Below are 57671 nucleotides of genomic sequence, written 5' to 3'. Positions count from 1 at the left end.
CAGAAGCTTATCTGAAAGAGGCTGGAATGGAAGTTAAGCTTCTTGAGGGCGTAGAGCCAGACCCTTCTGTAACAACAGTTATGAATGGTGCAAAGGTCATGCTCGAATTTGAGCCTGATTGGATCGTAGCAATGGGCGGCGGCTCACCTATCGACGCTGCAAAGGCTATGTGGATCAAGTATGAGTATCCTGACTGCACATTTGAAGATATGTGTAAGGTATTCGGTATCCCTGAGCTGAGAAAGAAAGCACACTTCTGCGCAATTTCTTCAACATCAGGTACAGCTACTGAGGTAACAGCATTCTCTATCATCACAGATTATGACAAGGGTATCAAGTATCCTATCGCTGACTTTGAGATCACACCGGATGTAGCTATCGTTGACCCTGACCTTGCAGAAACAATGCCACAGAAGCTGACAGCTCATACAGGTATGGACGCTCTGACACACGCTATCGAAGCTTATGTTTCAACAGCAAACTGTGCATATACAGATCCGCTTGCTATCCACGCTATTGAAATGATCCAGAAGGATCTTGTTGATTCCTACAACGGCGATATGGGCGCAAGAGATAGAATGCACGACGCTCAGTGTCTTGCAGGTATGGCATTCTCAAACGCTCTGCTTGGTATCGTTCACTCAATGGCTCATAAGACTGGTGCTGCTTTTGCTGATTACGGTGCACACATTATCCACGGTGCAGCTAACGCAATGTATCTGCCAAAGGTAATCGCATTCAATGCTAAGGACGAAACAGCTAAGAAGAGATATGGCGTTATCGCTGATTATATGCACCTGGGTGGTTCAAACGATGACGAGAAGGTAAAGCTCCTCATCGAGTATGTAAGAGGCATGAATGACAAGCTCAACATTCCTCACTGCATCAAGAACTATGGTACAGACAGCTATCCATGTGAGCAGGGATTCGTTCCTGAGAACGTATTCCTTGAGAGACTCCCTGAGATCGCTAAGAACGCTATCGCAGATGCTTGCACAGGTTCTAACCCACGTCAGCCTTCACAGGAAGAAATGGAAAAGCTCCTCAAGTGCTGCTACTACGATACAGAAGTTGATTTCTAATTCTCCAGATTATAGAACAGAGAGCGTCCCGAACTTGTTTCGGGGCGTTTTCTGCTTTTTTTGTGTATTTCGCTTAAAAACACTTGATTTTTATTAGATTTTATGTTATAATTTTAGTAGACTTGGGAAATTTTATTATATAAGCAGGGGGAGAGTGTTTATTTTGCAGGATATGGACTATTATTTTTCTCATTTTCCTGTGCTGGAAACAGAAAGACTCATACTCAGGGCGAAGACCGCTACTGACGCAGAGGATATGAAAACCTATATGGCTGACGAGAGCCTTTACAAATATTGGGGCAGAAACATGACAAGGCAGGAAAGAGAGCCGTCGCTTTTTTTCGGACGCACTCTTAACAACGGCAAAAAGGATCATATAAGTTGGGGGATAGAGCTAAAGAAAAATCATAGGTTGGCAGGGGAGGTAAATCTCTTCAATATCGAGAATGACAGACAGGCAATGATAGGCTATCGAATCTCGGCGGCGTATCAGAACATGGGTTTTGTCACCGAGGCTCTAAGGCGTGTGATCAGATTTTGCTTTGAGGAAACAGGCATTCAAAGGCTTGAAGCCGAAGTCATGACGGTGAACGTGGCTTCAAACAGAGTAATGGAAAAATGCGGCTTTACCTGCGAGGGAACAAAGCGTCAGGCAAAGTTTGTGAATATCTATACAGACTTCAATATCTATGGGCTTCTCAGAAGCGATATTATGGGAGAGCGTGCGGCTTCTACATAAGACAGAAAAATAACGGGCGGAAGATTTGGTCTTCCGTCCGTTTTGTGTTGTTCTGTATTAGCTTATCAGCCTATAGCTTTGAACGCTTCTCTTATTGAGCGCACACCGATTATTTTCATTGAAAACTTGCTTGTGTCAACGCTTTTCAGCGAATGTGCAGGAACGATACAAGTTTCAAAGCCCATTCGTTCGCACTCTGCAAGGCGCTGTTCACAGTGGGAGATGCTCCTAAGCTCTCCGCCTAAGCCTATCTCGCCAAGGGCGATAAGCTTGTCGCTTATGACCTTGTCCGTCAGCCCCGAATAAAGCGCCAACGCCACCGATAGGTCAGCCGCAGTGTCATCAAGCTTTAATCCGCCTACAATGTTGATATAAACGTCCAGCCCACCGAAAAAATAGCCAAGCCGCTTTTCAAGCACAGCTATTATTATCGCCATTCTGTAGTAGTCAAAGCCCGTGGCGGTACGTCTTGGAGAGGCAAGCACGCTCTTGCATACAAGTGCCTGGACTTCCGCCATAACAGGCCTTGTGCCTTCCATTATGCAGGCAACGCAAGTTCCCGAAGCGTCTGTCGGTCTGCCCTCCAAAAACATCATAGAGGGATTTTCAACTTCCAGCAGACCGCTGTCAGCCATTTCAAACATACCTATCTCATTGGTTGAGCCAAAACGGTTTTTTATTGCCCTCAGTATCCTGTAGGTGAGATTTCGCTGACCCTCAAAATACAGCACGCAGTCAACGATGTGTTCCATGACCTTTGGTCCTGCGATAGCACCGTCTTTGTTGACGTGACCAACTATGAACATTGGTATCTCTTCCGACTTTGCTGTGCGCATGAACATATTTGTACATTCTCTTACCTGCGTCACAGACCCCTGCGCTGAGGATATCCCGCTTATGTTCATGGTCTGGATAGAGTCGATTATGACTATCTCAGGCTTTTCTTTCACTATCACAGAGCATATCTGCTCGCAGTCATTGTCTGCAAGAAGATACAGATTTTCAGAATCAACATGAAGCCTGTTTGCACGAAGCTTTATCTGCCGTACAGACTCCTCTCCCGATACATAAAGTATGGTGTGGTCTTGCCCTAAATACTGACATATCTGCAAAAGCATTGTGGATTTTCCTATGCCCGGTTCACCGCCCAGAAGCACCAGAGAGCCTTTCACAAGCCCTCCTCCAAGCACTCTGTCAAGCTCTTTCAGTCCCGTTGCATAACGTATCTCGTTGTAGCTTGCGTCAACGCTGCCTATGCCAACTATCTTGTCGGAAATATCCCTGACAGTCGTGGGCTTAGACTTTGCACCGCCTGTCCTGACCGCAAGCTCGACCTCCTCAAAGGTGTTCCATTCGCCGCAGTTAGGGCATTTGCCGTTCCATTTTGAAGTTTCATATCCGCACTGACTGCACACATACGAAGTTTTCACCTTTGCCATATGGACGTTCCTTTCTGCATATTTATCTGATGATTTGCTGATATATAAAAATGCTGCGCCGATTTTGTGTAGGGGCGGTGCCCCCCACAGCCCGTTTATGCTGCGGTGATCGCTCGTGCAAAGCGCTGAAATTACTTGCCCTCAAGCCCCTTCAAAGCCTTTATCTCGTCACGATCGAGCCTTATAACAGAATCCTTTATTACCTCAATATCGTCTTTCTTTACCACAACAACATTGTCGTTTTTATCCATTTTAACTCTCAGCTTGCCTGTGAGCAGATTTACTTCCTCGACAACGCCCTTTCCGTCAGCTGTTCTTACGATAGCGCCCACCTTTGGTGTGTGCTTGAGAAGATCCTCATAGCTGTCCTGCTCGTATTTCAGACAGCACATAAGTCTTCCACAAGTGCCTGAGATCTTCGTAGGGTTAAGCGACAAGCCCTGCTCCTTAGCCATTTTAATAGAAACAGGCTGGAATTCGCCCAAAAATCTTGAACAGCAGAAAGGCTGTCCGCAGATGCCAAGACCCCCAAGCATTTTTGCCTCGTCACGAACGCCTATCTGACGAAGCTCTATCCTCGTTCTGAATACCGCCGCAAGGTCTTTCACAAGCTCACGGAAATCAACTCTGCTCTCGGCGGTAAAATAGAAAAGAAGCTTGTTGTTGTCAAAAGTACATTCAACGTCGATAAGATTCATTTTCAGCTTGTGAGCGGCTATCTTCTGCTCGCATATCTTGAAAGCGTCCTTTTTCTTTTGTCTGTTTTTTTCGATAGTTTTCATATCGTTAGGGGTGGCAAGCCTTATAATGCCTTTTACGGGGTTTGTGAATCTTGTTTCGTCTATTTCCCTGTCCACAAGCGCAACTTCACCACATTCAACGCCCCTTGCGGTCTCAACGATAACTTTGTCGCCCATTTTAACGTCATAGTCTTTTGGGTCGAAGTAGTATATCTTGCCAACGCTTTTAAAGCGTACTCCGATTATTTTTAACATCTCTTTTTCCTTTCAAATATATATCACGGCTTTGCCGTCAGCTACTTTCCTGTGACAGAATATATCTGTCCTGCCAGACTGTTTATGGTCAGGCTTATGTTGCAGTTTGCGTCTATCCTGCCTATGTAGTCAGAAACTATATCGTAAAGCCTGACCGCCTGATCTGAGGAAAGGCTTCTGCTGAGCGTCTTTGCACCCTCTTTCGCACAGCTCACAGACTTTTCGCTTTCTCCCCCGAGCCTGAATGCCGCACTGTCACGGAGTATCTCCTGAAAAAGGCTCAGCCCCTCTCTCAGCAACGTTTTTTTGCCGTCTGCCGCAAATAGCGTTTTCAAAACGTCATATTCGTTTCCACCGCACATTGCGTCGCACAGACCTCTTGCAAGCTTCACGCTGTCAAAAAACTGGGAGTGTTCAAGATACTCGACACATCTGCCGATATTTCCACGTCCTGCGGAAACAGCTTCGCTTATGAGCGCAGGGGCAGTGGCAGGATATTTCTCCTGCAAACACGCCATGCTCTCCGCCTCCGTGACAGAGGTCATGCCAAGGGAAAGCACTCGTGAGATTATGGTAGGCAGAAAAATTTCCTTGCTCCTCGCCGTAAGTATTATAGCGGTATGTTCAGGCGGTTCTTCAATGACTTTAAGCAGAATGTTCTGCACCTGAATAACAGTGTTCACCGATAAGTCAAGGTCAGGGATTATGTATACTTTCATTCTCGCCTCGTTTGGTGCAACGGGAGCTTCCGCAACTATAGGTCTGATAGAATCGTCAACGATATAGTTGCCATTGCTGTTTGCCCTTGCCACCATAACGTCAGGGTGAGCTCCGTCGGCTATCATTCTGCAGGTCCTGCAAACGCCGCAAGGCTCGCCTGTCTGACGTTCGCACAAGAGTGCCGCCGCTATCCATCGTGCAAGGGTCTTTTTTCCAAGCCCCTTTTCTCCGTGTATCATTATGGAGTGCGGCTCTCGTTTCTTTTTTATCATCTCAGATACGAGCCTGCGAGGCTCGCTGTTTCCGTATATTATCAAGCTCTCAGACCCCTTTCTGAAAATTTTCTATCCCTTAGACTTTCTCGAAACGCTCAATATCAGTAACGAATATAGTTGCGCCGCCGATAGCCACCTCAACAGGATATGAAGCCGCACCGTCAGGCTCCATGATAGTTGATGACGGAACGAACTGCTTTCTTTTCTTTGAATACTTTTTGCAGACCTCTATAACAAGGTCTACCTGCTCATCAGGGCAGCAGATAAGAAAGGTGGTGTTTCCTGACATAAGAAAACCGCCTGTTGAAGAAAGCTTTGTGGCTCTTATGCCGGCTTTCAGAAGTCCTTTATTTACAGCGTAGGTATCATCGCTGTTTACGATAGCATAGACAAGTTTCATGATTTTGCCTCCTGTTATTTTGATGTAATAATAGCTTTTTTAGCTACACCTTATATTATAGCACATTTATGCGTTCAATTCCATAGTTTTTCAAAATTTTTATTACCTGCGGTGTTATCTCCTCACCGCTCACTGCCACAGGCACAGAGGGCTGACAGCTTGTGACGGTCATTCCGCATATAAGACCGCAGGCGTCCTCCACGTTTACGGTGTGCTGAGCTGAAAAAGCCGCCTGCCTTATACCCATGCGTTTTATCCCTTTTGGTATAGTGGGTAAGTCACCGAAAAGCCTTATCCTAGGCTGCTTTATCTCTGAAAACGCCTTTTCAAGTTTCAAAAAGTCCTCCTCACTGTTGAAAGGCGACGGCATAAGCACAACATATTGTGTGTCGCTGTATTCAGGCTCGATGCCATATTCCCTCAGCCTGTCTGCAAGGTCGTCACCTGTGATACCGCTTTTGTATGCGGCAATGGTTATCTTCATAGGCTCTTCGCCTATCGTATGCCAGCCGAAAGCTGTTATCCTATCTTTGCAGACTTCTACCCTTTCCACAGTGCGTTCAAGGTCACGAGGAAAATCACCATTCACATAGTCAGCGCAAAGGTCAAGACTTTCCATTATAAGATATGAGGGGCTTGTTGAGCCGAACATTGACATTATCTCTTTGGCGCAATCATCATAATTCGCAGGGGAGTGATTTGAAATATGAAGCATTGCTCCCCCTGTGTAGCATGGAAGCGTTTTGTGAGCAGAGTCACAGCACATATCAGCCCCCAAGTCCATGGGGTGCAGGCTCTCAGGGAGAAACTTCAGATAAGCTCCGTGAGCGTTGTCGCAAAGAAGAGGCACGCCATATTTCCTGCAAACCTCGCTCATGCCCTTTATGTCGCTGAGATCACCAAGATAGTCAGGTGAGGTCACGTAAACGCAATCTGCCTTTGTCCTTGACAGCACCTTTTCAACGTCCTCGGGAGTGACGCTTCCTGCGCATATAGACGTAAACTCGCCCTTTGGATATATCCACTCCACGTCAATGTCAAGGAGTATGCAGGCATTTATAAACGCCTTGTGGACGTTTCTTGGTGCGGCAACAGTTATCTTTTTTCCTTGCCCACTGCGGCATACTATGCCAAGCATTGCCTTTATGCAAAGGCTCGACCCCTCGGCAGAGTAAAAAGTCCGCCTGCTGCTATAGGCTTCCGCCATTTTGGCTTCGCTCTGTGCGATGATCCCCTCGGCTTCAAAAAGATAGTCCGCACCCTTTATTTCAGTGATGTCAAGAGCCTCAAGACCGTGAAATTTCTGCCCTTTGTGACCGGGCATATGAAACCTCGCTATGCCTGACTTTGCATAATCATTCACGAATTTGTTCACAGGTGCGTTCAATGCTATCTTCCTTTCAGTGCGCTTTTGAGCATGGCAGGCTTCATACCGCAGGAAATGCGCTTTCTTGCAAGCCTGATAGTTCTGGATACTGTGGATTTTGAAACACCCTCTGCGTCGGCTATCTCCTGCATTGTCATGCCCTTTGTATAATACATTATTATATAACATTTCTGCCGTTTCGTCAAATTTTCCCGCACTATCTCACGCATGAGCCTGTTTTCTATGGCAGAGGCAGGGTCGGGACTATCTTTCTCAGTGACACGAGGACTTGAGATATAGTTTTGTATAAGCTCGTATGATACCTTTGTGTGCTGCATAAAAATCCTTTCTTTATCTTTTTTTTGATGTTTTCTGACCATTTTTTTACCCACTATATATTGTGGGCAAATTTTTGGACAAACACAATTTTCAAAATTCTTGTTTAATTTGTGGGAAATTAAACGGACTGTTTGTGCATTTTACCATTGCAATTTAAAGAAATATGTGTTATAATGTATCTGCAAATTTGTTTGAGGGTGTTTTGTTGGACTTATAAATATAAATAAAGGAAAAAGCCGATATGAACATCTTTTGAACGAAAAGGGCGGTATTGTGTAAGCTGCCCGTTCTATTTTGAGCCGAATACTGCGGATAAAAATAAAAACACAGGGCAGTGTGAAGCTTTAAGGAGAAGTGTAAAAATTTATGGAGAAAGTAAAGCTTAACAGATTGTCTGAGCTTACTGCTATTGCGAGAAAAAGAGAGCTTACCGCAGATGAGAAGTCTGAGCGTGAGGCTTTGAGAAATGAGTATCGCAGAAGCGTTATAGCTAACCTGACAGGTCAGCTTGAAGCCACGACGATCATTGAGCCGGACGGCTCAAGAATTAAGGTTTCGGATATGAAACGCAGCGGGGAGGATAAAATAAAGTGACAGGAGTTTCCAGACAGAAACAGAAGCTTTTGACCATGAAAAAGCTTTTTGAGACCAAGACAGACGAAAAGCACACCATTACAGGAAACAGGCTTATCGAGATTCTGGGCGACTACGGCATAAAAGCTGAGCGTAAGACTATCTATGACGATATCAAGACCCTCTGCGACAGCGGAATGGATATTGAGATAACTAAGGACGGTCACTCCAACGCTTATTATCTTGCTCAAAGGCTGTTTCAGGACGAGGAGCTGTATGTTCTTGCAGACGCAGTTGCTTCAAGCAGGTTTCTTACACAGAAGAAATCGAAGGAGCTGTTAAAGAAGATACAATCACTTACATCTGAACACAAGGCAAAGGATCTGCGCCGAATGGTCTATGTGTCAAACAGGACAAAGACCTTCAATGAGCAGATATACTATGCCATAAACAGCATACAAGAGGGCATTTTCAGCGGCTTGGAGATACACTTCAAGTATTACGAATACACCGTTGAAAAACGCAAACAGCTTCGCCACGGTGGCGAGGTGTATACGGTTTCACCGTATTCTCTGGTTTGGGAAAACGACAACTATTACCTTGTGTGCTATTGCGAAAAGCATGAAAAGATATGCCGCTACAGAGTTGACAGAATGACTCAGGTCACTGTTACAGATATCCCCAGGAGGGAGCTTTCCGAGGAGGAGAAGACAGAGGTCACAAATCGTCAGACTATCTATGGAATGTATGGCGGCGAGCTTATGACGCTGCAATTGCAGTTTGACAATAAGCTCATAGATGTTGTAATGGATCGTTTTGGTGAGAAAACCATATGTCACAAAAATTCCGACAATACCTTCTATATAAATGAGGAGGTACAGGTCGCACCAACATTCTGGGGCTGGCTTTTCCAGTTCGGCTCACAGGCAAAGGTGCTTGGACCTGAAAGGGCAGTGGAAATGGCAAAGGACGCTATTTCAGATATTGCCGATTGCTACAAATAAAAATTTGGACAAGGATAAAAGAGCCGAGATATAAATAGGCGAACGTCTGCTGTAAAAGGCAGGCGTTTTTTATTTGGATATACTGCTTCACTATTGATTATAGCACATATGTTCGATATTGTCAAGGGGTAATGTAAAATTTCCGTAAGATGTCGGCAAAAAGTTGACAGCACAGGGGCGAATATGTTATAATATTTACACAAGCAAAGGCGCTTTGAGTAGAAGATACCCAAAGCGCTATTTTTATAATAAGGTAAAAAGGGGTGATAAGCTTGACCACAATGCTCATTTTATCTTCTGTGATAGTGCTGTGCTGTGTGTTTTTCAATAAAATATCGGATAAGTTTGGGCTTCCTGCATTGCTGGCGTTCATTCTTCTTGGAATGTTGTTCGGCTCTGACGGGCTTTTTAAAATAGAGTTCGATAACTATAAATTTGCCGAGGAGATATGCTCGGTGGGACTTGTTTTCATAATCTTCTACGGAGGCTTTGGCACGAAATGGAGCGAAGCCAAAAAGGTGGCAGGCAAGTCACTTATACTCGCTTCCGCAGGAGTTTTGCTCACAGCCTTTGCAACGGGAGCGTTCTGTAAATTCGTGTTAGGATTCGAGTGGCTGGAAAGTCTGCTTATAGGCGCTGTTATAAGCTCCACAGACGCCGCTTCGGTGTTCTCTGTACTTAGAAGCAAAAAGCTGAACCTGCGATACGGTACGGCTTCAATACTGGAGCTTGAAAGCGGAAGCAACGACCCTTGGGCTTATATGCTCACGGTTATAATACTTTCAGTAATGAAAGGCGGTGCGACGGCAGGAGGCTTTGTTGTGAGCCTGCTTGCACAGGTGTTCTTCGGTGTGGGCTTCGGTGCGCTTATATCTTTGGGCGCAGTGTATCTCATAAAACGTGTGCGATTTGACGCCGCAGGCTTTGACGCTATCTTTGTTACTGCCATAGCTATTCTTTCCTACGCTCTGCCCTCGGCAGTGGGCGGAAACGGCTATCTTAGCTGTTACATTGTGGGAATAGTCCTGGGCAACACAAAAATATCAGGAAAGACAGCCCTTGTGCATTTCTTTGACGGAATAACGGGCTTCACACAGATATTGCTGTTTTTCCTACTTGGACTTTTGGCATTCCCGTCACAAATGCCGTCAATAATACTTCCTGCGGCAGCAATAGCACTGTTTCTTACATTCGTGGCAAGACCTGCGGCTGTCACCCTCATAATGAAGCCTTTCGGTGCAAAGTGGAAGCAGATAGCCCTTATCTCATGGGCAGGACTGAGGGGAGCGACCTCTATTGTTTTCGCTATCATGGCGACAGTTGATGACGCATATATGAAAAATGACGTTTTCCATATCGTTTTCTGTATCGTGCTTATGTCTATCGGTATTCAGGGTACGCTTCTGCCGCTGTTTGCTAAAAAGCTCGATATGATAGACGATGAGGAGAACGTAATGAAAACGTTCAATGACTACAGCGACGAAACGGAAGTGCAGTTTATAAAGCTTTCTGTTCAGCCGGACAGCAATTGGGCAGGGCGGAAGATAAAGGATATACCTTTTCCGAGAGGTCTGCTTGTGGTGATGATACTCCGTGACAAGGAGAAGATAATACCAACAGGCAAAACCCAGATACTTGCAGGGGACGTTGTGGTGCTCAGTGCGGCAGGCTTTTATGATGACAGTCATTTTGTTTTAAGCGAAATGAACCTTGATAAGAATCACGAGTGGTGCGGTCTGAAAGTGTCAGAGATAACAATGTCAGAGGACAGCCTGATAGTAATGATAAAACGTCAGGGGCGTATCCTCATTCCAAACGGCAGACTGCGGCTCAAAGAGGGAGATGTGCTTGTTGTCACATCAGGATAGTTGATATAAGGCGGCAGATTGACTTGCGTTTTGTGTGAGCCGTTTATATGAAAACCACTTTGCTTTTCTTATCAGCTTATTTTCAGTGTCTTTTCATAAAACTATCATATTGAACAGGTATTATATATACAAGGTCAGAGGAACACCGAGAAAGACCTCAGGCAAAAGCTTTGAGAGCTTGATGAAAGTTCCGTCAACCAATTACTCATAATGAGTTTTTCATATAATGAGTTTTCATATATAATTTTCCTTCATTCTTCTTTTCATTTCATCTCGCTGTGCTCTGAATTTTCAGAGTGCGGCAAAAGTGAAATGGCATGGAAAAATACATAACTTTAGCATTCCCCATTCATAATTTTTTCTTCATATTATACTTCTTACTTCTCTGAAAGACCCTGCGGCTTTTGCCGCGGGGTCTTTTGGATTTGTAGAATTTATATCAAAACAAACGTTCTTACCTGTGCATATCGACAAAAAAACTTGCTGTCCAAAAAATTACCCCTCAAATTCATGAAGTTGTGTTATCATACATACAGCCCCGAAATAGAAAAAGAAAAATATGAGGATGTGTGTAAAAATGATATGGATAATCATGATGAATGTTTTTATCGTTGCGGCAGGTGCAGGCGGCGACAGGTGGCTTATGAAAACTATAATGAGAATGGTGCTGTTTTTCCTGTTTGTTGCGGTGGCAGAGAGGAACATGGGAGCAGTGTTTGCCGCAGGCATCGTGTTCACAGCGGCATGGGCGGCACTGTCGCTTTTTGAAGCGGAAACCAAAAAGAAACGCCATGCGAATAAGGTCAGACAGTGCCGTGTCAGAAAAGATATAAACCGTACAATACAAATTGAGCAATAATTAACAAAAAAATCACTTATTTTATGGGCATATGTGTTATAATTAATAATGATTATAGTAATTTAGCCTGAGAGGTGATATAGCTTTTGAAAAATTCTGCTGATTTTGAACTGTATGATAAAATAAAAAAATATAGAAGATCTATTTTGAAAACAAGCGTGTTAGTGCTGTTCGTTGCTTGTCTGCTTGTGTATGCGTGTGCCTGCTATTACAGCGGTGTGAACGCATTTCATAAAGAGGCTCAGCTTTGTTCTGCCATAAATGCGGAAGCAGATCAGAACGTGGCTGCCTTTATGAAGAAAATGGAGGACACTGCCAAGCTTATAATGGGCAATGAGGACTATGCGAAATATGATCCTACTGATACGTCAAAGAGCGAATTTGCCGTGCTTAATGAGGAGAATGCTCTCACTGAGAGGCTTATAGAGCTAAGTACGCTGGGCAACTATACGGATTTTGGCATTGTAAGCAGTAATGAACATAATGTGGGAAAGATAACCGACGGTACAAAGGATATTTTTGATGACGAGATATACAAGAGAATTTCCGCTCTTATGGGGGACAGCAAGATAAAATGGTTCACGGGACAGGACAATAATTACAGGCGTGTGTATTTTGCAGGCAGGATAAATGACGATCTTATTTTTATCTCCTCTGTGTTTTCAACGGAGTTTGATCTTGTTTTTCTGCCCTCTGACAATTACAGCGAGATAAATACCATGCTGTGTGATGACGATGGCAGGATAATCTATGCTAACGACGGAAAAAGAGTTGTCGGCGAAAAGCTCGATGAAAAGCTCTCTAAATTCCTTGAGGGAGGCACCGGAGTCACCGTTTCGGATATGACTACTATCTGTGCTATTGATGATTGCAGTGACGATTGGGTGGTCATTACTACTGTGGATATGTCAGACACTTTGCGTCACTATGTGAGAACAGGGCTTAAATGCCTTGGTATCTTTATTTGCTGCGCAGTCATATTTATTATGATATCTGCGGCAGCGGCGGCGGATAACGATCCTCAGAACGGACCGAAGTTTGGAAAATATCCAAAGGTGGACCAAAATACAGGGCTTTTCACTGCGGAATACACCGAAAACAGCATTATGGATAAAATGGAAACTTGTATCTCAGGCTCGACTATCGCATTTATTATCGTGAAAATAACAAATCTGGAGCTTATAAGGCTCAACTATGGCGAGGAGATAGTGACGGAAGCTGAGCGAAAGGTCGCCGAAATACTGGTGGAGAACCGCAAGGAGGGCGATATCTGCGGAATTTTCAGGGAGGGCGAGTTTGTTCTGTTTGCAGACCACACGAACTTTGACCTTGTGAGAGCCTATGGTAATGTGAGGGCTTATGTTAAAGAGCTTAACGATAAGCTGAAGGAATGTTGCCTTGACGATGACAGGGGCTACATAAAATGTGCAGTGGGTGCGTCGGTCTACCCTGAAACAAGCGATGATTATGATGAGCTTTACGAAATGGCAGAAAAAGCCTGCGAGAAAGCAGAACACAGTGAGGACGCAAGAGCGGTGATATATGATAAAAAAGAGGAAGAGGTGAGCCGCAGTTGAGAACACGCATTGTAAGGTGTGCGGCTTTGACCGCTTCGGCGATCTGCACAGTGACTGTCATGACGGGCTGTGCATTGTTTGAAAGAAGAATGGAGCATAATGTAAAGACCGAGGTGTCCTTCTCGTGGTGGGGCAAGGACGCACGTAACGAGTATACTCTCGACGGGCTTAAAGCCTATCAGAACAGCAATAAGAACGTTGTGGTAAGACCTGAGTATGCAGACTTTGACGGCTTCAAAACACGAATGGACGTGGAATTTTTCTCTGACACCACCGCAGATATCATGCAGTTAAACTACAGTTGGCTCTATGAATATTCTCCCGACGGCGAGGACTTTTATGACCTTAATGAGCTGTCGGAATACATAAATCTCTCAGCATTTGATGATGACAGCCTTTCATATGGCACAATAAACGGCAAGCTTAATGCCTTGCCTACCGGTACGAACTGTATAACCTTCTACTATAATAAGACGATGTATGACAGCTATGGTCTGAGCCTGCCTGAAAATTGGTCTGACCTTATAAATGCGGCAGAGGTCATGAAATCAGATGAGGTCTATCCTGTTGAAATGACGAAAAAGGCGTCTTATCTCAGCTCTGTGGCGTATGTGGAGCAGGTAACGGGAAGAAAAATGTTATCTGACAGCGGTGAGTTTCAGTATACCTCGGAGGACGTAAGGCTCATGCTCGCCTTTTATCAGGAAATGCTTAATAAAAAGGTCACAAAGCCTGCGTGGGATTTCGATAGGAACGATCTTGAAAAGTGCCTGACGGCGGGTGTTGCTTCCTGGATATCAGACGCAGAGTATTACTGCGAGCCTGCTCAGAAGCTTGGCTTTGACATCGTTATAGGCGATTATCCAAAGCATAAGCAGGCAGTGAGCAGCGGCTGGTATAAAAAGCCAACAAGCGTTTATGCCATAAAGAAAAATACCAAGTCCCCTGAGGAAGCCGCAAAGCTTCTTGACTATCTTGTGAACGGTGAGGAAATGGCTCTCCTGCAGGGTATGGGAAAGGGCGTGCCTGCATCAAAGGCGGCATTGGAAGCCCTTGAAGCGAGGGATATGCTTGACGGGATAGAGTATAAAGCCAACGAGAAAATGGCAAACTCAGAGGAGCTTGAAATAATGTCCCCGAAGCTTGAAGATCAGGGGGTACTTGACCTTTTTATAAGCACCTCCGAGTCGCTCTATTATGGCAGGGCGGAGATAGAAAACGCTTCTGAAAATCTGTATAATAAGATGAAGGAATTATACAAATAGTTAAACTTGTGAAACAATTAGTGCAAAATGTATTCAAAAATGAATGAGAAGTGTACAGAGTTCACAAAAATAACGAAAGTGTTAAATAAGTCTTGACAATTTATTTGTTTTAAGATATAATTAAGGACGATGTAAGGTAATACATCATAAAACGGTGTGTGACAAAGTGTGTGACAGAATTTTTTGTGAGAATGTCAACATAGTGTTACAAATCGTCAAAATGACCGATTGAAAATTAGTTTTTCGTCAAGTTGAACAAAGTTGAGAAAAAATCTGAAAAACTATTGACATTTTGGACAAGATGATGTATACTTTAATCATGGTGATAAGGAGAACACAAAGAACTCCGAAAGCCACTTAATTATTGGAAAGTAGCTGCTTAAATCGGCTTGCGGCACTTTTATAAACAAATTTATTTAATTTATTATGGAGGGATTTTCTATGAAGAAATCTAACAGAAAAGGTTTCACCCTTGTAGAGCTCGTAGTTGTTATCGCTATCATCGGTATTCTTGCAGCTATCCTCGTTCCTACAATGATGAACTATGTAAAGAAGTCAAAGCTCAAGACAGCTAACTCAAACGCTAAGCTCGTTTTCACAACTGTAAACAACGAAGCTTCTGATCTTATCGTTGATGGTAATGAAGACAAGATTGCTGCTCAGACTGTTACAAAGGTTTCAGATCTTCCAGATACTGATGCTTCTCAGCCACTTCAGGTAGCAGTAAAGAAGGCACTTAAGGATAATGGTAACAATGCTGGCGTTGTTTATTGGACAATTGATAGCACTACAAAGAACGTTACTCTTGCTCAGTGGGCTTCAACAGACGCTTCTGCAACAATTGTTGGTCAGTGGCCAAACCCAACATCCGATTATGACACAACACGTACAATCGGTACATCTTTCTAATTTATGAAAGTTCAGAACCGCTCATTTGAGCGGTTCTTTTTTTGTCTGAAAGTATATAAAATAGCCAATATGAATAGATTGTCTTTGTACAAATGGTAAAATTGAGTAATAAAGCTTGCCTTTTCCTTGACAAAATCGGGTAAATTTTGTATAATATACTTGTCAAAATATTAAATGGGGATCAATATTTTGATTAAAGAATTGAGGGAAAGACATGAATAAAAAAGGCTTTACTTTGGTGGAGCTTGTGGTGGTTATTGCCATAATAGGCGCACTTGCGGCTATTCTCATACCAACTATGATGAGTTATATCAGAAAAGCGAAGCTTAAGGGTGCAAACAGCAATGCAAAGATTGTTTTTAATACTGTGAACGCTGTTACGTCTGATATGCAGTGTGAGGGCAACGATATCGACGTTCAGTCCTGCACGGCTGTGGTGGATTGCACCGCAGAGCCTGACGAATCCAAAAAGCTTGAAAAAGCCGTCCATGACGCACTTAACGTCAATGGCGACAATGCAGGCTATGCCTTTTGGATAGCAGGTGAGGACGGCAGATATAAGCTTGCACAGTGGTGTGATACAAGTTCGCCAGGGTCTAAAGGCATAGTAGGGCAGTATCCTGACCCTGCTAAAAATCTTGATGAACTGCCTGATAATTTCAGTTGGGGCGTTAAATTCTGAAACTATTGACGATCTGTCATTGCCGTGGAATAATTAAGATAACAAAAAAGAGGCATACTGCTTTAAGCGGTTTACCTCCAATATAGTTTTTTCTTTAAGAAATAACCGACCTATTGGACGTGGGGCGGTTATTTCTTTTTATTGCAGACATTGAGTACAAGTCTAATCATGTCAATATCTGTCGCAAAAAGTTTTACAAAAACATTGACTAATTTCTTAATAAATGGTATAATTTATATGTCAATTATTTTTTTGGAGGATATTAATGAAAGAGAAATTTAAAAGCTGGGCGTTCAGCAAAGAGCATGGAAAATGCGATGTTATAACGCTGATAATATACCTGCTTGGCGTTTGCACTGTATCTTTTTTTCATGAGCCGTGGTTTGATGAAGCTCAGGCGTGGGCGATTGCACGTTCGGGATCATTAAAAGAGATACTTTTTGAGATCCCACACTATGAAGGTCACCCGCCTCTATGGGATCTGATACTTCTTCCATTTGCCAAGCTTGGCGCACCATACGAGCTGTCGCTTGCGGTAGTCAATATATTTTTCATGACTCTTGCTGTGGCGGTCTTGCTTTTCAAGTCGCCTTTTCCAAAGCTGATACGTTGTCTGTTGCCGTTTAACTTCTTCCTGTTTTATCAGTACGGCGTTATAAGCAGACCCTATTGCATATTTGTACTTGCGATTTTTCTTGCGGCAGTGTGCTATAAGAATAGAAATGAACACCCTGTAAAATACCTTTTGTGCCTTGCGCTCATGTGTGCTGTGCATTCATATGGCATAATGATCGCAGGTGGTCTGTGTATCGTATGGCTCATAGAGATTTTTATTGAATATAAAAAAAGCGGAAAACTTGCAGGCATACTGAAAGACCGCCGCTGTTGGCTGATGTTTTGTCTGCTGGTATTTGCGTTGTTGGTCATGGCGGCTATTGTGCCAGATGAAAACGTCTTTCTCGGTGGCAAGACTACAAGTGAAACGGAAATGTCATTTCCAATTGGCGTTGGAAACATATTGTTTTATTTTGTTATGCTATCAGATGCGATCTTTACGTCTTTTTATAATTATGGCATGGATATCAGCGACCTTGCGGAACAACTCCCTACTATAATAGTATTGATATTTGTATTTACAATTTTCATGGAAGTATTGCATAAAAACAGGAAGCTTTTGACCTTTATAATACCATACAGCGTAGTTGGTGCGTTTGGCTCGATCGTCTATGCGTCGCCACATCATATAGGCGTAGTGACGGCTTTTGTGATATTCACATTTTGGATAATCGTTGAAGAAAACGGCAGTGTTCAGCTTCCTGATCGTATGTTGAAACTTTATGATAAACTAGGTGGAAAGCTTAAGTTTGTCATAAAGACGATAGTATTTCTGCCCGTTTTGATACCGATAGCATGGAGTGGAGCTTCTTCTTACTTTGACATTCGTTATCCATATTGGTTTGATGAAGCTGCTGATTTTATAAAAGAATATCACCTTGATGATTATAAAATAATGGGAATGTGGCAGCAGCTTATCAAGGGCGACCCTGAAGATTATACCTATTTCGGCTCTGATGAATCTGATTATGAATGGTATGATTATCCTGAAATACAGGGTGTATCTGTATCGTTGGACTCATATTTTGACAAGAATATTTTCTATAATTTTAATATAGACGATCCTAACAAAGTATTTTTGTATTATCGTGCAAATACCCAGGAACAAGCTGAAGAAACCTTTACAAAGTGGCAGGAACAGGGAGAGCCTGACATTGTGATCAACCGCTGTGAAATAACCAAGGCATATCCTAATATAGATGTTGATGATTATGTGGCTGTTAAGAGAGTATATTTCTATAAGCCTTATAAATTCACCACTAACCAGCAGTATATTACAATATACATGAAAAAAGAATTGTTTAATGAAATAGGTACCCTTGAAGAACTGACAGCCCAAAAGCTATACTAGGAACGATATGACAAAAAGTTTGTTTTTGGATTAATTATCCGAAAACACTTGATTTTTCCTTAGTGATGTGTTAAAATAATATGTGAAACAGAAAACGTTTTATAATGGGGATTTTAATGTGAAAAAGCTTGACCTTGATAAGATAATAAAATTTGTATTGACTTCTGGAATAGGTTTTTTGCTTGATTTCATATCCTACTTTATGATGACGCAGCTAATAAATATCAGTGTTGTTTATGCGAATTTTACAAGCTCAATAGTAGGCGCAACATTTGTTTTCATAGTTTCTACGAGAAAGATATTTATACATGATAATGCAAAGATCCCATTAATGTGCAAATATATTTTGTATATAATGTATCAGCTTATCATGATAACGGTGGCGTCGTTGCTGATCTCTTATGTAAATAAATTTCTGTCAGCATCAACGGATATATCATTGATAGTTAAATACAGCAAAATGTTATCGAAGATCTTGGTAACGCCGCTGACGCTTTCGTGCAACTATATTTTTATGAGGACGATTTCCAAGCTGTAATATGACATATATCGATGAAGGAGAAGCGTTATGAAGAAAGATAAGATCATGGTGTTTATACCTGTCTATAATTGTGAAAAGCAGATCACGAGAGTGCTTTCACAAATCAATGACGATGTGCTTACATATGTTGATGAGATCATTGTGGTAAACAATTTAAGCACGGATAATACAGTAAAGGTTACACAGGATTACCTATTGAAGCATAGAGAACTTCCCTGTAAGATAATAAATAATAATGCAAATTTTAATCTTGGCGGATCACACAAAGTTGCTTTTAATTATGCTTTAGAAAATGATTTTGATTACGTTATTGTCCTCCATGGCGACGATCAGGCGGATATCAGAGACTTTTTGCCAATTCTGAAAAAGAGAAGTTATAAAAGGGCTGGTTGCGTTTTGGGCGGTAGATTTGAATCAAGATCTTGCCTGAAAGGCTATTCAAAAAAGCGCATACTTGGAAACCATGTTTTTAATCTTATCTATTCACTGGCAGCTGGAAAGTCTATAAGAGATATGGGCTCAGGACTTAATATGTATAGCACCAATATGCTCAAAAGTAAATTTTACATTGGTCTGTCAGATTCGCTGTATTTCAATGCCGAAATGCTGCTGTTTTCAGCATATTATAATGTTGATTTCAAGTTTTATCCGATCACATGGCGTGAGGAAGATCAGGTATCAAATGCAAAATTATTTAATTTGTCATATAATTTGTTTGTCATGGCTTTGCGATATAGGCTTAACAAAAAGAAGTATATAGATTCCTACTGTAAAAAAGATATATATAAGGGAAAGATCATTTTTGATAATACTGTTGGGGGAGAACGATGAAAAAATTCCATTTAATAATGCCAATGGGCGGCAAGGGACAGCGCTTTTTCAATGACGGGTATGTAGCCCCTAAACCATTGATCGAGATACATGACAGACCATTCTTCTATTGGTCCACTATGTCAATACTGAAGTATAATCCAGATTGTGATGTTACTTTTGTTGTGCTGAGAGAACATATAGAGAAGTTCGATATAAAAAATCGTATATTATCGTATTTCCCACAGGCTAGAGTGGAGGTAATACCTGAGGTTCTTGCAGGTGCAGTGCTGACTTGCATGGCAGGTGTAGAAAATATCAATGACGATAGACCAGTCTTGTTTAATGACTGCGATCACATGTTTTGTTGCTCTGAGTTCAATTTTATGGATAAAAAAAGTGCGGCAAAGTATGACGGCTTGTTGTTCACGTTCAAATCAGATCTGCCGCAGTTCAGCTATGCTTTGTGTGATGAAAATGGTGTTGTTATTAGAACTCAGGAGAAAGTTGTTATTAGTGACAATGCAATATGCGGAGCATATTATTTCAGAAATAAGGACATTTTTCTTGAAAACGCCAAGAGATATTTGTCGGAGTGCGAATATAGTGAATATTTTATGAGCGGCGTGTATAACAGCATGATAAAGAATAAACTTATATCCGGCGTAGTGGGTACGGATTATCATATATCGTTTGGTACACCTGCTGAGTATCAGGACGCAGTTGACAGACTGGAATTTGGAGAGCTGCTATGAACATTCTTATGTTTTTAGCTGCGCTGGCTGTGATAACTCTTGGACACTTTTTTAGAATTAGGCGTTGGAAAAGTTTTATATCGGTCTATGAAGATTCACATGATTCAGACTTGATGTTTTGCACAGGAATAGGTTATTTGGTGGATAATGTTCTGCCATTTCATGTGGGCGATATTGTCAGAGCAGCGATAATTGGCAAAAAACTAAAAAATGGTGTTGCATTTTCTCTTGCCGTGATAATCATAGATAGGATCTTAGATGTTTTCGTTGTAGCGTTCATTTATGGGACGATTTTTTTTGCCTCAGGGAAAAATCTGATGAATTTTATTTTCTTCACCGGTTTTTCAGCACTGCTACTGCTTTTTCTTTGGTTGTCTGTCACATTTAGCAAACGTTTTAAAAAGTGTGTGCTTGTATTTTCCTCAATATTTAATACGAAGATCCAGCTTTGCATATTAGAATTTGTGTGGTCTTTTATATGTACCATACGCAATACAGTGAAAAAGATCGATAAAGCAAAGCTTATTCTGAGAACATTTTGTATGTGGTCTTGCTACATTTTGTCATATCTAATGTATTCAAAAAGCTTGGAAAACACGTCTTTTGTAGAAGTGTTCAATAATATGTTCAGCATAGATTCCTATTCTCCGTTTGTTGATTATATACGTCACGGCTTTTCTCACTATTATTTTATCTTTTTGCTGTTTAATTTTCTCACCTGTGTGTCGATCATAGTGGTTGCATTCTTTCAAAAATTCAAAAATAAAAGCTCTGAGAATAAAGAAGAGCTTATTATACCATATACAAATGAAAACAGTATTCTTGACTTTTTGAAAATATATTTCTCAGATATCCGTGATAAAAATTATATTGACCGGTTTCTTGAAATAAATAAAGATGTAATTATATTGAGAAACTGTTCAGCAGGTTCAAATGCAACAACTTTGCAATGTATAAAAAGCGGAAGAATGGTGTATCGGAAGTATGCCTTTGGCAGTGACGGTGAAAAATTATTTGAACAGGTAAAGTGGCTTCAAAATAATAAAGATCAGCTGTATGTTACTGAGATCCTAGATGCGTATCAGAAAAATAATGTTTGTTACTATGATATGCCGTATCTTGGTGATTCTATAGGTTTGTTTGATTACATACATTCTATGCCTTTGGAGAGTTCTTGGAGAATAATGGAGAGCGTAGTCAGCGATCTTGAAAGCAATTATTCTAAGAAATATAGTTGCAAGGCTGACGCTGATACAATAAAGCAGTATTATGATAAAAAGATCAGGTCCAACATAGATAAAATAATGAATGCACACGTTTTGAGCGAATTGACAAACTATGAAAAGGTTGTCATCAACGGTGAAACATATGATAATCTGACAATGTTTCTTGACAAATTATACTCCTTTGAGTTTTGGAAAGAAATATTTGAAAATGACTATTATTCAGATATCCATGGAGATTTGACAGTAGAAAATATTGTGTGCAATATTAATTATCCCAAAGGGTATTATCTTATTGATCCAAATGGCGGAAATATCCATTCGTCGCCTAACCTTGACTATTCAAAGCTTCTGCAATCGCTTCATGGAAATTATGAGTTCTTTATGCACACTGCAAAGGTCAAAGTTAATAAAAATGAGATATCGTTTAAGATAACAAGAACTACATCGTATGACGTATTGTATAAAAGGCTTGATAAGTATCTAAAAGACACGTTTGATGCCAAGAGAGTCAAAAGCATATATTTTCACGAGATAGTGCATTGGCTAAGATTGATGCCGTATAAAATAAATAATGACAGTGATCGTGCAGCAATGTTTTATGCAGGTCTTGTAATGGTCGTAAATGATATTTTTGAGGAGTTTGATAATATTGACAAAAGGATCGGAATTAAAGCTTGCAATGTTTGACCTAGATGGTACGCTTTTTGATACGAACAAGGCAAATTATCTTTCCTATAAAGAAGCCTGCAGCGGTTTCTGCGATATAAGTGAGAACTTTTTTTACGAGCATTGTATGGGAAAAAACTATAAGACTTTTTTGCCTCTTTTAGGAGTGGAGGATAAAGATAATATAGAATTGATACATAAACGGAAAAGTGATAATTATAAGAGCTTTTTCTCTTTTATACGTCCTAATTTTTCACTTCTGAAGATAGCTGAACTATTTAAGACAAATGGTATAAAGATCGCAATAATAACAACCGCGTCAAGAAGCAATACTTCAGCGCTTTTGAAGTTTTTCGATTATGATGATTTTTTTGATCTGGTGGTCACACAGGAAATGACAGATAAGACAAAACCTTTTCCTGACGGGTATCTTTATGCCATGAAGTATTTTCATTGCACGCCTGACGAAAGCATTATATTTGAAGATTCTGACGTTGGTTTGCAAGCTGCTCTTAATACAGAAACTGCGGTATATAAAATAGTACGCTTTTGAAGGGTGACACAATGAAAAATAAAACCAGAAATTTGATACCTGTGCTTGTAATAGTGCTGTATTCAATATTGTTCTTTGCTGTTATTTTGTCAAAGAATAGAAGTTCCCTTTATGTTGATGATAATATTCTTCAGTGGGGACCTGTTATAAATAAAGCATTTGATAATATTTTCAGCGGTAAGGGCATACCATATTGGAATTTTTATCAGTATAAAGGCATAAACATTTTCAGCAGCGGTTATTATGGCTTGTTGAATCCCTTTATGTATGTTTCCTATGCCATAAGCCATTATCTTTTAAACGGTTTTCTTGAAACGCTAATTGTTTATGAAATAATTATGTATATGCTTGGTAATCTTATGATGTATAAGATACTGAGGTTATTAAATTTAAAGCGTAGTACGATAATAATAGCCATACTTACATATTCAACAAGTATAATTTTTTTTCTGCATAGCTTTTATTATTTTACTTTCAATAATTATTTCTTTATGCCGTTTTTAATGTGGACATTTATTCAGAGCAACTCCAAAAGGACCCGCTATTTTATTCCTGGCATAGTTTTAGCTTTTTCCCTGTTAATGGGCCATGTTCAATTCAGCTGTTATTATGTAATGGTATACTGTATTTTTCAAGTGGTCGCTTCTGTCCAAAAGAAAAAGTTAAAAGAATTAGTTCCGTTACTAATCAACTTGGTAATATTTACAGGGTTGTCATGCGGAATCATAATCGGTTCTATGAAAGTTTCAGGCGACAGAAGTCTGATACTTTCTGGCTATGGCAACAATGATTTCTTCTCGCAGGACATATCTATTTCAAGCGTTTTTAAACCTATTTATATAGTTCTATTTAATGATAAAATAGTAAAGCGTGATTATTATATGAACTATATTGGTTTGGGCTTTTTTGCTTGGTTTTGTTTGATGTATGCTACACCGATCTTAAAAAAGCTGCACGAAAAGACAGAATACGGCATACATTTAGCCATTAATAAGTTGGCGTCACACGAACAAATAGGCAAGAAGCCAAAAATGATGTTGTATGGGTTGCTTTACTTTGCAGCTTTAAGAATAGTTGTATATTATTTGTTTGAGCAATATCATTACTCGCCAATAGCAGATGCCGTGCTTGTTGTTCTAACTGCAGTCAGTGTTGTGTGTTTGTTGGTTCGTGACCAAAAATCTGATACCCATTACCTGACTTCGCATAAATTAAGAACAGGCTGTGTGCTGTTTTTAATTCTGCTGTTTCTTGTACTAAAGCTAGATATTGTATTATATCTTGCTGTCATAGTATACTATATTTACTTCTTTATAAAAGGAAAATGTCAAAATGAATATAACGAGTCTGAGAAACTTATGCACTGTTTCCTTTTTGCGGCGGCGTTCTTTGTTATAATGGCAGAGGGAAGTGGGCATGGCATTGCTGATATATTAAGTCACCTACCTTTTATCCGTGAATTTCGATTTCTGTATAAATGTTCGTTTATTTATGTGCCGCTCATAATAGTGACGGGGGCGTATAAGCTGGACGGCATAAAAAAATATTATAAAACAGCTATAATTGCTTCAATAATAAGCTCCGTTTCTTCATTCGTTATTGTACTCTATTTCATGCTCTCTGGCAATCATGTATACATTAACAATAAGCACTATGATTATTGGGATTATAATAACATTAAGTCAGAAGTTGAAATCATGCTTGATGAAAACCATATAGACAATAATTATAGATTTCTCACGATAGGAAAGATCTATAAAGATAATATGACGTATTCTAATAATCCTGTTGAATATAGTTCTAAGATATGTTTTTATGGCTTTACAAAAAATATTTGCACCGAGTATGGCTTGTTTTCCTTAAATGGTTATGATAATATATTTTCCAAAAAAGGCTTTGATCAGAGCAATGCAATAATGAAGGATATATCCACAGAGGGTATGATGTGCAATATGGTAGCATCACCATTAAGTTATCTGCAATATATGAAAGACCCCGAATGGATAAATAAGTTTGAAGATCAGATGATATCAAACGGAGTAAAATATGTTCTGGTCGATAAAAATAGTCCGAAAGCTATTGAAGCATTCACCCAAGTAATTGAAAAATGCCCTAAATTGACGATATCAACTGTGCGTGATTGGACGCGTGGTATGGAGCTTATAGAAATAGACGGAGTCTCTCCTATCTGTTCCTATGGGGATAATATTGAAATTCCGATAAAAGCAGATTTGGATACGCTAAATTTTGATACTGACTTTGCTAAGGATACCGAGATAGTTGTATCAATGACCTACGTTGATAATTACAAATTGACATTATATCAAGACGGAAGATCAGTAGGAGATGCTGAACTGTCAGAAACCTCGGATGGCTATATTTCAGCAGTTATCCCTAAGGGTAATTATACAGTGCAATTAAGCTATGAAAACAAGGAAATGGATATAACAGTGCTCATTGCCATATTCACAACAATAATTACATCGGCAGCAACCATTTATTTGTTTTTGGATAAAAGGACCAAGACAATTAGCACTTGATTTGTATATATCGCTTCGACTGTCACAACTGCACAGACGTTTTGCCACAACTTGTTGCTGACTTCCCGTGGGCAGTCAGCGACAAGTTCGTGGATATATTGTGCGGTTCAATAGTGGCAAGAGCGCGGTTTTGTAACCGTTAAAGTGCGGTTTTAAGTCAGTGCAGTTGCGGTTCTGTGGGCGGTATATACATTTTTCTACCCAAAATAAACCCCATAATACCTGCAAGCCTTTATCATAAAATCCTCGCTCACATCAAAATGCTGTGCAAGCAGATAAATGCTGTCCAGATTTTTCTTTATGGCTTTGATAAGCTCGCTTTTCGGTATCAGATTTTCTATCGCCCATTTGTCTGCACGGTATTCATGCTGTGAGATGTTGTCTGCCGTGGCGTATCTGTTGTAAAACGCACCCTTTACGCAGTGACCTATCTCGTGAGCAGTGCGCTCCTTCAAAAGCCTTGCAGGCGTCTGGCTGTCTATGCCGATCGCACAGCCACCTGCGCCAAAAAGCGATATCGCCCCGCACTTTGGACAATCAATAAAATCTATAGTTATGTTCTCTCTACTGCAAATATCATACAATTCCTGTATGTTCGTCATCTCTCACTTTTCACCAGCCTTTCTGCGCTTTGCTTCCTCTCTGAGCATGACCATTTCTGCATACTGCTTGACCTCGTCAAACATTTCGTCCGTCACTCCAAGCGTGCCGTTGAATAATGCATATTTCAGCTTCGTGTCAAAATCTTCTTCCCTGCCAGATATAAGATATTGTACGCTCACTCCAAATCTGTTCGCTATCTTTGTAGAATTCTCTGCGGAAAGTCGTTCCGTCCTGCCTTTGCTCAGCTCAGATAAACAGCTCCTCGTTATAGACAGCTCCTTGCACATCTGCGATACCGTCATATTGTTCTCCTCGCATAGCTCTTTTATCCTTTTGTACATTTCAGTCATATTTTCTTCCTCCAATTGTGAGCATTTCACAAAAGATACAGAAGTCTGTATCAAATTTGCTGATAGCTATTGACTTTTGCAGAAACCTGTAGTATACTGTATGTATCGTTAGTACAGATATCTGCATAAAATCTGGCTTTGATATAATTATAATACATTTCTCTGTAAAAGTCAAGAGGATAAACCGCCCACTTTTTGACATCTCCGCCCCGAGAGATATGCAGAAAACGGTTATCTGAAATGTCATTGCTTTATTTTATTTACAGTATATCATACTAACTGTCCAAATGTCTGTACAAAAAGGCGAAAGGAGAAAAATGTACGATAATATAGATTATTCCGTAGAGGTAAATTCCATAAAAAGGCTTGCACCCTCAGCGAGTCGATATAATTTCAGAAGCGGTGGAAGCAGAGTTAATACAGCCGCACTGCGAAAGCTTTCACAGTATCGCAAACTAAGGTGGCAGGAGTGGAAGCTTAAAGAAGATATCTGCGAAATGTCCTCACAGCTTGCCGCAGTGGGGGAGCATTGCGGCAGGGTAGCCCACAGAGGGAAAAAACTTACTGACTTGTGGCTTGACCTTGCAAAGGTGCAGCTTCGCTTGAGAGAATGTGAGGAGCTTGCGGCAAAAATGCCAAAACGCTATCGTGGCGTGGTGAAAAGCCGCTATTTTGACGGCTCAAAGAAGCACCCACCTGAGTGGGGAAGCTCCGCCGCAGAGTTCGGCTTTCCCTTTGGAGGAGAAGAACTGCGCAGGCGAGTGACAAAGTGCCTGAATGAAATATGCAATTAATAAAACGCCTTACACAAGGTAAGGTTTAAATGCCCGCCACGGCGAACATATAGCTCTCCCAGCATATTACGCCTATGGGCGGAAATAAAAAAATCCGCTACCATAAATGATAGCGGATTTGGTGCAGGTGCAAGCACCTACAAAGTAAAAATAACAATTAACTACACCAAGCGGCGTAGTCGTAAGATTTAAAAGAAAGTTGGGCGTAAATCGCCCGCCACGGCGAACATATAACTCTCCCAGCGTATTACGCCTATGGGCGGAAATAAAAAGATCCGCTACCATAAATGATAGCGGATATGGTACAGGGGCTCGCCCCTGTTGGTGCGCCTGACAGGAATCGAACCTGCGACCTCAAGAGTCGGAGTCTTGCGCTCTATCCAACTGAGCTACAGACGCATATAAGGAGCGGAAATCCGCTCCTTGTTTTTTTATAAATTTTTTATCTAAGCTTAGCTCCGCATGGCAAGTCCTGATCCGGGAAAATAACGCTTGCCGCACCGTCAGGTGTGTCAGCCGCACATATCATGCCGTTTGACTCAACTCCGCAAAGCTTCACAGGCTTCAGATTGGCTACAATAACTACCTTCTTGCCAATAAGATCTTCAGGCTTGTACCATGCCGCAATGCCCGATACTACCTGCCTGCCGCCAAAACCATCGTCAAGCTGTAAGCAAAGAAGCTTCTTGGACTTCTTTACCTTCTCGCAGTCCTTAACAAGAGCAACTCTCAGATCTACCTTTGCAAAATCATCTATGGTTATCTCGTCAGCTATAGGCGCAGGCTCAAATCCATCGTCAGCCTTTTCCTCAGGCTTTGCATTGCTGCCTATTATCTTGTTAAGCTCCTCTATCTCCTTGTCAACGTCAATTCTTGGGAAGATGATCTCACCCCTGTGAACTGTAACGTCAGCAGGAAGTACACCAAACTTGCCGGCGTTCTCGTATGTGATATCGCTCTCAGCCGCACCTATCTGCTCCCATACCTTTGGCATTGTTGTAGGCATAAAGTTGCTGAGAAGCGTTGATACTATCCTGATAGTTTCAAGCAGATTGTAAAGAACTGTCGCCAGTCTTGCCTTTTTGCTCTCGTCCTTGCCAAGTACCCATGGAGCTGTCTCGTCAATGTACTTGTTAGCCCTGGATACTACCTTGAATATCTCAGCCAAAGCATTGTTTATCTGAGTCTTGTCCATGAACTCGTCTACCTTTGCAACAAGTCCCTCAGCCTCAGCAATAAGCTCAGCGTCAAAATCGCCGGCCTCTCTGTCAGCAGGAAGCGTGCCGCCAAAATATTTGTCAGCCATAGCTACAGTTCTTGAAACAAGATTGCCAAGACCATTTGCAAGGTCAGAGTTTATTCTGTTTATCATTATCTCATTTGAGAATGAGCTGTCTGCACCCAAAGCCATTTCACGGAGAATGTGGTATCTGATAGCGTCAGCACCATATCTCTCGCCAAGAATAAACGGGTCAACAACGTTGCCCAAAGACTTGGACATCTTCTGTCCGTTGAATGTTATCCAGCCATGTACAGCAAGATGCTTAGGCAGTGGAAGATCAAGTGCCATAAGCATTGCAGGCCAAATGATAGCGTGGAATCTCATGATATCCTTTGCTACCATGTGAACGTCAGCAGGCCAGAACTTGTCAAAATCATTGTACTGCTCGTTCCAGAAACCAAGAGCAGAAATATAGTTAGAAAGTGCGTCTATCCAAACGTAAACAACGTGCTTGTCATCAAATGTAACAGGAATACCCCACTTGAAAGTGGTTCTCGATACACAAAGATCCTCAAGACCGGGCTTGATAAAGTTGTTTACAAGCTCAGTGGCTCTTGTCTTTGGCTGGAGATAATCTGTCTCAGTGAGAAGCTTCTCTATCCTCTCAGCAAATGGCGACATCTTGAAGAAGTAAGCCTCCTCCTTAGCCTCTGTTACCTCTCTGTGACACTCAGGACAACAGCCGTTCTCGTCAAGCTGTGACTCAGTCCAGAAGCTCTCGCAAGGTGTGCAGTATTTGCCCTTGTATTCGCCCTTGTAAATATAGCCCTTGTCATAAAGAGCCTTGAAGATCTTCTGAACAGTTTCAATGTGATAATCGTCAGTAGTTCTGATGTATCTGTCATAGCTGATGTTCATGTAGCTCCAAAGCTTTTTGAAAGTCTTGACTACCTCATCAACATATTCCTTAGGTGTAACACCCTTTTCAGCAGCCTTCTGTTCGATTTTCAGACCATGCTCGTCAGTGCCTGTGAGGAACATGACATCATAGCCCTGCATACGTCTGTATCTGGCAATAGAATCGCAGGCAACAGTGGTGTAGCAGTGACCGATATGAGGATTACCGGAAGGGTAATATATCGGGGTAGTGATATAAAACGGTTTTTTCTCCATATAAAGGACCTCCGTAAAAGAATTTGCATAAGCAGCATTTCTTATATTATACTACTTTACAGTGGTTTCGTCAAGCGGTAAAGCGATTTAAGTGAGGAGTGAGGAATGAGGAGTGAGGAGTGAGGAATGAGCAAAGCTGACCAAAGAAAAGAACAAGCATAAAGTAAAAAAAACAGCACCGAGCGTAGCGAGAGATAAAACGCAGGCTCAAGCCCGGCGTTAGAGGGCTTGCAGGGTCAAGGGACAGAGTCCCTTGCGGAGTTTGAGGCAGAGCCTCATTCGGCGTAAGCCGACAAGGTGCAGATTAAGTGAAAAAAAGCAAAAGAAAGTATGTACTATTATAAATGTAATATCGGAGCACAAAATCTGCACCGCCCACCCTCGCCCTGAGCAAATGTAAATCCGCAAAGAGCGTAGCGATTTTGCGGCATAACAAACCATAGCAATCAAATGTAGGGGCTGGCGCCCTCGACAGCCCACCCCCCCTTGACATTTCGCATTATTGTTTATCTCACAACCCTTGATAACCTCACAAACATCGGTAGGGGCGAACATCGTTCGCCCGTGCTCAGAACTTGCATAAATTCTGAACCATAGAGGACACCACCCGATTTGTGCTGATTTAACAAATAATTCATACAACTTTCGTATAAAAATGCTATAATAAAAAGGTTAAAGTATAAATTCTAAGAAAAAGTAACTCTAAGGTGGGAATCGTAAAATGGAAGAAGTAAGAGAAAATAAAATGGGAACGCAGCCCATAGGCGATCTGCTGTTCAAAATGTCCCTGCCGATCATGATATCCATGCTCGTGCAGGCGCTCTATAATATCGTCGACAGCATATTCGTTGCTAAAATAAGCGAGGACGCACTCACTGCCGTGTCACTGGCTTTCCCTGTGCAAAATCTTATGATAGCCCTCGGTGCAGGCACTGGTGTCGGTATCAACGCACTGCTGTCAAAATCACTTGGTGAAAAGAATTTCAAGCAGGCTAACAGCGCCGCCAATAACGGCATTTTCCTCTGCCTTGTGAACTTCGCTATCTTCGTGGTTTTCGGTGCATTTTTCACTGAGATCTTCTATCGCTCACAAACCTCAAGCAAAATAATTATCGAATATGGCGACCAGTACCTAACCGTCATCAGCCTGCTAAGTATCGGTCTTTTCTGTCAGATGACTATGGAAAAGCTTTTGCAGGCAACAGGTAAAACTATCTATTCAATGTATACTCAGGGAATAGGCGCAGTGATAAATATTATCCTCGACCCTTGCTTTATCTTTGGCGTGGGCTTCTTCCCTAAGTGGGGCGTAACAGGTGCGGCTGTGGCTACCTGTATCGGTCAGTTCACCGCTGCAGCCTTCGGACTTTTCTTTAATATGAAGTTCAACAAAGAGATAACCATAAACCTTGTGAAGTATAGACCGCAGGCGAAAATAATCAAGAAGATCTACGCTGTTGGTCTGCCGTCCATCATAATGCAGTCTATCTCTTCTATCATGACCTACGGCATGAATAAAATACTTATCGGCTTCTCAAACACCGCCGCCGCAGTTTTCGGTGTGTATTTCAAGCTTCAGAGCTTCGTTTTCATGCCTGTTTTCGGACTTAATAACGGTCTTATCCCTATCGTTGCCTATAATTATGGCGCAAGAAAGAAAAAGCGTATCACAGGTGCAATAAAATACGCCATGATATATTCTGTGTCTATCATGATAGTCGGAACTATCATAATGCAGATTTTTCCTGCACAGCTTCTGAAACTCTTTGACGCAAGCGATAATATGCTAAGCATAGGCGTAACAGCCCTGCGTATAATCAGCACACACTTCTTCTTTGCAGGCTTTGATATAATCATAATCTCATCATTGCAGGCTCTTGGCAAGGGACTTTCCTCTATGCTCGTTTCATTTACAAGACAGCTTGTTGTGCTTCTTCCTGTGGCGTATCTTCTTTCCCTTACAGGCAAGCTTGACGCTATCTGGTGGGCGTTCCCGATAGCCGAAATATTCTCGATCATGGCGTCGCTGTTCTTCCTTAGAAGAGCCTACAACGCTGAAATAAAACCAATGGCAGATTAAATAGGAGGTATTTTTATGCGGCTTATTTTTATCAGACACGGCGACCCCGATTACGTTCATGATACTCTTACAGAAAAGGGCAAGCGTGAAGCAGAGCTTCTTGCACAGCGTGTAAAGAATTGGGACGTTTCAAAGTTCTATGTTTCTCCCCTTGGCAGAGCGCAGCTCACAGCGGAATATTCCCTGAAGCTTCGTGGGGATACAGCGGAAACTCTCCCATGGCTGAGAGAATTTAACGGCATAATACCCACCTCTGACGGAGGACATCGTATCCCATGGGATATGTACCCCACCGAGTGGGCGGATAAAGAGATATACTATGACCGAAATAATTGGTTCAAGTCCGACTATATGCAGACAGGCAATGTTGAAGAACAGCTTAAATGGGTGCATGAGGGCATTGATAAGCTCCTTGCCGACCATGGTTATATCCACGAGAACGGTATGTTCCGCATCGAGAAGCACAGCGATGAAACCCTTGTGTTCTTCTGTCACTTCGCCGTATCAATGGTGATAATAGGACATATTCTTGGCATCTCCACCATGAATATGTGGCATGGCTTCAATATGCAGCCTACCTCCGTTACGGTCCTCGGCTGTGAAGAGCGTGAGGGCGACTATGGCTTTTTCAGATGCCACGTCATGGGCTGTACAAAGCACCTTGCAGGCGGCAACGAGCCTATCTCCAACGCAGGCTACTTCACCGACGTTTTTCAGGATTAAATAAACCCGTAAGGGTGACTTTTTCGCTCACATATTATTGCATACAAAAATATCCTCTAACCGCTCTGTTATTTCAGGGCGGTTATTTTATTGTGCGAAACCTTAGTTTAATATAATATAATAGTTAAAGAAAACGTTTTCTTCTAAATATGACTATCATTAGATAACAACATATTCATAATTTGTGAAAAAGCACAACAAAAGCTTCGCGTTTTCGTTGATTTTTTAGCTTACTTTATGTAAACTAAATGCTTTTACCCCCTTGACTTTACTTTCAAAAGGGCTTATAATATCCCATAGTTTAAAAAGAGTATGGGTTTCATATTTTTATATATGTGCCTATGAGAGCATGAAGTTTAGAAGAATAAAAGGAGAGTGAAAGAATATGTTCCAGCTTCAATGGATATGGCACAACCTGAAAGGCTACCGAAAATTCTATGTAACAGCCCTTGTGCTGTCTATCGTATGCAACGCCTTGTATCTTACCACACCTTATTTCAGCAAAGAGCTTGTGGATAAGTTTCTTTCAAGCAAGGACGCACTTTTTAACCTTGAGCATGAAAGAAAGCTGTTCTGGCTACTGCTTGCAGGCATGGTGGGCTTTACCCTGCTTAGAACTATCTGTCAGTACACCTGCAACATGACCTATGAATTATCATCTCAGGGCATGATATACAGAATAAGGACACACCTTTTCAGACGTATCGAAAATCAGGATATGGAGTTTTATGACCGCAACCGCACAGGCGACCTTATGACAAGACTCACAGGCGACCTTGATATGGTGCGCCATGCAGTGGCATTCGTTTTTAAAGGTATGCTTGAATCATGTTCGCTGTTTATAGCTTCGTCAGTGTATTTCTTTATGGTAAGCTGGAAAATGGCACTTCTTCTGCTGGCTGTTACACCGTTCATATTCGGCGTGGTGGTGCTTCTTGATAAAAAGGCAAAGCCGATCTACGTTGACCTTCGTGAGAAGCTGTCTAAAATGAATACAGACGCTCAGGAGAACATCTCAGGCAACAGAGTTGTAAAAGCCTTCGCCCGTGAGGACTATGAGATAGAAAAGTTCCAAAAAGCCAATAAAGAATATTCTGACGCCAACAAAAAAGCGTCACTGCTGTGGCTTAAATTCTTCCCTTATATGGAAGCTTTCGCAAACGCCTTGTCAGTTATAATGCTCCTTGGCGGTGGATTTTTCCTTATAAAAGGGGAAATAACAATGGGCGAGTATGTTGCTATCTCAGGACTTATCTGGGGCATCGCAAACCCTGTTAGAAACCTTGGTATCTATGTGAACGATATGCAAAGGTTCATGGCTTCCGCAATGAAGGTCATCGAGATATACTATGCAAGACCTATCATCACCGACCGTGAAGACGCAGTTGACCAGACAGAAAGGCTTCACGGAGATGTCGAGTTCAAGGACGTTACCTTTAAGTTTGGCAAGCATATAGTTCTTGACGACGTGAACTTTAAGATAAAAGCAGGTCAGACAGTTGCCATAATGGGCGAAACAGGTTCAGGCAAGACCTCGCTTATAAATCTCATACCAAGATTTTATGATACCAACTCAGGAGAAGTCCTTGTGGACGGTGTGAATGTAAGAAAGCGTAAGCTCTCACAGCTCCGCTCACAAATAGGAATGGCAACGCAGGACGTCCTGCTTTTCTCTGATACCATAGACGGCAATATCGCATACGGCGACTCTGATATGTCCGAAGAGGACGTTAAGCACTATGCAAAGCTTGCGGCGGCAAACGAATTCGTTGAGAAAATGCCTGACGGCTATGAAACTATCGTGGGCGAGCGTGGCGTAGGTCTTTCAGGCGGACAAAAGCAAAGACTTTCCCTTGCAAGAGCCTTAGCCATAAAGCCTGCTATTCTTATCCTTGACGATACCACCTCCGCCGTGGATATGGAAACAGAAAAGTATATTCAGGACAGCCTTAGAAACCTCGATTTCCCATGTACAAAGATAATAATAGCCCAGCGTATCTCCTCCACCAAAGACGCTGATATGATAATAATCCTCGATGACGGCAAGATAACCGAAATGGGTACTCATGATGAGCTTATCGCCAAAAAGGGATACTATTACGAGGTGTTCAAGCTGCAGAACGATGGCTTCGGAAAGGAGGCGGTCTAAATGGCAAGAAACCGTTATGACGTTGACGAAGTCCTTGAGACCCCATTCGACTTCGCCCACCTGAAACGCTCCTTTGTGTATATCAAAAAATATAAGGGCAAAATGATAACCGCCCTTATGCTGAGCGTGTTCGCCGCAATATCAGGACTTCTCGGACCGCTCATCACACAGTACGCTCTTGATAATACCATACCGCAGAAAAATATGGGACAGCTCGTCCTGCTCACCCTCGCATTTGTCGGCACTATAGCCGTGTCAATAACATTCTCCACTATCCGTTCAAGGATAATGACAGTTGTTGGTCAGGATATAATCTTCGATATCCGTACCGACCTTTTCAAGCATTTGCAGGAACTTCCATTTGAGTATTACGATAACCGCCCACACGGCAAAATTCTTATAAGAGTTGTAAACTATGTAAACTCCGTGTCGGATATGCTCTCAAACGGTATCATAAATGTTATACTCGAATGTCTTAATATGCTTTTCATCATGATATTCATGTTCTTTGTGAATGTGAAGCTGTCATTGGTGGTGCTTTCGGGTCTGCCGATATTTGCAGTCATAATGATGATGATAAAGAAAAGACAGCGTAAAGCATGGCAGGACGTTTCAAACAAATCCTCAAACCTTAACGCCTATTTGCAGGAAAACATCACAGGCGCAAGAGTGACCCAGATATTTACCCGTGAGGAAGAAAACGCTGAGATATTCGATAGACTTTCCGAGAAATATCGTAAAAGCTGGATAAACGCCGTGAAATATTCTCACCTTGTTTGGCCTGCTACCGACAACGTTTCTACCCTTGTGAGAGCCGCAATATTCGTGGTGGGTCTGCTGGTTCTGACCCCTGCGGCAGTGAGCCTTGGAACTATCGTTGCCATGACAAGCTATGCTTCAAGCTTCTGGCAGCCTATCATGAACCTGTCAAACATCTTCAATAACTTCATCAACAATATCGCCTACCTTGAGCGTATCTTTGAAACCCTTGACGAGCCTGCCACTATCGCAGACAAGCCGAACGCTCAGGATATCGGTGATATCACAGGCGAGGTAAAATTTGATGACGTTACATTCAGCTATGAGCAGGGCAAAACAGTTTTGGAGCATATCTCCTTTGACGTTAAGCCGGGCGAAAGCGTTGCCCTCGTTGGACCAACAGGCGCAGGAAAATCTACAGTAGTTTCTCTCCTGTCAAGATTTTATGACCTGGACAGCGGTAAAATAACCATAGACGGCAAGGATATAAGTCAGGCGACCTTGCATTCTCTCCGCTCACAAATGGGCATAATGCTTCAGGACAGCTTTATTTTCAGCGGCACTATTTACGATAATATCCGTTACGGCAGACTTGACGCAACGGAAGAAGAAATAAGAGAAGCCGCAAAGATAGTCTGCGCAGACGAGTTCATAAGCGAAATGAAAGACGGCTATATGACCGAGGTCAACGAGCGTGGCTCAAAGCTCTCAGGCGGTCAGAAACAGCTTATCTCCTTTGCAAGAACGCTCCTCTCCGACCCGAAAATACTTGTCCTTGACGAAGCAACTTCATCAATAGACGCACGTACAGAAAAGCTCCTTCAGCAGGGACTTCAAAGACTTCTTGTTGGCAGAACATCATTTATTATCGCACATAGACTTTCCACTATCAAAAACTGCGATAAGATAATGTATATCGACAACAAAGGCATTGCCGAGTGCGGCACTCATGACCAGCTTATCGCAAAGAAAGGCGAATATTACAAGCTTTATACCGCACAGCATATGGACGAATAAAATAGCATAAAAACACGGGCGGACACTGCACCCTGCAAATGTGGCTATCCACATCTGTAGGGGCGAACAGCGTTCGCCCGTTTGTTATTTCACCCTGTTATCACGTTGTTTATCTTTGCTTTATCACTATCTTATCCAACGTTTTCCCTACCTTGTCGTGGATAACAAGGTCGCAGGAGCCGTCCATGGAAGTCTTGTCCCGATTTATCAGCACAAGATTATCCCCTTGAAAATATCTCACCATTCCTGCCGCAGGATAAACTGTCAGAGAAGTGCCTGCAATAATAAGAGTGTCGCACTGAGATATCTCTCTCACCGCCTCCGTCACAGTTTTATCATCAAGCCCCTCCTCATAAAGCACAACATCAGGCTTGATTATTCCGCCGCAGGTGCATTTCGGAATGCCTGTGCTGTTTAAAATATCCTCCGCAGTGTAGAATTTTCCGCAGTCCATGCAGTAGTTGCGGTGTACGCTTCCGTGAAGCTCCAGCACCTTTTTGCTTCCTGCCGCCGTGTGAAGTCCGTCAATATTCTGCGTGATAACTGAAGAAAGTATGCCTGCCCTCTCCATTTCCGCCAGCTTGTAATGCGCCTTGTTAGGCTTTGCCGTCAAACAAAGCATTTTGTCACGGTAAAAATCATAAAACGCCTTTGTGTGCCTCATGAAAAACGTGTGGCTGAGTATCTGCTCAGGGGGATAATCATATTTCTGATTGTAAAGTCCGTCCACGGAACGAAAATCAGGTATGCCGCTCTCTGTTGATACCCCTGCTCCTCCGAAAAATACTATCCTGTGTGACTTGTCTATTATCTGCTGCAGCTCCATTTTTATCACTCCTATGAAAAATGCGGTCTATACCGAAGCACAGACCGCATTGATTATTCACGATATTAGTCGATCTTAACGATCCAGCCAAACTCGTCTGGTATCTTGCCCCACTGAATGCCTGTCATTGTATCATAAAGCATCTGTGAAACAGGGCCGATCTTGTTGTTGTTTATCTCCATTACCTTGTCGCCCCACTTAAGATGACCAACAGGTGAGATAACAGCAGCAGTACCTGTGCCGAATACCTCGTCAAGCTTGCCGTTGTCGTAAGCCTCAGCGATCTCCTCAATAGAGATCTTTCTCTCGCTTACTTTGTAGCCCTTCTTCTTGCATATCTCAAGAGCAGACTTTCTTGTGATACCAGGGAGAACAGAGCCAAGAAGCTGTGGTGTAACAACTTCGCCGTCAATAACGAAGAAGATGTTCATTGAGCCAACTTCCTCAACATACTTTCTCTCAACACCATCAAGCCAAAGTACCTGCTCGTAATCCTGCTCGTGAGCTTCTTCCTGACCTGCAAGCGAGATAGCGTAGTTAGCGGCTGTCTTAGCAAAGCCTGTACCGCCTCTTACGGCTCTTACATACTTGTTCTCAACATAGATCTTAACAGGGTTAAGACCGGTTGAATAGTAAGCGCCTGAAGGTGAAAGAATAATGATGAACAGATAGTGGTCAGCAGGCTTAACACCTACATATGGGTCAACAGCGATGATAAATGGTCTGATGTAAAGGGAAGCACCCTCAGTGTGAGGTACCCAGTCCTGCTCCATTTTAACAAGAGTTTTCAGAGCGTAGAGCATATCCTCTTCGTTTATTTTAGGAATTACCATTCTCTCAGCAGAGTTGTTCATTCTCTTGAAGTTCTCCTGCGGTCTGAAAAGCTGAACAGAGCCGTCAGCAGTACGATAAGCCTTAAGGCCCTCAAATATCTCCTGACCGTAGTGCAGGCACATAGCAGCAGGGGAGAGTGAAAGGTCGCCGTAAGGCACGATCCTAGCGTCATGCCAGCCCTGACCTGCGTCATAATTCATAACAAACATATGGTCAGTAAAAATGTGACCGAAACCAAGCTTTGTCTCGTCAGCCGGTTTTTCCTTTGGAGTAGTGGTACGTTCGATCTTGATGTCTAACATACAGATCCTTCTTTCTTAAATTAATGATCGGCTCGCCAAGCGAACCTTTACCACATATATTATAATACTTATTGTGATCTTTTTCAAGAGGTTTTGCAAAAAAAATTCATTGCCACAGGAAAAATATGCAGGATAACATTTTGAAAACTGCATTTTTATACAACTGTATGAAAACTGTTGAGAAATTGTCATAAAATTGTCTTTATATTGTAGGAAATACTCCTTGAAAAAAAGGTGATAGTGTTGTATAATAGGGTAAAATAAATGTGAAACGAGTATATTATAATAAGGTTATATAAGGAAAGGTAATATTATGAACGATAAAGAAAGAAAGGAAAATGAGCTTGGTATAGATCTTGATATGAAAGGTCTTACCCTCGACAGCGATGAAGCGGCAAAGCCGCAGGCGCAGAACCGCCCTATGAGCCATGAGGATATGGCAAGAATGATCGCTAAAAATATGGCAATGCAGGACGGCGGCTTTGACGAGCCTATCACTCCCGTAAGAGGAGTTTCAGACTTTGGCGAGGAAACTATCAAGCCTAAAAAGCCCAAAACAACTGAAACACGCAGTAAAAATGCAAAGCCTGCATCAAAGCAGACTTCAAAGAATGGAAAAAAGAAGAAAAAGAAGTCCTCGTCAGGAAAGACTGTCGCAATAGCAATATGCTCAGTTGTTGGTGTTATGATAGTCGCCGCAGGTGGCTTCTATCTGTGGGGCATGAATTCGTATAAGGATAGATTTCTTGGAAATACATATATAAACGGCATCGAGGTCAGCGGAAAGACCAAGGCGGAAGCCTATAAGCTCGTAAGCGAGCAGGCTGTTATCCCAAAAGCCATCACCGTTACAAAGAAAGACGGCACAACATTTTCCATAAAGCTGTCTGAAATAGGCTATAACGATAATACTCAAAACCTTATCACACAGTATTATACTCAGCAAAACCACTATTCATGGTTCTCTTCTGCCATGAAGCGTACGGATTTCACTTTTGAATCTAAGTTCAAGTACGATAAGGCTAAGCTTGAAAAGGTGCTGAAAAGAAAGGTGCTTGACTCCCAAAGCACAAAAGATCCTGAGGACGCCTATATCAAAAAAGGCGACGACAACAGCTATGTTGTTGTGAAAGAGACCACGGGCGACGCTGTGGAGGAGGGTAAGATAGACGAACTTTATTCCTATGTGGAAAATCAGATTGACGACGGTAGTTTTGACGTTGATATCTCAAAGGCAGATTGCTATAAAAAGCCTGCCATAACAGCGGATATGCTTGAAGAGACCTGCCAGAAGCTCAATAACCTTAATGATATCGAAATAACATTCGATTTTATCTACACCACCGAAACTCTCACGGGTGATACTATCATGGATTGGATAACCTTTGACGAGGATAACGCCGAAGCAGGCTATACAGTTGATGAAGATAAGGCAATGGCATATGTTGAAGACCTTGCAGATAAGTATGATACCTTTGGCAAGGACAGAGAGTTCAAGACCACAAAGCGTGGAACTATCACTATCTCCGAGGGTCAGGGCTGTTACGGCTGGTGGATAGACCAGCAAAAGACCTGCGACCTTATCGTGGACCTTGTTGAAAAGGGCGAGTCTGCCGAAACAGAGCCTGTCTACTATGTAAACCCTGACTCAGCCTATGAGTATACCTGCAATAAGGATTGGCGTACAGCCGATAAGGATTACGGCAACACTTATATCGAGGTAGACCTTACCGCACAGCATTTGTGGTATTATAAAGACGGCAAGCTCACAATGGAGTCTGATATAGTTTCAGGCTACCCAAGCAAATCAAGAAATACCCCTGGCGGTGTTTATAAGCTTTGGTATAAGGAAAAGGGCAAGACCCTCAGAGGATCAGCAGACGGACAGTCTTACGCTTCCTATGTTGACTATTGGAACAACGTTTCCACTATCGGCATAGGACTTCACGACGCGTCATGGCAGAACGGTAACTTCGGCGGTGAGCGTTATAAGTCAAGCACATGGGGCTCACACGGCTGTATAAATATGCCTTTAGATAAAGCAAAATACGTTTATGAAAAAATAGATATGGGTACTCCTGTATTTATGTATTGGTAAGAGATAATAGCAAGGCAATACGGACAACTCGTATTGCCTTTGCTTTTAGTTTCAGTTAGGAGAATTTATGTATATTACAGATGAAGACAACCCACGCCTGCCATTTCTGCGTGATAAAACTTCAAAGCTCACCACCTCACCGGGCTGTTATATAATGAAAGACAAAATGAAAAAGATAATATATATCGGCAAGGCGAAAAATCTCCGCAACCGTGTGACATCTTATTTCAGGAAGGGTCAGGATCATCTGCCAAAGGTGTGGAAAATGGTGTCCCACGTCTATGACTATGACTTTATCGTCACTGACTCTGAGTTTGAAGCCCTGGTGCTGGAGTGTTCTCTTATAAAGCAGTATACCCCAAAGTATAATATCCTGCTGAAAGACGATAAGGGCTATAGCTATATCAGGGTCACAAATGAGGATTACCCACGTTTGCAAGCCGTATTGCAAAAATACGATGACGGTGCAGAGTATATAGGACCTTATACAAGTTCATTCGCAGTCAAGCAAGCCGTTATCGAAGCCAATAAAGTCTTTATGCTCCCTACCTGCACCCGAAAATTTCCGCAGGATTTCAGAAAACAGCGTCCCTGCCTTAATATGCACATAAAGCAGTGTATGGGCGTTTGCACAGGAAAATTCTCCAAAGAGGAGTATAATTCTATTGTCCGTCAGGCGGTGGACTATATCCGAAACGGCTCGTCAGATTCAGTTGAAAGACTCACCGATGAAATGAACAAAGCCGCTGAGGAGCTTGACTTTGAGCTTGCCGCAAAGCTTCGTGACCGTATCCAAGCCATACAAAAAGCCGCTGAAAGTCAGAAGATAATTAATGACGATATTCGTGACACTGATATAATCGCCATTGCTCAAAATGGCGAAATGGCTTGTGCCAGCGTCATAATGTATCGTGGGGGCAGACTTTTTGATAAGGCTTCCTATTTCCTTGGAGAAAAAGACGACAGCGTAAAAATGCGTGAAGATTTTCTCATGCAGTATTATTCCTCCAAAGACAGCATACCAAAAGATATCCTTCTTGACGAGGATATCACAAACGGCGAGATAATAGAGAAATTTCTCCGCCAGAAGTATGACCATGCCGTTAATATCTCCACTCCGAAAAGAGGACAGTTTCTCCGCCTTACCACCCTTGCCAAAAGCAATGCCACCGAGTATCTCTCCATAAAAGTCGGCAGAACGAGCCGTGAGATAACCGCCCTTGAGGAGCTTGCCAAAGCGCTGGGACTTCCCAAGACCCCGAAATATATCGAGTGCTACGATATCTCAAATCTCGCCTCTACAAATATGGTAGCAGGCATGGTGGTCTTTGAAAACGGCAGACCATGCAAGAAGTATTATAAAAAGTTTTCTATCAAAACAGTTGCAGAGCAAAACGACTATGCCTGTATGCAGGAGGTCATAGAACGTCGTTTTAGAAACTACTTTGAGAAAACAGACGAGGGCTTTTCCATTATGCCCGACCTTATCTTGCTCGACGGTGGAAACGGCCACGTCAATGCCGTTGAGCCTGTCTTAGAGCGAATGGGTGTGACCTGCCCATTGTTCGGACTTGTGAAAGACTCCAAGCACCGCACACGAGCAGTTGCCACAGGGGGCGGAGAAATAAGCCTTGCAAAGTGCAGAGCGGCGTTCAATCTTGTTACCGCCATTCAGGACGAGGTGCACAGAGTAGCCATAACCTATCAGGCACAGAAGCATAAAAAGAATGCCCACCGACTTGAAATAACCAAAGTCAAAGGCATAGGCGATAAAAAAGCCGCCAAGCTAATAACCGAGTATAAGACCAAAGAAGCTCTCAAAAAAGCCACAGTAGAGGAGCTTGCAAAGACCGCAGGTGTGAATATAGACACCGCAAGAGAGCTTAAAGAAATAATAGACGAAATGTAGGGATAGAATTGATAGAAAATACCAAAGACATAGACGAGCTTGAATTTATAAACAGCTTTTCCCATTCAGGCAAGCCCGTGAAAGACCTGTCCAGAATAAAAGCCTTGCTTTCCGACCTTGGCGATCCGCAGGACAGCCTTAAATTCGTCCATATCGCCGGCACCAACGGCAAAGGCTCAATGGCACAGATGTTCAGCGAGGTCTTTCAGTGCGCAGGACTAAAAACAGGTCTTTTCACCTCGCCTTATATAATAAGCTATACCGACAGGATAAAAATAAACGGCATTGATATACCAAAGTCTGCCCTTGCGAAAATGGCAAAGCGTGTGAAAGCCGTCACTGATATGCACTGCGACCGTGAGAATTTCTCTCAGTTTGAAATAACCACCGCCATAGCTTTCCTCTATTTTGCCGAGGAAAACTGCGACATAGTCGTCCTTGAAACAGGTCTTGGGGGACTTTTAGACAGCACCAACGTTATAAAAACCCCTGTCCTCACAGTTATAGGCTCAGTTGATTTCGACCACACCGCCATTTTAGGTGACACCTTGGAGAAAATAGCCTATCAGAAAGCAGGCATTATAAAACCCCACTGCCCTTGCGTTTTGAGCGCAGGCAATGATATGAAAGTTATCCGCACCGTCAGAGAGCAGGCAGTAAAAAATCTTTCTCAGCTGGTTATCCCCGACATCAATCAGCTCAAACTTATAAGCTGTGACGTTTTCGGCTCAAAGTTTGAGTTCAAAGGACAGTCCTATGAAGTCACAATGGGCGGCGCACATCAGGTGTTGAACGCCATGAGCGTCATAAGCGGCATACGCCTTATAAACGATACCCTGAAAATTCCCCAGGATAAAATTTTTGAGGGCATCAAAAAAGCCCAGCTCCAAGGCAGAGTACAGATACTAAGCCGTGAGCCGCTCTTGATACTGGACGGCGCACACAATCCCGACGGTCTGTCAGCCTTGGCAGGCGTATTGGAGCATTGTGAAAAACATCCATGTTACGCTGTTATGGGAATGTGCAGGGATAAAAACATCACCGAGGCGGTAAAGAAAATTATACCGTATGTAGACAAATTCTACACAGTTGACGGTTTCAGCGACAGAGCCGAAACTGCCTCTGACCTTGCCGACATCATAACCAACGCAGGCGGCAGGGCAGAGCAAAGCCCAAAGCCTGCCCTTGAAATGGCACGTCAGCTAATAAACGAGAATCCTCACGGAGTGAATCTTATATGCGGTTCGCTTTTCCTATGTGCCCAGGTGCTTAATGAAATGAAAGATGATTAACGTACATCAGTATGGGCGACCTCAGGTCGCCCGATTTTTTTGCCTCACAAACTTGCGATATCCGCACAAATCGTGTATGGGCGAACACTGTTCACCAACTGTAAAACTTTCCCGCCACACCTGTAGGGGAGCGGCTCAATTTCTGCTTTGCAGAAAGGCGACGTCCCGTTCGGAGGTGTAAATCTGTGTTTGTTATATCTTTGATGCCAAATTATTTTCGGAACAGTTTGTTGTGCCGCAAAATCGCTGTCGCTCTTTGCGGAATTCACTTTGTTTAATGGGATAGAAAAAAAGCGGTGCAGAGATTTTTTCTCCGACACCGCTTTGTTGTTTCTTTTACTTTGTTATGCTTTTAAGTCTTTTTCTGCACCGCTTGTAGGCTTACGCCTATTGAGGCTCTGCCTCAAGCTCCGCAGGGGCTTTGCCCCTTGACCCCACAAGCCCTCTGGCGCCGGGCTTGACCGTGCGCTTTATCTCTCGCTTCGCTCGGTTTCTTCTATTCTTTTTCTGATTTATTATTCAATAGCCGCTTGAACCGCTTTCTTCCAACCACCTATCAGATCACTGCGTTTGCTCTCGCTCATAGACGGAATAAACTCCCTGAACTTATCCGAAATGCCAACAAGCTCTTCCATGCTTCCCCAAAGACCACAGCCAAGCCCTGCAAGATATGCCGCACCTGTTGCGGTGGATTCCACGTTATAAGGTCTTATGACCGAATGACCCAATATATCAGCCTGAAATTCCATAAGAAAATCGTTGCTTGCCGCACCACCGTCAGCCTTTATGCTGCCTATTGCCCCGGCGTCCTCCTCCATCGCCCTGAGAACGTCATAGGTCTGATAGCACATAGCTTCCAATGTTGCCCTGACTATGTGGCATCTGTTTGTTCCTCTTGTAAGCCCTGTTATCATGCCCCTTACCTCAGGTTTCCAGTATGGTGCGCCAAGTCCCACGAATGCAGGCACAAAGTATACACCGCCCGTGTCCTCAACGCTTCTTGCAAGCTCCTCAGTTTCTGCCGCTGTGCGTATTATGCAAAGCTCGTCACGAAGCCATTTTACCGCCGCACCCGATACGAATACCGACCCCTCCAGAGCATAATTCACCTTTCCGCCTATGCCCCAGGCAATAGTCGTGAGCAGTCCGTGACGGCTTTCCACAGGCTTTTCACCTGTGTTCATAAGCAGAAAACCGCCCGTGCCATAGGTGTTTTTCACATCGCCCTCACGGAAACAGCATTGCCCAAAAAGTGCCGCCTGCTGATCTCCTGCACAGCCTGCGATCTTTATCCTGCTTCCGAAAATGTTCTCCTCAGTTTCGCCCAAGTCACCAGAACATTCTTTGACCTCAGGGAGCATACAGCTGGGTATGCCCAAAAGTCCCAGTATCTCCCTGTCCCATTCAAGGGTGTGAATGTTGAAAAGCATAGTCCTGGAAGCATTGGAGTAGTCCGTTACGTGTACCCTTCCCCCTGTCAGATTCCATATGAGCCAGCAATCCACAGTGCCGAAAAGTATCTCCCCCTTTTCCGCACGCTCCCTCACGCCCTCAACATTTTCAAGTATCCACTTTATCTTTGTGGCGGAGAAATAAGGGTCAATAAGAAGTCCCGTCTTGTCCTTGAAAAACTTTTGCAAGCCCTGACTTTCCATTCGTGCGCAGTCCTCAGAAGTCCTCCTGCATTGCCAAACGATAGCGTTGTAAACGGGCTTGCCGGTGTTCTTGTCCCAAAGTATCGTCGTTTCACGCTGGTTGGCGATGCCGATAGCCGCCACGTCCTCCGCTGTTATCCCAGCCTTTGCAATGACCTCACGAGCAGAACTGAGCTGACTTTCCAGTATGTCCATAGGGTCATGCTCCACCCAGCCGTTGCCGGGGAATATCTGCGGATATTCTTTCTGTACGCTCGCAACCTTTTCACCCTTTGCGTTAAAAAGCACCGCTCTGGAGGAAGTCGTTCCCTGATCTAAAGAGAGTATGTATTCTTTCATAAAATTTCTCCTTATTGCAAAAAAGGGGCGGAAATCCCACCCCTTATAAATCTGTTATCTAAATTTCTAACACTGTTTATTTCCGTACAAAAATGCGCATTGCACTATCATGTAGGGGACGGCGCCCTCGACGTCCCGTCTTGTCACCTGTACAATCTGCATTATTCGCACAATTTGGTGCGTTTCACAAACCCTGTAGGGGAGCGGCTCAATTTCTGCTTTGCAGAAATGCGACGTCCCGCTTGCCCGACGTCTTGTTTACTGATTCTTTTTCGTTACACCACGTTGCGGATATTCTCCCACACTTTATATCGTCATCAAATAAGCCCCGTGTAAAGCAGTACCAGATAAATAATAAGCAAAAGCGACAGAACGCCAAGAAGCTTCCAAACGCCCTTTATGGCGGACTTTTCCTGCTTTTTAGCTTTAACAAATTCCTCGATAGCGTCCGGAGTGTATTCTTTGTGCATCTGGCTTCCTACTGTTGGATTGAGCATATCATTGATGTTGATGTTGCGGTATTTTTCCTCACGAAGCTTCTTAGGATCGGTCTCCTTGGTGCTGATGTTATCATATGAAGAATTGAGCAGGCTCTTGTCCATTTTCTTCATGTTGATAGCGTCCATAGAAAGCTCTGCTTCCTCAGGTCTGCCAAGGCTGTCACCATTGTCGTAAATATGCTTTGTGTCAACGCTCTTCATAAGCTGATTGTTTGAGCGGTTTGCCCTCAGCATCTTGATAAGAGTGTCAGTGTAGAGGTTTTCCTCTTCCTCAGCCTCGTCAGTAAGGATTATGTCCGAGGTGTCGTTTATCGCCTCGTCAACTGTATCGATAAGGGAAGTAAGTCCCTTGTTCGCCTTCTTGTATGGCTTTTTAGCCGCAGGCTTCGGAACTTCCGCCGCAGGCTGTGGAGCAGGCTGGCTGTACACAGGTGCTGAAACTGTCTGCTGTGCAGACTGTGCTGTCTGAACAGGCGTTGGAGCAGGTGCAGGCTGTGAAACTGGCGGAACAGAAGCAGAAACAGGCTGGCTTGCAGGTGCAGAGCCTGAAATGCCCTCGTGTCCCGGAATAAAGATCTTTCTCTTTCTTATAGGTGCGTTTATCTCGCCGGGAATACCGCTCTGAGCCATCGGCTTTGTGTTGAATACAGGAGCAGACTGGATGTCCTCTGCAGGCGTCGGTGCAGGTGCAGGAGCAAGCTGTGGCTCAGGTATAGGCTCTGGCTCTGGTGCAGGCTGTACTGCCGCAGGTTCAGGCTGAACGGGAGCTGGAGGCGGAACTACCTTAAGCTCAGGATTTTCCTCAGGCTCGTCAGGTATAGGCTCGCTGTCAGGACCGTCCTCGCCAACGATAGCGTCAGCAGAAATGGAGCTTGCAGCCGCAGAGAAATCGTTGCTCTCGATAGCAGAATCCTCGTCGCCCTCAAAGCTTACCATTTTGCCTGTTGTAACATCATAGTATTCCTCGCCGTCCTTGACAGCGATCTTGAGCTTCGGCGCAGGCTCGCCCCTCTTAGGCAGGTTAGCCTGTGGAATGTCAATGTCAGGGAATACCTCGTCAACGTCCACCTTTGCGATCTTAAGTATCTCCATTGCGGTTCTGCACTTCATAGAGCCTCTTACCATTTCCTTGATAGGAAGCAGAATTATATCGCAGAATGTGGCATAGAAAGACCTCAGCGCAGACATTGAGCCGTCAAGCATATCCTGAGGAAAACGATGGTCAAAATACTTATCCCATTGCTCAGGGCTTGACATTATCATCTTGTCTATGTACTGACAAAGCGGTATCCAAAGCTCAGGCTCTTCAAAATCTCTGTCATTGGTGATGAGCCACATATAACATCTGAGGAAACAGTCATAGCATGAAATATCTCTCAGGTTGAGCATAACGTCATCAATGTTCAGGGAAGCCGAAAATATAGGATCAGAGAATGCGAAGCATCTGTATCCGTTGCTGGCGATCTTTGCATAAGCCGTCTTCAGATCCTTTTCGGAACGGGAGAAAGGCGGCAGAAAATCAAAATCATAAGGCGTTTCATAATCAGCCGTGTCACCTTTAGCCGCCATATCAAGCAACTTTTTGTATGTGAGCGTGACATCAGCAGTAGGAGTGTCAACGGCTATGCCGAGCACCCTGAAAGGATTGCAGGCAAAAAGTTCCATTGCCGTTATCCCAAGTGACGGTCTTGTCATAAATATATCCTCCTCCATGAATTTACTTCATATATACTTAAGCTTTTACCATTCTTATTCGTGTTATCTTCTTCACGATCGGGTATTTTTGTGTATCTTTATGCCAAAAATAGTTTTCTTAAACTAATTTGTTTTTTGTTTTTAATTAACAAAATAAATAACTTAACAAATATAGTATAGCAAATATTAGTATAAATTACATTAACTAAACGTGAATTTTATATTTATATTATATTAATGCGAAACAAAATGCACAAAAAGAGTTTAAAAAATCGTACAAAAAGTAACTGTCAAAAGGTTTGCAATTTTGGTGAAAATATTGTATAATAAATAAGTATAAGATGTCAGGCATAAAATGCCGATATCAGATCATCATGCCAATAAAAAAGGGGGAGATCTTATGGGTCTGTTCAGCAGAAAAAGCTCCGAGCCCAAAACATCGACACAGCCTAAAAAGCAGCAGATAAATGCTGATGATATATGGAACACTCCTGTGAAGAGAGCAGGCGGAGATACGGCTTTTGTGAAGGAGTCCAACAGCGATAAGGTACACGCTGAGAAGATAACCGATACCATAGAGCCGGAAACTATCCGCAGCAAGATGGAGCAGCTTGAAAAAGAGCTGGCTGAAAAGAAAAACGATCCCGTAAAGACCTATGCCGACTACGACGTGAACCCAGTAGGACAGGCTGAGATAACCGATGCCCAGAGCGAGTATGAAAAGCTTTATGAGGAGGAACACGCAAGATTTGTAGCTTCTCATAAGGAGGATATAAGCGTGGCGTCCGTTGAGGGTATCGACTCAAAGCTTGAGGAGATATATAGGATACATGACGAGAAAGTGGCCCAGGAGAAGCGTGATACAGGCAATATCGAAGCCATAAGTGCAGAGACCACAGCCGCAAAGGTGGCTGAGCTTCCTTATGCAAAAAAGCCTGAGGACTATGCAGAGTATAAGGATATAAAGGGAATATCCGTCGATGAGGCTCTTGTGGAGGGTCTTGGCTCTGTTGACCACAGCGAGGACGACGACGCTATCGGCTCAGTATCGGAAGAGTTTTTGGCGCAGAAGGTGAAGGAATTTAACGAAAAATATGGCAGATGATCGGGGGGGTAAAGGCAGTCACTAGGGGTATTGCCAGAATAAATTGAATTGGAGAGATAAAATTGAAGATCAATACCGATAACCCTATCATAAAGTTTTCAGGCAAAGGCAAGCCGTTTCAGTATGATAAGTTGCTTTATGCTACATTAAATGAGTATATACTTGATTATAAGAATGCAAGACTTGATAAGCTTACCGATCAGGACGCTTCTATATGCCTTGCGAGAATAATAAGAAAAATGGAAGTCAATGACGTTCCTGTCCAGCAGTTTTTCCATGAAGAGCTTGAAAAGTGGAGCGAGCATACCAACTATGAAAAGATACTCAGACTTTGCGAGCTTATGGCAAAGGATATCTTCGGCTGTTTTGATAAGAACAGAGATGACGGCAACGGTGGCTTCTATAAAACAGACAGGATCTATTGCGTAAATAATGACGGTGAAAGAGATTATATCGTTTGTGACGAGGTTGAGAAAAAGGGACTTTTCAAGAAAGTTCCGACTCCTGTCACGTTGTATTTCAATGATCTTATGGAGAAAAATAAACGTGGCGAGCTGCCAAAATCAAAGTAAATTTTGTATTAACAAATAATAAGGAGAATATTAACATGGTAAATATAGAAATGGCAAATGGAAAGAATATTAAGATCGAGCTTTATCCTGACGTTGCGCCTATCACAGTTGCAAATTTTGAGAAGCTTGTTAAAGAGGGCTTCTATGACGGGCTCATTTTTCATAGAGTTATCTCAGGCTTTATGATACAGGGCGGCGACCCGACGGGAACAGGCATGGGCGGTGCAAAAGAGAAGATAAAGGGCGAGTTCCTTGCCAATGGTGTTCGTAACGACCTCAAGCATACAAGAGGCGTTATCTCAATGGCACGTTCAGCGATGCCAAATTCAGCAAGCTCACAGTTCTTTATCATGCACCAGGACGCTCCTCATCTTAACGGTCAGTATGCAGCATTCGGCAAGGTAGTCGAGGGCATGGACGTTGTTGACGAGATCGCAGCAGTTGACGTAAATTTCAACGATAAGCCGCTTGTAGATCAGGTCATGAAGAAAGTAACTCTTATTGAGGACTAATAAAAAGGAAAATCATGGGCTGCGGTCTTTATGGCGGCAGCCCTTGTTTACGGCAAAAACAATATCAGGAGAGTAAATAATGGATTTCAAGAAAGTAACAGTGGGATTTTTTGCAGCGGTCATGGCAATGACCTCAGTGTGTTTCGCTGATCCCGAAACGCCTGTGACAACCGATGTGCCAGCCACAGATCCTGTACCGGAAACAACCACTACCGCTCAGCCTCAGCGGGAGGACGCTGAAACGACTACAACTACCACAGCTCAGACATGGGAAACCACCACATGGGGAACTACCACATCTTATTCCTATGTTCCGGACACTCCGACTTCTACGCCGACAGTTGTAAAGCTTGTGGTCAGCGAGGTAAAGGACAAAAAGTTCACAGCGAAAATAAATATCCAGTCCGATCATCTTATCTCAAACGCATCTATCTCCGTGGGCTATGACGATAGCCTTGTAGAGTTTGAAAAGTGCGAAACCAACGATAAAGCAGGGGGCATGGCAGTTGACAACGCCTTTGCAGGTAAGTTTGTATATAACTATGTGAACGCAGACGGCACAGACTTTGACGGTGATTATGCGACCCTTCATTTCAAAGTCGCAGACGAAAAGCTCACCTCAACAGTGCTTTATCTCACAGTAAATTCCCTTGATGACGAAAACCTCAATGCCATATCAAATCAGGTAGAGAACGGTATCGTCAAGTATCAGGACGCTGCAGACGTTCAGCAGGACAACAGCGATTATATCGAAATAGACGTTGACTATTCCAAGTACCCTATCGCACCAGAGGATATAGGGCTTACAGATGTTGAAAGCGTAACAGTAGCCAACGGTGAAGTGCTTATATTCGAGGACGGCAAGTTTCAGACCCTCAGCACAGGCGAAACAAAGATAGATATTGTTTATAAGGACGGCTCAGTAGGGCATTTTAAAATAGTGATAAAAGAACCTGAAGCCGTGAAGCTTGAAAGCTCAGAAGCAGAAGCGACCTCAAAAGCCGCAAGTCCGGTGTCGGAAGAAAAGGGCGGTTCATCAATGGGCGTTATTATTGGCGTGGTCTGCGTTTTGTGCGTAGCTCTTATTGCCGCTGAGTATCTTATGATAGTGAAAAACAAAACAGTAGGCGACAATAAGTCAGCCAACAAGGATAATGATAAAGATATCCACGATACAGACGAAAGCGACGATACCAATTTGTCCGAGCCTGACGAAAATGAAGAGCAGGAAGAAACTGATAATACAGACGACGATACAGACACAGATAAAGAAACAGAAGAATAAACAAAAAGCGGTGCAGAGAATTGAACTCTGACACCGCTTTATTTTATTATTTGCTATTATTAGACAATTCCTTAAGCTCTCGACCCTCTTTAAGCAGGTCATGCAACCTTTGAGCGTCATTATTTGCAATAGCGTCACGATATTCCGTTAATCTTGCGATTATATGCTCTATCTCGTCCACCAGTGGACCACGGTTCATAAGGAAAAGCTCCGTCCACATATCTTCGTTGAGTTTAGCCACTCTCGTAAGGTCTTTGAATGATCCTGCCGAAAAGCCTGCCTGCTTTAAAAGACTAGGGCTTTTTACATAGGAACTTGATACAACATGAGCAAGCTGAGAAGTGAACGCAATAACGCTGTCATGCTCCTCAACGTTTGATACAACGACTTTTGCAAAACCGATATTATATGCAAGCCTTGATATATCTTGCACCACCCTCATAGGCGTTCTGTCAGTAGGCGTCATTATAAAGCTTGCTTTTTCAAAAAGATTGTCCACCGAGTATGCAAAGCCTGAAAATTCACGTCCTGCCATAGGGTGACAGCCGAGGAAGTTTACGCCGTTTTCAATGCAAACGCCCTCTACAGCTCTGACTATCTCGCCCTTTACTCCACAAGTGTCAAGAACGATACCGCCTTTCTTGAACTTACCTGCATTCTCCGTGATAAATTTTATGGTAGCCTCAGGGTGAAGTCCCACGATAACGACGTCACAGCCTGCAAGGTCGTCAATGGTCATTTCACCGTCGATAGCCTCCTGTGCCAGCGCCCCTGCTATCGTTCCCCTGTCAATATCTATACCGAAACAGCTCTCGTGAGTGTTCTTTTTTATTGCCTTGGCAAGCGAACCGCCTATAAGTCCAAGTCCAACTATACAAATCTTCATTGTCCGTCATGCTCCCTTTGCTTTTACGCTTTTAAGCTTTTATGTAATAAAGTATATCACTAAAATCACACTTTGTCAAGAGCCATGCACACCCAATTATTCACCGCAAAGCTCTGCAATAGCATTAGCGTACATATTCAGATTTATTTTGAAAGTTTCCATGGAAATATGCTCGTCAGCTCCGTGCATATTGTTGTTTTCCTCAGGAAATTCCGCACCGAACGCAACTCCGCCCTTTGTGTTGTGAACGTAGGTTATTCCGCCCTCTGCGATACATTTTCCCTTTTCGCCCTTGACCTTTTCGTATACCCTTAACAAGGTCTGAACGAATTCACTGTTTTCGTCCACATAATGCGGCTCCATGCCGTCAAGCTCGTCCACCTTGAAGCCCTTGCTCTCCAGTGCCGAAGTTATGATACCGCTTATCTCAGCGAGCGTCTTGTCAATAGGGAAGCGTATGTCGATACCGCCATGAAGCCTGCCACCCTCAGTTTTAAGGATAGTCAGCGCACAGGTCATCTCGCCTGATACATCGTCTGAAAAACCAAGACCGCAGGATTTTCCGTTGCATTCTCCGTGTGGGAAAAGCTCAGCCAACCCACCAAGGAGAGCATTTTTATTTTTATATTCTGCCACAAATTTTGTCACCGCATTGTCGCCGTTTTCAGGTCTTGACCCGTGTGACGATTTTCCTCTGATGACCTTCTCACAGTCGTCAGCAAACTTCACAATGCACTTGTCAGGGATAGCATTTATAACGCTTCCACCTTTTATCTCAGCTATCTTATCATCTGAAAATTCAGCAGAGAATGTAAGATGCACCATGCCCTTTTCGCAGTTGAGCACAGGAAAAGAGCCGTCGGGGGTGAACACCATTTCAGGGAAAGGCTGTTTGCTTTCATAATATTCCATGTCCTCACAGCCGCCCTCTTCATTGCCGCCGAAAATAACACGGAAGTTCTTTTTTATAGGAATGTTAAGCTCTTTGATAGCCTTTACAGCCCACAGCACCGCAACGCTCGGACCTTTGTCGTCAATTGTTCCTCTGCCGAAAAGCTTTCCGTCAGCTTTAGTCAGCTTGAAAGGCGGATAGCTCCAGCCCTCGCCTGCGGGAACAGTGTCAAGATGTGAAAGCACAGCAAGCTTACATTCTCCATTTTGGTAAAAATCACCGTGAACAGCATAGCCGTCAAAGTCCTTTGTTGTCATGCCGAGCTTTTCAAGATAAGCCTTTCCCCAGTCAAGAGCCTTGCGAGAACCCTCGCCAAATGGCTTAACAGGGGCGTTTATGTCACCTACGCTCTCAATAGAAATAATCTCGTCTAGGTCACGTAGGATCTCCTCCATGTGCTTGTCAAAATATTCTGCAAATTGTTTCTGATACATATTTATTCCTGCCTTTCAAGTGTGCAAATCATTATTTCCGAGGGATTATTCAGCCTGAATTTACCAAGCCCTGCCGTAACAGCAAGCTTAGCCAAGCCCTGTTCAGCGTCAAGCTCGTAAATGCCCTTTGTGTATCGTGGAAAGAATTTCCGTTCGGGAGAAAGTATTCCGCCAATAAAAGGCAATCTTATAACTCCCCCATGACAGTGACCCGAAAAAGTCACATCTGCTCCCCAGTCCGCATAAGCACGGAAAGCCAGCGGTGTGTGCGAAAGCAAAAAGTTACATTCGCTCCTGTCAGGCTCGCCTAAAAGCTTTGTAAGCTCGTCCTTTGTAATTTGCGGCAGGTCGTGATGTGAAAAATCTTCGTTGCGGTAAAATCTTTGGGGAAGCTGAGTGCCGTATATATTGATGTGATCCTCACCTATTTTTATCTGCTCCATGTTGTTTCTCAGAATGTGTACTCCACATTCGGTGAGTTTCAAAGCAAGGGCTTCGGCATTATCCATGTTGTCAGTTTCATGGTTACCGAAAATATAATAGGTCGGTGCAATATGTTTTAGCCTTTTCATAAGGGCAAGCTTCGGTATCATGTCCGTTTCATCACGGCTGTAAAGATCACCTGCAAAGAAAATAAAGTCAGGCTCGGCGGCAATACAGGAATTCACCAGATTGTTGAAATTATCCCCGTAACGCTTCTTGTGAAGATCTGCAAGAAGAAGTATCTTTTTACCAACAAAATTTTCAGGGAGCTTTGATACTTTCAGCTCATATTCGTTCACCCTTAGCTGTCTGTTGGAAATAAGCATATAACCGCCCAGAAATGCGGCGGCAGCAAAAAGCGGCAGCTTGTATGACATTTTATTACCTCATTCCTACTTGCAAAGATATTTTTTCAGGTCGTCCATTGCCCATTTTGCGTGGGCGTAGCCGTAATCATAAAGCTTTTTCAGCTTTGCAGGGTCGCCCTCAGTCCTGCCTACTCCGAAGGTGGTCTTTGGTGTGAAAACAAAGACTTTCCCCTCCGCTTTAAGCTCCATAAGCTCTGCGATACATTTGTTGTATCTCTCAGCTCTTGTGGCAAGGGCTTCGGCAAATTCAGGGTGCTTGTGATAATATTTCATGGCAAGCTTTGTGGCAGGCTCCTGGGTCTTAACATAGCCCTTTGGTCGTGTCAGCACAACGATATTTTTGTCACAGCCTGCTTTTATTGCCTGCATATATGGTATTGAATCTGATATACCGCCGTCCATATACATTTCGCCGTTTATCTCTATCTCAGGGAAAAGCAGAGGAAGCGCACAGGTTGCTCTAAGCAAATTCCAGTGGGTGTCATCTTTTGGCACGTCCATGTACTCAGCCTTGCCGTTTTTTACGTTTGTAACAACTGCACAAAATCTGCCCTTGAAGTTTCTGTAGGCTTCATAATCAAAGGGAAGCTCAACATTAGGCACAACATTGTAGGCATAATCAAGGTTATAGTAGCATCGGTTTTTCGGGTCGATAAGATGTCTTGCACCCATGTATTTCTTTGTTCCCATAAACTCAGTTGCAAGGCGGAGATTTCTGCCTATCTGCCCTGAGCAGTAAGAAACGCCGAAAGCTGCTCCTGCCGAAACGCCTATAACATAATCGGCTATTATTTTATCCTCCAGCAGAGCGTCCATTATTCCGCAGGAATAGACCGTTCTGCTGGCTCCGCCCTCTAAAGTAAGTCCAAGCATGATATTACCTCTGTTTCTGAAAAGAGGACGGCTTGACCGTCCCCAATTTTATTTTATATCTGTATCATTTAAAATTATGCAGAAAACGGGCGAAGGATGTTCGCCCATACAGTTTTTATCTTACGGCTTCAGATGTTGTATCTGCCCTGCTGTTATCCAAAGCTGAATTGTCAAGAACTGTTTCTGTGAACTCTCTGCCGTCGTCGGTAAGAGCCTTTTTAAGCTCGTCCATGGCGTTCTTTGTAGCGTTGTCGTCTGTTATCCTTACGATAACATTGTCGCTCATAAGCTTCACTGTGGAAACAAGACTTTTAAGATCTACCACACGCTCGTCGATTATATAAGTGCTTCCTGAAACCTTGATGTCATAAAACTCCTTTGGAGCTGCTGTTGTTGTGGTAGTAACGGAAGCTTCATTGGAGGAAGCACTTGCGTCCTTGCCGTCCCCTGAGCCTTCGCCTTTTCCGCCGCCCAGTCCAAGTCCAAGATACTGCATTATAAGAATAAGCGCCGCAATGATAATGACGATCAGCATGATACCAAGAAGCTTTTTCTTCTTTTTCTTTTTCTGCTTTTGTCTTTGTTTTTCAAGGTCACTGCGGTAGAGCTTTTCAACATCGTTCTGAATACTCATTTTTATTGTCCTTTCTATTTGGAAGTGTTTATGTATGTAAAGTAAACATTTTCGTATTTGTCTGACACAGCCTGCACAGCGTTTTCAACTATTCTCATGTTACGATAAAGCACAGCGTCACCGTCATAGACCACTGCCGCAAGCATTACTTCACCGTCTGCCGCACCGAGTCCTTCAAAAAGAGATATGAGCCTGCCTGAGATGTCTTCATCAGGGGTCACGGTCATAATATCCTCATCATTTCGGGAAATATACAGCTTGTCAGAGCCGTTTTCATTTCGCATATCAAGTGAGATAAGCATACCCTGAGTGTAGCCGTCAAGCGCCTGCTGATTTTTTGCGGCATTGCTGTTAATGCTCTCAGCCTTTTTATAGGCTTCATCTATCTGCTTTTGCATATCCTCACGGAGCTTTTCAAGCTCGTCAGCGGACTTTTGCTTCTGCTCCTCAAGCTGTTGAGTGACAGCCTGCACCTGAGCTTTTGCGTCCTCTTTCTGACTGTCGGCAGATGCGGAAACATCGGTCATGACCCAGAAAAGCATTATCATGATAACATCAAGCAGGGAAGTCAGCTCAAGGACTATGCCCTTATTTTTCCTGAAACCATTCATGGCTGTTCACCGCTTTGGGAATGTTCAGCGTTGTTTCTTTCAAGATAGAGCTGAACATTTTTCTCGTTATCCTCTATTTTTGCAGAGATTATGCCGTCAAGAAATTTGAAGATTATAGCAAAAACAAGTCCCCAAAAAGTGGAGGTCAAAGCGCCATAGAAATTATCCTGAACGTTTGTCATATCGCCCACCATACCAAGGAGGGAGATAACAGTGCCGAGGATACCCAAGAGAGGGAAAATCCCTGTGAGATTTACGAACAGAGAATAAAGGCTTCCTGTTCGGTTGCGCATAGAAACGATATCTGTTTCACGAATGTCCGAAATATCGCTGTCAGCCTGACGGCGGGAAGCACCTGAGTCGGGAACGAAGATGTTAAGATGAAGCTTGTTGTAGAGAACATCAGCCGATTTTTTAGTGAGATAAAAGACGAGGGCGGTCGCGACTGCAACCAAGAAAATTATCATGTCGAAGCCGAAAAAGTTCATAAAAATTACGGAAAAGAGTTTTTTCATGGATAAGACCCCCTATAGAGATAATGATAGCACATTTTGAGGTAAATTGCAAGATGTGGGGGCGGATTTTTAGTGAGGAGGGGAGGAATGAGGAATGAGCATAGCAGACCAAAGTAAATTACAAGCATAAAGTAAAATAAAGCACCGAGCGAAGCGAGCAAAAGGTCCAGGGACACGTCCCTGGTCAGGGTCAAGGGGTGAAACCCATTGTGGGGTCTAGGGGCAAAGCCCCTAGCGGAGTATGAGGCAGAGCCTCATTCGGCGCAAGCCGACAAGGTGCAGATTGTAGTATCAAAAGCATATAGAAGTCAAATATCAGATAAAATTGATATCGGAGTATAAAATCTGCACCGCTTTTCTATCCCATAGCAAAACGTAGATACGCAAAGAGCGAAGCGATTTTGCGGAGGAATAAACTAACCCAAATAACTGTAGGGGTGACCTTGTGTCGCCCGTGTTCAGAATTTGCATAATTTCAGCATTGTAGGGGCTTGGCGCCCTCGACAGCCCACTCGAAGGTGTAATGCTGTGATTGTTGTATCTTTGATGCCAAATTATTTTCGAGGTACATTATTGTGATATTCCCCGATAATTCAATGGGCAAGAAAGAGCGGGCTGTCGAGGGCGCCAGCCCCTACAAGCGTGATAGGATAGTTTTTTGTTCTGTCCTATAATGGTTGTAATCGTGGACTTGTTTCTTCGACGGGCGAACGCTGTTCGCCCCTACAGATTTGTTGCCGTAATTTTGTGGTTTTGTACGATTTTTATTCAGTTTTCAAGCTTCAAACAAGGTGCAGGAAGTGCTTTTCTGTGCGATCAGAACCTCTCATCGTGTTCACCTAACTCACGCTCTCAGAATGTGTCCTCATACACTGCTACCTTGCAGGATATTCGATTCGGGATAATACCCTTATACTTATCCCGAAAATCACCACTTTTGTTGCATAAAAAATGCAACAATTGCAGAAATGT

49 protein-coding genes and 1 tRNA gene (1 of these 50 running past the window's edge) are annotated in these 57671 nt (G+C 43.0%); 29 read left to right on the top strand and 21 right to left on the bottom strand.

Annotated elements, in window-relative coordinates:
- Both DW938_RS05010 and DW938_RS05005 read left to right on the top strand, forming a co-directional pair.
- A protein-coding gene (locus DW938_RS05010) for an iron-containing alcohol dehydrogenase (protein ID WP_117876580.1) crosses the window boundary here: on the top strand, positions 1-1082 show its 3' portion. 133 nt of this gene lie to the left of the window's left edge; 1082 of the gene's 1215 nt are visible here — the last part of the coding sequence; the start codon falls outside the window, past its left edge; its stop codon occupies positions 1080-1082.
- A 154-nt stretch (positions 1083-1236) separates the two neighbouring features.
- Positions 1237-1821 carry a GNAT family protein gene (locus DW938_RS05005; protein WP_147342362.1) on the top strand — a complete coding sequence of 195 codons (585 nt, stop codon included), beginning with the start codon at positions 1237-1239 and terminating at the stop codon, positions 1819-1821.
- A gap of 65 nt (positions 1822-1886) precedes the next feature.
- Here the strand turns inward: DW938_RS05005 and radA are convergent, their stop codons facing one another.
- The 6 genes from radA to DW938_RS04975 all read right to left on the bottom strand — a co-directional run bounded on the left by radA (position 1887) and on the right by DW938_RS04975 (position 7354).
- Positions 1887-3260: a DNA repair protein RadA gene (radA, locus tag DW938_RS05000; RefSeq protein ID WP_117876577.1), complete on the bottom strand. Its 1374-nt coding sequence runs from the start codon at positions 3258-3260 to the stop codon at positions 1887-1889.
- Between the two features lie 131 nt (positions 3261-3391).
- Complete coding sequence (locus DW938_RS04995) at positions 3392-4255, bottom strand: stage 0 sporulation family protein (protein WP_118124078.1); 864 nt, start codon at positions 4253-4255, stop codon at positions 3392-3394.
- 41 nt (positions 4256-4296) lie between these two features.
- Positions 4297-5292 carry a hypothetical protein gene (locus DW938_RS04990; protein WP_242992388.1) on the bottom strand — a complete coding sequence of 332 codons (996 nt, stop codon included), beginning with the start codon at positions 5290-5292 and terminating at the stop codon, positions 4297-4299.
- A 34-nt stretch (positions 5293-5326) separates the two neighbouring features.
- Complete coding sequence (locus tag DW938_RS04985; protein WP_022287895.1) at positions 5327-5650, bottom strand: cyclic-di-AMP receptor; 324 nt, start codon at positions 5648-5650, stop codon at positions 5327-5329.
- 55 nt (positions 5651-5705) lie between these two features.
- Positions 5706-7037, bottom strand: a complete 1332-nt coding sequence (locus tag DW938_RS04980) for a PLP-dependent transferase (protein ID WP_118124077.1) — start codon at positions 7035-7037, stop codon at positions 5706-5708.
- A 2-nt stretch (positions 7038-7039) separates the two neighbouring features.
- On the bottom strand, positions 7040-7354 hold the full coding sequence (locus DW938_RS04975; RefSeq protein ID WP_181984374.1) for a sigma factor-like helix-turn-helix DNA-binding protein: 315 nt from the start codon (positions 7352-7354) through the stop codon (positions 7040-7042).
- 367 nt (positions 7355-7721) lie between these two features.
- Here DW938_RS04975 and DW938_RS04970 point away from each other — a divergent pair, with 367 nt between their 5' ends.
- The 15 genes from DW938_RS04970 to DW938_RS04900 all read left to right on the top strand — a co-directional run bounded on the left by DW938_RS04970 (position 7722) and on the right by DW938_RS04900 (position 25149).
- The gene (locus tag DW938_RS04970; protein ID WP_118124075.1) at positions 7722-7949 is read left to right on the top strand and encodes a DUF896 domain-containing protein; all 228 of its coding nucleotides are present in this window, start codon (positions 7722-7724) and stop codon (positions 7947-7949) included.
- The gene (locus DW938_RS04965; protein WP_022287891.1) at positions 7946-8932 is read left to right on the top strand and encodes a WYL domain-containing protein; all 987 of its coding nucleotides are present in this window, start codon (positions 7946-7948) and stop codon (positions 8930-8932) included. The genes DW938_RS04970 and DW938_RS04965 overlap by 4 nt, the downstream gene beginning before the upstream one ends.
- A 281-nt stretch (positions 8933-9213) precedes the next feature.
- The gene (locus DW938_RS04960; RefSeq protein WP_242992394.1) at positions 9214-10800 is read left to right on the top strand and encodes a potassium/proton antiporter; all 1587 of its coding nucleotides are present in this window, start codon (positions 9214-9216) and stop codon (positions 10798-10800) included.
- Positions 10801-11377: 577 nt separating this feature from the next.
- Positions 11378-11659: a hypothetical protein gene (locus DW938_RS04955; protein WP_117896909.1), complete on the top strand. Its 282-nt coding sequence runs from the start codon at positions 11378-11380 to the stop codon at positions 11657-11659.
- An 86-nt stretch (positions 11660-11745) separates the two neighbouring features.
- Entirely contained in the window at positions 11746-13236 is a 1491-nt protein-coding gene (locus DW938_RS04950) for a diguanylate cyclase (protein WP_118124073.1), read from the top strand.
- Entirely contained in the window at positions 13233-14501 is a 1269-nt protein-coding gene (locus tag DW938_RS04945; RefSeq protein ID WP_118124072.1) for an extracellular solute-binding protein, read from the top strand. The genes DW938_RS04950 and DW938_RS04945 overlap by 4 nt, the downstream gene beginning before the upstream one ends.
- A gap of 441 nt (positions 14502-14942) precedes the next feature.
- Complete coding sequence (locus DW938_RS04940) at positions 14943-15410, top strand: prepilin-type N-terminal cleavage/methylation domain-containing protein (protein WP_242992386.1); 468 nt, start codon at positions 14943-14945, stop codon at positions 15408-15410.
- Positions 15411-15624: 214 nt separating this feature from the next.
- The gene (locus tag DW938_RS15250; protein ID WP_118124070.1) at positions 15625-16092 is read left to right on the top strand and encodes a prepilin-type N-terminal cleavage/methylation domain-containing protein; all 468 of its coding nucleotides are present in this window, start codon (positions 15625-15627) and stop codon (positions 16090-16092) included.
- 265 nt (positions 16093-16357) lie between these two features.
- Positions 16358-18058, top strand: a complete 1701-nt coding sequence (locus tag DW938_RS04930; protein WP_118124069.1) for a hypothetical protein — start codon at positions 16358-16360, stop codon at positions 18056-18058.
- Between the two features lie 118 nt (positions 18059-18176).
- Entirely contained in the window at positions 18177-18596 is a 420-nt protein-coding gene (locus tag DW938_RS04925) for a GtrA family protein (RefSeq protein WP_181982666.1), read from the top strand.
- A gap of 30 nt (positions 18597-18626) precedes the next feature.
- Positions 18627-19430: a glycosyltransferase family 2 protein gene (locus DW938_RS04920; protein WP_118124067.1), complete on the top strand. Its 804-nt coding sequence runs from the start codon at positions 18627-18629 to the stop codon at positions 19428-19430.
- Positions 19427-20164, top strand: coding sequence for a glycosyltransferase family 2 protein (locus tag DW938_RS04915; RefSeq protein WP_118124066.1), 738 nt, complete (start codon positions 19427-19429; stop codon positions 20162-20164). The genes DW938_RS04920 and DW938_RS04915 overlap by 4 nt, the downstream gene beginning before the upstream one ends.
- A 623-nt stretch (positions 20165-20787) precedes the next feature.
- Positions 20788-22077 carry a hypothetical protein gene (locus tag DW938_RS04910; protein ID WP_242992384.1) on the top strand — a complete coding sequence of 430 codons (1290 nt, stop codon included), beginning with the start codon at positions 20788-20790 and terminating at the stop codon, positions 22075-22077.
- Positions 22040-22609 carry an HAD-IA family hydrolase gene (locus DW938_RS04905; protein WP_181984373.1) on the top strand — a complete coding sequence of 190 codons (570 nt, stop codon included), beginning with the start codon at positions 22040-22042 and terminating at the stop codon, positions 22607-22609. Before DW938_RS04910 ends, DW938_RS04905 begins: the two co-directional genes overlap by 38 nt.
- A gap of 11 nt (positions 22610-22620) precedes the next feature.
- Positions 22621-25149: a hypothetical protein gene (locus DW938_RS04900; protein ID WP_118124063.1), complete on the top strand. Its 2529-nt coding sequence runs from the start codon at positions 22621-22623 to the stop codon at positions 25147-25149.
- A 197-nt stretch (positions 25150-25346) separates the two neighbouring features.
- Here the strand turns inward: DW938_RS04900 and DW938_RS04895 are convergent, their stop codons facing one another.
- A complete protein-coding gene (locus tag DW938_RS04895; RefSeq protein WP_022287877.1) occupies positions 25347-25751 on the bottom strand; it encodes an ImmA/IrrE family metallo-endopeptidase in 405 nt (134 codons plus the stop codon).
- Positions 25752-25754: 3 nt separating this feature from the next.
- Positions 25755-26102, bottom strand: a complete 348-nt coding sequence (locus tag DW938_RS04890) for a helix-turn-helix transcriptional regulator (protein WP_022287876.1) — start codon at positions 26100-26102, stop codon at positions 25755-25757.
- A gap of 317 nt (positions 26103-26419) precedes the next feature.
- Between DW938_RS04890 and DW938_RS04880 the strand changes: the two genes are divergently transcribed.
- On the top strand, positions 26420-26896 hold the full coding sequence (locus DW938_RS04880) for a hypothetical protein (protein WP_046441307.1): 477 nt from the start codon (positions 26420-26422) through the stop codon (positions 26894-26896).
- A gap of 322 nt (positions 26897-27218) precedes the next feature.
- Here DW938_RS04880 and DW938_RS04875 read toward each other — a convergent pair.
- Positions 27219-27295, bottom strand: a tRNA-Arg gene (locus DW938_RS04875).
- 43 nt (positions 27296-27338) lie between these two features.
- Positions 27339-29291: a methionine--tRNA ligase gene (gene metG, locus DW938_RS04870; protein WP_118124062.1), complete on the bottom strand. Its 1953-nt coding sequence runs from the start codon at positions 29289-29291 to the stop codon at positions 27339-27341.
- A 721-nt stretch (positions 29292-30012) separates the two neighbouring features.
- On the opposite strand from metG, the gene DW938_RS04865 reads away from it, so the two are divergent.
- The 4 genes from DW938_RS04865 (at position 30013) to DW938_RS04850 (ending at position 36019) form a co-directional block, all read left to right on the top strand.
- The gene (locus DW938_RS04865; protein WP_118124061.1) at positions 30013-31371 is read left to right on the top strand and encodes an MATE family efflux transporter; all 1359 of its coding nucleotides are present in this window, start codon (positions 30013-30015) and stop codon (positions 31369-31371) included.
- 15 nt (positions 31372-31386) lie between these two features.
- Positions 31387-32094 carry a histidine phosphatase family protein gene (locus tag DW938_RS04860; protein ID WP_117891898.1) on the top strand — a complete coding sequence of 236 codons (708 nt, stop codon included), beginning with the start codon at positions 31387-31389 and terminating at the stop codon, positions 32092-32094.
- A 385-nt stretch (positions 32095-32479) separates the two neighbouring features.
- A complete protein-coding gene (locus DW938_RS04855; RefSeq protein WP_118124060.1) occupies positions 32480-34243 on the top strand; it encodes an ABC transporter ATP-binding protein in 1764 nt (587 codons plus the stop codon).
- A complete protein-coding gene (locus DW938_RS04850; protein ID WP_118124059.1) occupies positions 34244-36019 on the top strand; it encodes an ABC transporter ATP-binding protein in 1776 nt (591 codons plus the stop codon). It abuts the gene before it with no gap.
- 109 nt (positions 36020-36128) lie between these two features.
- On the opposite strand, the gene DW938_RS04845 is transcribed toward DW938_RS04850, so the two are convergent.
- Positions 36129-36845 carry an NAD-dependent protein deacylase gene (locus DW938_RS04845; protein WP_118124058.1) on the bottom strand — a complete coding sequence of 239 codons (717 nt, stop codon included), beginning with the start codon at positions 36843-36845 and terminating at the stop codon, positions 36129-36131.
- Between the two features lie 65 nt (positions 36846-36910).
- Complete coding sequence (locus DW938_RS04840; RefSeq protein ID WP_117903570.1) at positions 36911-37981, bottom strand: branched-chain amino acid aminotransferase; 1071 nt, start codon at positions 37979-37981, stop codon at positions 36911-36913.
- Between the two features lie 313 nt (positions 37982-38294).
- On the opposite strand from DW938_RS04840, the gene DW938_RS04835 reads away from it, so the two are divergent.
- The 3 genes from DW938_RS04835 (at position 38295) to DW938_RS04825 (ending at position 43280) form a co-directional block, all read left to right on the top strand.
- The gene (locus tag DW938_RS04835; protein WP_242992383.1) at positions 38295-40079 is read left to right on the top strand and encodes a L,D-transpeptidase family protein; all 1785 of its coding nucleotides are present in this window, start codon (positions 38295-38297) and stop codon (positions 40077-40079) included.
- Positions 40080-40146: 67 nt separating this feature from the next.
- Entirely contained in the window at positions 40147-41988 is a 1842-nt protein-coding gene (gene uvrC / locus DW938_RS04830) for an excinuclease ABC subunit UvrC (protein ID WP_118059484.1), read from the top strand.
- An 8-nt stretch (positions 41989-41996) separates the two neighbouring features.
- Entirely contained in the window at positions 41997-43280 is a 1284-nt protein-coding gene (locus DW938_RS04825; RefSeq protein WP_118124057.1) for a folylpolyglutamate synthase/dihydrofolate synthase family protein, read from the top strand.
- Between the two features lie 515 nt (positions 43281-43795).
- Here DW938_RS04825 and glpK read toward each other — a convergent pair.
- Positions 43796-45274 carry a glycerol kinase GlpK gene (gene glpK / locus DW938_RS04820; RefSeq protein ID WP_118124056.1) on the bottom strand — a complete coding sequence of 493 codons (1479 nt, stop codon included), beginning with the start codon at positions 45272-45274 and terminating at the stop codon, positions 43796-43798.
- 317 nt (positions 45275-45591) lie between these two features.
- A complete protein-coding gene (locus DW938_RS04815; RefSeq protein ID WP_118124055.1) occupies positions 45592-47469 on the bottom strand; it encodes a hypothetical protein in 1878 nt (625 codons plus the stop codon).
- Between the two features lie 400 nt (positions 47470-47869).
- Between DW938_RS04815 and DW938_RS04810 the strand changes: the two genes are divergently transcribed.
- The 4 genes from DW938_RS04810 (at position 47870) to DW938_RS04795 (ending at position 50943) form a co-directional block, all read left to right on the top strand.
- Positions 47870-48574: a hypothetical protein gene (locus DW938_RS04810; protein ID WP_118124054.1), complete on the top strand. Its 705-nt coding sequence runs from the start codon at positions 47870-47872 to the stop codon at positions 48572-48574.
- Between the two features lie 62 nt (positions 48575-48636).
- Positions 48637-49146, top strand: a complete 510-nt coding sequence (locus DW938_RS04805) for a hypothetical protein (RefSeq protein WP_118124053.1) — start codon at positions 48637-48639, stop codon at positions 49144-49146.
- Between the two features lie 35 nt (positions 49147-49181).
- Positions 49182-49658, top strand: coding sequence for a peptidylprolyl isomerase (locus DW938_RS04800; protein ID WP_117876559.1), 477 nt, complete (start codon positions 49182-49184; stop codon positions 49656-49658).
- A 79-nt stretch (positions 49659-49737) separates the two neighbouring features.
- A complete protein-coding gene (locus DW938_RS04795; RefSeq protein WP_118124052.1) occupies positions 49738-50943 on the top strand; it encodes a hypothetical protein in 1206 nt (401 codons plus the stop codon).
- Between the two features lie 46 nt (positions 50944-50989).
- Here DW938_RS04795 and DW938_RS04790 read toward each other — a convergent pair whose 3' ends face one another.
- The 7 genes from DW938_RS04790 to DW938_RS04760 form a co-directional block, all read right to left on the bottom strand.
- Positions 50990-51829, bottom strand: a complete 840-nt coding sequence (locus DW938_RS04790; RefSeq protein WP_118124051.1) for a prephenate dehydrogenase/arogenate dehydrogenase family protein — start codon at positions 51827-51829, stop codon at positions 50990-50992.
- Positions 51830-51925: 96 nt separating this feature from the next.
- Positions 51926-53215, bottom strand: coding sequence for a Sapep family Mn(2+)-dependent dipeptidase (locus DW938_RS04785; protein ID WP_118124050.1), 1290 nt, complete (start codon positions 53213-53215; stop codon positions 51926-51928).
- Positions 53216-53217: 2 nt separating this feature from the next.
- Positions 53218-54075 (bottom strand): metallophosphoesterase, encoded by an 858-nt coding sequence (locus tag DW938_RS04780; protein ID WP_118124049.1) that lies wholly within the window; start codon positions 54073-54075, stop codon positions 53218-53220.
- Between the two features lie 15 nt (positions 54076-54090).
- The gene (locus DW938_RS04775) at positions 54091-54939 is read right to left on the bottom strand and encodes a patatin family protein (protein ID WP_181984372.1); all 849 of its coding nucleotides are present in this window, start codon (positions 54937-54939) and stop codon (positions 54091-54093) included.
- Positions 54940-55054: 115 nt separating this feature from the next.
- Complete coding sequence (locus DW938_RS04770) at positions 55055-55573, bottom strand: hypothetical protein (RefSeq protein WP_118124047.1); 519 nt, start codon at positions 55571-55573, stop codon at positions 55055-55057.
- Between the two features lie 14 nt (positions 55574-55587).
- Positions 55588-56184, bottom strand: a complete 597-nt coding sequence (locus tag DW938_RS04765) for a cache domain-containing protein (RefSeq protein ID WP_038672047.1) — start codon at positions 56182-56184, stop codon at positions 55588-55590.
- Positions 56181-56699, bottom strand: coding sequence for a MotA/TolQ/ExbB proton channel family protein (locus DW938_RS04760; RefSeq protein WP_022287931.1), 519 nt, complete (start codon positions 56697-56699; stop codon positions 56181-56183). Before DW938_RS04760 ends, DW938_RS04765 begins: the two co-directional genes overlap by 4 nt.
- Between the last annotated feature and the right edge of the window lie 972 nt (positions 56700-57671).

The sequence above is a fragment of the Ruminococcus sp. AM43-6 genome, assembly GCF_003461785.1.
Classification (GTDB): Bacteria; Bacillota; Clostridia; order Oscillospirales; family Ruminococcaceae; genus Hominimerdicola; species Hominimerdicola aceti.
This window is presented reverse-complemented; position numbering and strand designations above follow the sequence as displayed.

Excerpts from the sequence above, each read along its gene's own strand:
- DW938_RS04930 (WP_118124069.1), top strand. The coding sequence starts at position 16,358 with ATGAAAGAGAAATTTAAAAGCTGGGCGTTCAGCAAAGAGCATGGAAAA.
- radA (WP_117876577.1), bottom strand. The coding sequence starts at position 3,260 with ATGGCAAAGGTGAAAACTTCGTATGTGTGCAGTCAGTGCGGATATGAA.
- DW938_RS04835 (WP_242992383.1), top strand. The coding sequence starts at position 38,295 with ATGAACGATAAAGAAAGAAAGGAAAATGAGCTTGGTATAGATCTTGAT.
- DW938_RS04860 (WP_117891898.1), top strand. The coding sequence starts at position 31,387 with ATGCGGCTTATTTTTATCAGACACGGCGACCCCGATTACGTTCATGAT.
- DW938_RS04815 (WP_118124055.1), bottom strand. The coding sequence starts at position 47,469 with ATGACAAGACCGTCACTTGGGATAACGGCAATGGAACTTTTTGCCTGC.
- DW938_RS04955 (WP_117896909.1), top strand. The coding sequence starts at position 11,378 with ATGATATGGATAATCATGATGAATGTTTTTATCGTTGCGGCAGGTGCA.
- DW938_RS04850 (WP_118124059.1), top strand. The coding sequence starts at position 34,244 with ATGGCAAGAAACCGTTATGACGTTGACGAAGTCCTTGAGACCCCATTC.
- DW938_RS04985 (WP_022287895.1), bottom strand. The coding sequence starts at position 5,650 with ATGAAACTTGTCTATGCTATCGTAAACAGCGATGATACCTACGCTGTA.
- DW938_RS04910 (WP_242992384.1), top strand. The coding sequence starts at position 20,788 with ATGTTCAGCATAGATTCCTATTCTCCGTTTGTTGATTATATACGTCAC.
- DW938_RS04920 (WP_118124067.1), top strand. The coding sequence starts at position 18,627 with ATGAAGAAAGATAAGATCATGGTGTTTATACCTGTCTATAATTGTGAA.
- DW938_RS04795 (WP_118124052.1), top strand. The coding sequence starts at position 49,738 with ATGGATTTCAAGAAAGTAACAGTGGGATTTTTTGCAGCGGTCATGGCA.
- DW938_RS04895 (WP_022287877.1), bottom strand. The coding sequence starts at position 25,751 with ATGACGAACATACAGGAATTGTATGATATTTGCAGTAGAGAGAACATA.
- DW938_RS04790 (WP_118124051.1), bottom strand. The coding sequence starts at position 51,829 with ATGAAGATTTGTATAGTTGGACTTGGACTTATAGGCGGTTCGCTTGCC.
- DW938_RS04845 (WP_118124058.1), bottom strand. The coding sequence starts at position 36,845 with ATGGAGCTGCAGCAGATAATAGACAAGTCACACAGGATAGTATTTTTC.
- DW938_RS04760 (WP_022287931.1), bottom strand. The coding sequence starts at position 56,699 with ATGAAAAAACTCTTTTCCGTAATTTTTATGAACTTTTTCGGCTTCGAC.
- DW938_RS15250 (WP_118124070.1), top strand. The coding sequence starts at position 15,625 with ATGAATAAAAAAGGCTTTACTTTGGTGGAGCTTGTGGTGGTTATTGCC.
- DW938_RS04900 (WP_118124063.1), top strand. The coding sequence starts at position 22,621 with ATGAAAAATAAAACCAGAAATTTGATACCTGTGCTTGTAATAGTGCTG.
- DW938_RS04775 (WP_181984372.1), bottom strand. The coding sequence starts at position 54,939 with ATGCTTGGACTTACTTTAGAGGGCGGAGCCAGCAGAACGGTCTATTCC.
- glpK (WP_118124056.1), bottom strand. The coding sequence starts at position 45,274 with ATGAAAGAATACATACTCTCTTTAGATCAGGGAACGACTTCCTCCAGA.
- DW938_RS04970 (WP_118124075.1), top strand. The coding sequence starts at position 7,722 with ATGGAGAAAGTAAAGCTTAACAGATTGTCTGAGCTTACTGCTATTGCG.
- DW938_RS04765 (WP_038672047.1), bottom strand. The coding sequence starts at position 56,184 with ATGAATGGTTTCAGGAAAAATAAGGGCATAGTCCTTGAGCTGACTTCC.
- DW938_RS04890 (WP_022287876.1), bottom strand. The coding sequence starts at position 26,102 with ATGACTGAAATGTACAAAAGGATAAAAGAGCTATGCGAGGAGAACAAT.
- DW938_RS04840 (WP_117903570.1), bottom strand. The coding sequence starts at position 37,981 with ATGTTAGACATCAAGATCGAACGTACCACTACTCCAAAGGAAAAACCG.
- DW938_RS04880 (WP_046441307.1), top strand. The coding sequence starts at position 26,420 with ATGTACGATAATATAGATTATTCCGTAGAGGTAAATTCCATAAAAAGG.
- DW938_RS04975 (WP_181984374.1), bottom strand. The coding sequence starts at position 7,354 with ATGCAGCACACAAAGGTATCATACGAGCTTATACAAAACTATATCTCA.
- DW938_RS04800 (WP_117876559.1), top strand. The coding sequence starts at position 49,182 with ATGGTAAATATAGAAATGGCAAATGGAAAGAATATTAAGATCGAGCTT.
- DW938_RS04865 (WP_118124061.1), top strand. The coding sequence starts at position 30,013 with ATGGAAGAAGTAAGAGAAAATAAAATGGGAACGCAGCCCATAGGCGAT.
- DW938_RS04915 (WP_118124066.1), top strand. The coding sequence starts at position 19,427 with ATGAAAAAATTCCATTTAATAATGCCAATGGGCGGCAAGGGACAGCGC.
- DW938_RS04810 (WP_118124054.1), top strand. The coding sequence starts at position 47,870 with ATGGGTCTGTTCAGCAGAAAAAGCTCCGAGCCCAAAACATCGACACAG.
- uvrC (WP_118059484.1), top strand. The coding sequence starts at position 40,147 with ATGTATATTACAGATGAAGACAACCCACGCCTGCCATTTCTGCGTGAT.
- DW938_RS04855 (WP_118124060.1), top strand. The coding sequence starts at position 32,480 with ATGTTCCAGCTTCAATGGATATGGCACAACCTGAAAGGCTACCGAAAA.
- DW938_RS04780 (WP_118124049.1), bottom strand. The coding sequence starts at position 54,075 with ATGTCATACAAGCTGCCGCTTTTTGCTGCCGCCGCATTTCTGGGCGGT.
- DW938_RS04960 (WP_242992394.1), top strand. The coding sequence starts at position 9,214 with ATGCTCATTTTATCTTCTGTGATAGTGCTGTGCTGTGTGTTTTTCAAT.
- metG (WP_118124062.1), bottom strand. The coding sequence starts at position 29,291 with ATGGAGAAAAAACCGTTTTATATCACTACCCCGATATATTACCCTTCC.
- DW938_RS04995 (WP_118124078.1), bottom strand. The coding sequence starts at position 4,255 with ATGTTAAAAATAATCGGAGTACGCTTTAAAAGCGTTGGCAAGATATAC.
- DW938_RS04785 (WP_118124050.1), bottom strand. The coding sequence starts at position 53,215 with ATGTATCAGAAACAATTTGCAGAATATTTTGACAAGCACATGGAGGAG.
- DW938_RS04770 (WP_118124047.1), bottom strand. The coding sequence starts at position 55,573 with ATGAGTATTCAGAACGATGTTGAAAAGCTCTACCGCAGTGACCTTGAA.
- DW938_RS04940 (WP_242992386.1), top strand. The coding sequence starts at position 14,943 with ATGAAGAAATCTAACAGAAAAGGTTTCACCCTTGTAGAGCTCGTAGTT.